Genomic DNA, 57671 nt, shown 5'->3' on the forward strand with positions numbered 1-57671 from the left:
CACGCTGCCCGAGGACGACCTGCCCCGGATCATGCAGCGGCTCAGCGCCGGCGCCGTCCTGCCGGTCACCGCCTATGACCGCAGCATGACCACGAAGATCGCCGAGGGCCGGCTCGCGACGGTCGACAACCAGATCGACACCACGACCGGCACGGTGAAGCTCAAGGCCGAGTTCGACAACAAGGACCAGACCCTGTTCCCGAACCAGTTCGTCAACGCCCGCCTGCTGGTCGACACGCTCGCCGGCGTGGCGGTGGTCCCGCGGGCCGCGGTGCTCCACGGCGCCCCCGGCGACTACGTCTATGTCGTCGGGCCGGACGACACCGTCTCGATCCGCAAGGTCGAGACCGGCCCTGCCGAGGGCGAGCGGATCGCCATCCGCGCCGGGCTCGAGCCCGGCGAGCGGGTGGTCGTCGACGGCACCGACCGCCTTCGGGACGGCGCGAGGGTGCATATCGCGGGCGCCGGCCAGCGCACGACCGGCGCCCCCGGCGGTCAGCCGCCGAAACCCGCCCAGCCATGAGCCCGTCGCGTCCCTTCATCCTGCGCCCGGTGGCGACCACGCTGCTGATGGTCGCCGTCCTCATGACCGGCATCCTGGCCTACCGCTTCCTGCCGCTCTCCGCCCTGCCGGAGGTGGACTATCCCACCATCCAGGTCCAGACCTTCTACCCCGGCGCGAGCCCGGACGTGATGACCTCCTCCGTCACGGCGCCGCTGGAGGTGCAGTTCGGGCAGATGCCGAACCTCAACCAGATGAGTTCGATCAGTTCGGCGGGCTCGTCCGTGATCACCTTGCAGTTCGGCCTCACCATCTCGCTCGACGTCGCCGAGCAGGAAGTGCAGGCCGCGATCAACGCCGCCGGCAATCTGTTGCCAGCCGACCTTCCCGCGCCGCCGATCTACGCCAAGGTCAATCCGGCGGACGCGCCGATCCTTACCCTGGGCCTGACCTCGAAGACGATGAAGCTGACGGAGGTCGAGGATTTCGTCGATACGCGGCTCGCGCAGAAAATCTCGCAGCTTCCCGGTGTCGGCCTTGTCAGCCTCTCCGGCGGCCAGCGGCCGGCGGTGCGTATCCAGGCCGATATCCGCAAGCTTGCCGCCTACGGGCTGAACATCGACGACCTGCGCACCACGCTCGGCAACGCCAACACCAATACGCCGAAGGGCAATTTCGACGGCCCGATGCGCTCCTACACCATCAACGCCAACGACCAGATCAGGAATGCCAGCGACTATCGATCGCTGATCGTCGCGTACAAGAACGGCAATCCGGTTCGCCTCAGCGACATCGGCGACGTCGTCGACGGCTCGCAGAACGACAAGCTCGGCGCCTGGATGAACGAGACGCCGGCCATCATCCTCAATATCCAGCGCCAGCCCGGCGCCAACGTCATCGCCGTGGTCGAAGGCATCAAGGCGCTACTGCCGCAATTGCAGGCCTCGCTGCCGGCGGCGATCGACGTCAACATCCTGACCGACCGCACCGTCACCATCCGCGCTTCCGTCGAGGACGTGGAGTTCGAACTGACGCTCGCCGTCATCCTCGTGGTGCTGGTGATTTTCGTGTTCCTGCGCAACACCCGCGCAACGCTGATCCCGTCTCTGTCGGTGCCGTTGTCGCTGGTCGGCACGTTGGGCGCCATGTATCTGTTCGGCTTCAGCCTCAACAACCTGTCACTGATGGCGCTCACCATTGCCACGGGCTTCGTGGTCGACGACGCCATCGTCGTGATCGAAAATATCTCCCGCTATCTCGAGGAGGGCGACAGCCCCTTGCAAGCGGCGCTCAAGGGCTCCGAGCAGATCGGCTTCACCATTATCTCGCTGACGGTCTCGCTGATAGCGGTGCTGATCCCGCTATTGTTCATGGGCGACGTGGTCGGCCGGCTGTTCCGCGAATTCGCGATCACGCTCTCGGTCACCATTCTGATTTCGGCGGTGGTCTCGCTGACGCTGGTGCCGATGGCTTGCGCCAAACTGCTCAAGCCGGAATCCCACGAGCAGGAAAACGCGTTCCAGCGCCATAGCCGCGAGGCCTTCGACTGGATCATCGAGATGTACGGCCACGCCCTGACCTGGGTGCTGGATCATCAGCCGTTGACCCTGTTGGTCGCCCTCGCCACCTTCGTCCTGACCGGATGGCTCTATGTCGTGATTCCGAAGGGCTTCTTCCCGCTGCAGGATACCGGCGTGATCCAGGCGATTTCCGAAGCGCCGCAATCGGTCTCGTATGCGGCGATGGCCGAGCGCCAGCAGCAGCTCGCTTCCATCATCCTGAAGGATCCCGACGTCGTCAGCCTGTCGTCCTTCATCGGCGTCGACGGCACCAACACCACGCTCAACAGCGGGCGCATTCTGATCAATCTCAAGCCGTACGACAAACGCAAGTCCGATATCTCGACCATTATGCGGCGGATCCAGAACAACATCGCGCCGCTGGCCGGCATCACACTATATATGCAGCCGGTTCAGGACCTGACGATCGAAGGAACGGTCTCCAAGACGCAGTACCAGTTCATCCTGCAGGACGCCGACCCCGCGCAGCTCTCGGAATGGACGCCGAAACTGGTCGATAAGCTGAGGACGCTTCCGCAGCTTGGCGACGTCGCCAGTGACATTTCCGACCAGGGCCTGTCGGTCTTCATCGAAATCGACCGCGACCAGGCGGCGCGCTTCGGCATCACGCCTGCGACCGTCGACAATGCGCTCTACGACTCCTTCGGCCAGCGCATCGTCTCCACGATCTTCACCAACTCGAACCAATACCGCGTCATCCTCGAGGCCGATCCGAGTCTGCAAACGTCACTGCAATCGCTGTCGGACATCTACCTTCCCTCTTCGGTGGGCCCGACGCCGGTGCCGCTGGCGACGCTCGCCAAATTCCGCCAGGAAACCGCGCCGCTCCAGATCTCGCACCTTGGACAGTTTCCGGCCTCGACCGTGTCGTTCAATCTGGCCAAAGGCGCTTCGCTTGGCGAAGCGGTGAATGCGATCAAGCAGGCGCAAATCGATATCGGCCAGCCGGCGAGCGTGATCACGAGCTTCCAGGGCGCGGCGCTCGCGTTTCAATCCTCGCTCTCCAATCAGCTTTTCCTGATTCTGGCGGCGATCGTCACCGTCTACATCGTGCTCGGCGTTCTCTACGAAAGTTTCATTCATCCCGTCACCATTCTCTCGACCCTGCCGTCGGCCGGCATCGGCGCGCTGCTGGCATTGATGATCGCCGGCGACGACCTCACCATCGTCGCCATCATCGGCATTATTCTCTTGATCGGCATCGTGAAGAAGAACGCGATCATGATGATCGACTTCGCGCTCGAGGCCGAACGCCACGAAGGCAAGTCGCCGCGCGAGGCGATCTACCAGGCCTGCCTGCTGCGCTTCCGGCCGATTCTGATGACGACCATGGCCGCTGTGCTCGGTGCGCTACCGCTGATGCTCGGCACCGGCGCCGGCTCCGAACTGCGCCATCCGCTCGGCATTTCCATCGTCGGCGGCCTTCTGCTCAGCCAATTGCTGACGCTGTTCACCACACCCGTGATCTATCTCTGGTTCGACCGCCTGGCGATCCGCTTCTCCGGCCGCTCGGACGAAGCTGCCCAGCCGGCGGAATGAGGGCTCGTCATGGGCCCTTCAACACCATTCATTCGGCGGCCGATCGGAACGACGCTGCTCACCTTCGGCCTTGCCGCGGCGGGCGTGGTGGCTTTCTTCAAGTTGCCGGTCTCGCCGCTGCCCCAGGTCGATTTCCCAACCATTTCCGTTCGCGCCACCTTGCCGGGCGGCAGCCCACAGGACGTGGCAACGACGGTCGCAAGTCCGCTTGAGCGCCACCTCGGTCAGATCGCCGATGTCACCGAGATGACCTCGTCGAGCACGGTGGGCTCGGTTCGCATCACCCTGCAATTCGGCCTCAACCGCAACATCGATGGCGCCGCGCGCGACGTCCAGGCCGCGATCAACGCGGCCCGCGCCGACCTGCCGACCAGCCTGCGAACCAATCCGACCTACAAGAAATCCAATCCGGCTGACGCACCGATCCTGATCCTGGCCCTGACGTCCGATACGTTGACCCGCGGCGATCTCTATGACGCAGCGTCGACCGTGCTGTCGCAGAAACTGTCGCAGGTCGACGGTGTTGGCGAAGTCGTCGTCGGCGGCAGCTCGCTTCCCGCGGTGCGGGCCGAACTCATCCCGCAAGCCCTCTTCAAATACGGCGTCGGCCTCGAAGACGTGCGGGCGGCGCTCTCCAGCGCCAATGCGCACAGTCCAAAAGGCGGCATCGACGTCGGTGAACAGCGCTTTCAGATCTATGCGAACGACCAGGCCAACAAGGCTGAAGACTACAAGTCCCTGATCGTCGCCTATCGCAACGGCGCACCGGTCCGCCTGTCCGATGTCGGCCAAGTAACGGACTCCGTCGAGAACCTCCGCAATGCCGGACTCGCCAACGGCAAGCCAGCCGTGCTGATCATTCTCTATCGGCAGCCGGGCGCCAATATCATCTCGACCGTCGATCTCGTGAAAGCGCTCATGCCGCAATTACGAGCCTCGGTTTCGCCCGCCATCGACATTGGGATAGCCATCGATCGCTCGACCACAATTCGCACCTCGCTGCACGATGTCGAGCGCACCCTCGTTCTTGCGGTTTTGCTTGTCATCCTCGTGGTGTTCGCCTTCCTGCGAAATCTGCGCGCGACGCTGATTCCGGTCGTGGCCGTCTCGGTGTCGCTGATCGCGACCTTCGCCGCCATGTATCTGTGCGGCTATAGCCTCGACAATCTCTCGCTGATGGCGCTGACCGTCGCGACCGGCTTCGTCGTCGACGACGCCATCGTCGTCCTTGAAAACATTACTCGCCACATCGAGGACGGCATGAGCCCGATGGAGGCCGCGCTGAAGGGCGCCAGCGAGGTCGGATTTACCGTGCTGTCGATGAGCATCTCGCTGATCGCCGTCTTCATTCCGATCCTTATGATGGGCGGCATCATCGGCCGCCTGTTCCGCGAATTCGCGATGGTGATCTCGATCTCGATCATGATCTCGCTCGCGATTTCGCTCGCCACGACGCCGATGATGTGTGCAGTGGTGCTCCGCCGCGAAACCGGCGAGCACGGGCGGCTCTATCGCGTCAGCGAGCGCTTTTTCGAGGCCATGCTTGGCGTCTATCGCCGGACATTGGCTACGGCCCTTCGCCATCCCCTGATGATGATCGTGACGCTGCTCGTGGTGTGCGGTCTCAACGTCTATCTCTACGTCATCATCCCGAAAGGCTTCTTTCCGCAGCAGGACACCGGCCGGCTGGTCGGCTCGATCCAGGCGGATCAGAGCATCTCCTTTCAGTTGATGCAGAAGAAACTGACGCAGTTCATCAACATCATCAAAAGCGATCAGGCAGTTGAAACCGCGGTCGGTTTCACCGGCGGCGGCCAGACCAATTCGGGTTTTGTTTTCGTCTCGCTGAAGCCGCTCAGCGAGCGCCACATTTCGGCCGACGGCGTGATCGGACGGCTGCGGCGGGAAATGGCGGTCATTCCCGGCGCCACCCTTTTCCTGCAGGCCGTGCAGGATATTCGTGTCGGCGGTCGCGCCAGCCAAGCGCAATATCAGTTTACCCTGCAGGGCCCCACCTTCGAGGAGCTCAACGAGTGGACGCCTAAAATCGCCGCCGCTCTGCAAACCGACCACAACCTGACCGACGTCAACAGCGATCAGCAGAACAAGGGACTTGAAGCCGATCTCGTGATCGATCGCGACGCCGTCGCGCGACTTGGGATCACGGTCAGCCAGGTCGACAACACCCTCTACGATGCTTTCGGCCAGCGGCAGGTTTCGACCATCTACGTGGCGCGCAACCAGTATCATGTGATCATGGAGGTCGCGCCGCAATTCTGGCAAAATCCGCAAACGCTGAAAGACGTCTGGATCTCGACGTCAGGCGCTTCGGTCGGCGGATCGCAATCGACCAATGCCGTTGCCGGAACCGTCCATGTGAACACCACCGCGGCCAACGCGGCTACTGCTGCCAACGCACAGTCGGCGCGAAACCTTGCCAACAATTCCATCGGCACCACCGGCAAGGGCGTGGCCTCCACCGGTTCAGCGGTTTCGACCGGCGCCGAGACCATGATTCCCCTGTCGGAGGTTGCGCATTTTGTTCAGGGTGCAACGCCGCTCGCCGTGAACCACCAGGGCCTCCTGGTCGCCAACACCATTTCCTTCAATCTGCCGCCGGGGGGATCGCTGTCATCGGCCGTCACCGCGGTCGAAGCGGCGATGAACCGCATCGGCGTGCCCGCCACGATCCGCGGCACCTTCCAGGGCACGGCAAAGGCGTTTCAGGATTCGCTGAACAATCAGCCGTTCCTCGTCCTCGCCGCGCTGGTCACGATCTACATCGTGCTCGGCGTGCTTTATGAAAGTTACGTCCACCCGCTGACGATCTTGTCGACGCTGCCGTCGGCGGGCGTCGGCGCCCTGCTCGCACTGATGGCGGTCAAGACCGAATTCAGCATCATGGCTCTGATCGGCGTCATCCTGCTGATCGGAATTGTGAAGAAGAATGCGATCATGATGATCGATTTTGCCCTGGAGGCTGAGCGCAGCCGCGGCCTGAGCTCGGTTGACGCCATCTACGAAGCGTGCCTGCTCCGATTCCGGCCGATCATGATGACGACGATGGCCGCCCTGCTCGGCGCGCTGCCGCTCGCCATCGGTCTCGGCGAAGGCGGCGAGCTCCGGCAGCCGCTCGGCATCGCAATTGTCGGGGGACTGGTCCTCAGCCAGGTCCTGACGCTCTATTCAACCCCGGTAATCTACCTTTATATGGATCGGTTCCGGCTATGGAGCCAGCGTCTCAGGGGTGGCGATGCGCCGCTCGCGCCCGAGACCAGGCTGCAACCCGGCGAGTAGATGTTGGCATTCTCGATGATCGGTAAAGCATCACGGCGGACTTCACGCGGCTTCAACAAGGTGGTCTCCACTTTGCTGCTGGGTCCTGCCCTGTCCGGCTGCATCCTTGGAACCGAGCGGCCCGATCTCAACCTCGATGTGCCGGCGGCCTATCGCGAAGGCGGCCGCGTGACGCCCGACGCTCACCTTCCGGCGGTTGACTGGTGGCGCGGCTTCAAGTCCAGCGAACTGAGTTCGCTGATGGAAGCAGCGCAGATCTACAATCTCGATATCGCGGTGGCCATCGCCCAGATCGTTCAGGCCGACGCGCAGGTCGGCATCAACGGCGCGCCGCTCTTGCCGTCGGTGACCGGGAACGGAAGCGCGGAGCAGAGCCGAACCGCCAAGGGTTCATTTGCCACGGGGGGCGGAATCGGAGGACAAACCTTCTCGCAATACAGCCTCGGACTCACGGCGAGCTACATGCTCGACTTCTGGGGCAAGAACCGCGCCACGCTCCACGCGTTCGAAGAGACCGCGACCGCGCAGCGCTACAACCGCGAAGTCGTCACGCTGTCGACGATCGTCGCCGTCGCCAATGCCTACTTCCAGGTTCTTGCTGCACAGGATGAACTGCGCGTCGCCCGGCGTAACCTTGCAGCGGCCGAGCGCATCCTGACCTTGATCAGGCAGCAATTCGCCGGCGGCACTGCATCGCAGCTCGACGTGTCGCAGCAGGAGACACAGGTTGCGACCGAACGCGCCGCGATCCCGCCGCTCGAGGTCACGCTCCGGCAGAACATCGCCGCCCTCGCCGTACTGGTCGGCCGGGCGCCGGCGAGTTTCAACATCAAGGGCGGGACGATGACGCAGATCGCGATTCCGCGCGTCACGCCGGGCCTGCCGTCGGAACTGCTCAACCAGCGGCCGGATATCCGTCAGGCCGAGGCGCAACTGGCGTCGGCGAACTTCAGCGTCGAATCGGCACGCGCCGCCTTCTTCCCGCAGATCACGCTGACCGCGCAAACCGGCGTGCAAAGCGCAGCCCTCGCCTCGCTGTTTGGACCCGGCGCCTGGTTCTACACCCTGTCGGCGGGGCTGACGCAGCCGCTGTTCGACGGCTTCCTGCTGGAGAGCCAGTTGAAAAATGCCAAGGGCGTGCAGCTGCAGGATTTGCAGGCCTATCGCAAGGCGGTGCTCTCGGCCTTCGCCGACGTCGAAAAGGCCTTGGTGGCGCTCGAGAAGCTGACCTTGCAGGAGCGCCTCGAGGTTGAAGCGGTTGCCTCTGCGCGCAAGGCTTTCGAAGTGTCCGAGACGCAATTGCGCGCCGGCACGGTGAACCTCATTACGGTGCTGCAGACCCAGCAGACGCTGCTTCAGAACGAAAATACCTTGATGCAGGTGCGTTTGAACAAGCTGCTCGCCGTCTCCAGCCTGTTTCAGGCGCTCGGCGGCGGCTGGACGCCGACCGGGCAATTGTCCTCGCTGCAACCTCAGGATGGCGCAGCGCCGACGCCGCAGTGAATCGCTCACGCTGCCGCACCGCAGCGGGCCGGCAGCGCTCGAAATCCAAGGAATTACTGCCATTTAGCGGCCGTTGTATTCGCGCCCCGGTTCGCTATATTTCATGGTTCAGTTACGGTCATGCTGTAATTTTCGGCGTTGGTGACGGGCCCGTCTGTTCAGGCGGGCCGTCGCCATTTGGGGCCTGGCTTTGGGACAAGATCCCGAAGGATGGCCCGGAAATCATATCTGAAGGACAGACCGCAATGACTCGTTCCAATCGGGTTGACCACATCCGGATCACCTCGCATCCGGCACCGGGAGGGAAGCTCAACTTCCCGATCCGATGGGGCGCGGCCACGGCACGCGACCGCGGCCCCGTGATCGGCACGGTCTCCCGTCCGCAGGATCGCAATGTCATCGGCTCCCATGGCGGCTCCTATTCGGTCTATCGCGCGCTCGCGGTCTCCTCGGGCGCGCTCGATCCGATCCGGCGTCCCGATCTGACCAATACCCATCCGGCAGCCACGGTCGGCCCTTTTCCGCAATGGAGCGACCCGCAGCGCATCGTTTCGCTCGATCCGTGGGGGCATCTGGTCGCGGAGAATTTTGCCGCCGAAATCGCCGAAGGCACCGACATCCGGCCGAGCATCGCGATCACGCGTGCCCGGCTCGATCTTCCCGAATTGAAGGCGGCGATCGACGCCGGACGGCTGAAGCACGACGACGAGGTCGTTCACAAGAACGGCAGCGTCTCAGTGGTGAAAATCGCGATCGATCCGGTGTGGTACCTGCCGGGTCTCGCGCAGCGGTTTGAGACCACCGAAAACAATCTCAGACGGCAACTCTTCGAGCAGACCGCCGGCATGTTTCCGGAGCTCGTCACGCGGCCGGACTTGCAGGTCTTCCTGCCGCCGATCGGCGGCACGACGGCCTACCTGTTCGGCGACGTCACCAAGCTGCCGGACCATCGCACCAAGATCACCTGCCGCGTGCACGACGAGTGCAACGGCTCCGACGTGTTCGGCTCCGACATCTGCACCTGCCGCCCTTATCTGCTGCATGGCATCGAGGAGTGCGCGCGGGCCGGCCAGGAGGGCGGGCTCGGTATCATCGTCTACAACCGCAAGGAAGGGCGCGCGCTGGGCGAGGTCACGAAATTCCTCGTCTACAACGCGCGCAAGCGTCAGGAAGGCGGCGACGCGGCCGCTCAATATTTCGAGCGCACCGAATGCGTCGCAGGCGTGCAGGATGCGCGTTTCCAGCAACTGATGCCGGACGTGATCCACTGGCTCGGCCTCAAGCGCATCGATCGCTTCGTGTCCATGAGCGACATGAAATACGATGCGCTGACCGGCCAGGGCATTGAGATCGTCGAACGGGTTCCCATACCGGACGAACTGGTGCCGCCCGACGCGCATGTCGAGATCGCTGCGAAGAAGGCCGCCGGCTATTACAGCGCGGAAGCAGTCGCGCCGGACGAGCTCACCAATTCGGTCGGCCGCCCGCTTGAAAAATACTGACGCAAGGACGGCCGTGTCGCCGGAAAATTCCGAGGCATCAGCTTCCGAGACATCCGCTGCGCTGTCGCTCTTGAGTGCGGCGGCCGTTCGCGAGCGCTCTCATCGGATGCTGGCGCTCGCGCTCGACGATAGCTTGCCAAATTTCCGCATCCATCCCGAGAGGATGGATGGTGTTGTTGATCTCGTTCTGCAAACGACGCGCGAAGCCTATCCGAGCCTCGACGTGCCGTTTCACTCGCGCTGGCGGCATTTTGTCCTTGACGGTGACGATCGATGGAGCACGACTGCAAGTCAGGTGCGATGGCCCGATCGTGCGGCCCGCGCGCGCGCGGAATTCGATCTGGCAATCGTCAGCGTCTTTCTCGATGCCGGCGCGGGTCCGAGCTGGCGCTATCGTGATCCGAAAAGCGGAGCAGCGATCGGCCGTTCGGAGGGCCTGGCGCTTGCAAGCCTTGCGATGTTCGAAAACTTCATGTTCTCGACAAACGCGCACGATCCGCTTCGCGTCGACGCCGGCGCCCTTGCCAACCTTTCCGTGGCCGACGCCGCGCGCGGCTTACAGGTTTCCGAAACCAATCCGCTTGTCGGACTTGAGGGCCGCGTCGAGCTTTTGCGCAGCCTCGGCAAGCTCGTCGCCTCGAAGCCTGAAATTTTCGGCCAGCACGACACGCCACGGCCCGGCGGACTATTTGATCACCTTGCAGCGCGCGCCGAGAACGGTCGCCTTCCCGCTCCTGTCATCCTCTCCGAACTGTTGCAGCAGCTCGGACCGATCTGGCCGTCGCGGCTGACGCTTGGCGGGATTCCTCTCGGCGATTGCTGGAAACATCCCTCGCTGACCACTGACGATGCAACGAATAATCTGGTCCCGCTGCACAAGCTCTCGCAATGGCTTGCCTACTCGCTGATCGAGCCGCTGCAAACGTCCGGCATCGAGGTCACCGATATCGACGGTCTGACCGGGCTCGCCGAATACCGCAACGGCGGGCTGTTCATCGATTCCGGTGTGCTTGCATTTCGTGATCCGCAAGACGCTGAGCGCGAGCATGCGGTCGCTTCGGCCCTGGTCGTGGAATGGCGCACGTTGACGGTGGCACTGCTCGACCGCCTGGCCGAGGGATTGCGCAAAAAGCTTGGGGTTGATGCTGTGTCATTGCCGCTCGCAAAAATTCTCCAAGGCGGATCCTGGGCTGCGGGCCGCAAGCTCGCGCGCGAGCGCCGCGCCGACGCCTCGCCGCCGGTCAAGGTGATCAGCGACGGCACGGTATTTTAGGGAAGGACAATACTATGGACGGCGTTACCATCGTCAGCCATCCGCTGGTGCAGCACAAGCTGACCTTGCTGCGCAAAAAGGATGCCTCGACCAAATCGTTCCGCGAACTGTTGAAAGAAATCGGGATGCTGCTCTGCTATGAGGTGACCCGCGACCTGCCGCTCGCCAATGTCGATATCGAAACGCCGCTCGCGCATATGAAGTCGCCGCAGATCGCCGGCAAGAAGCTGGTGTTCGCGCCGGTACTGCGCGCCGGAATGACATTCGCGGAAGGCATGCTCGATTTGGTGCCAAGCGCGCGCGTCGCCCATATCGGGCTCTATCGTGAGCCGGAGACATTTGTCGCCGTCGAATACTACTTCAAGTCGCCGGTCGACTTGCCCGAGCGGCAGGTCATCGTGATCTCGCCTGTGCTCGCAACCGCCAACACGGCGGTGGCTGCGGTCGACCGTTTGAAAGAGCGCGGCGCGAGCGACATTCGCCTGGTGTGCCTGATCGCAGCGCCCGAAGGCATCGAGCGGATGCGCGGCATTCATCCTGACGTGCCGATCTGGCTCGCCGCCATCGACGAAGGGCTGGATGAACATGGCTTCATCCTGCCCGGTCTTGGCGACGCCGGCGATCGCGCTTACGGCACCAAGTAGCGGTCTTTGTTCTGACGCGTTTCTTCACGCGAACCGGCTTCCACCCGTCTCCGCCAGGCTTCGCCGGGCCACTAGCTCACTCGGCCGCCGAAGCTATAGCGAAGGCGGCTTCGCTTGAAAACGCTATGCTTCAGGTCCCGACGCGCAATGCCGCGCGTTGCTTGCGAAGCAGCGCGATCACCGACAACGCGGTGATACGTCCGGTCTTCGGGTTTTCAGAAGGGATGCCTTCGATTGCCATCGAGAACCGGGCGGAGTCTGCATCGACCTCGATCCGGTGCGTGTTGCGTGTCAGTGCCGGATCGGCCCAGATCTCGAGCACGGTCCGGTCGGGGCCGATGCCCGCGAGCGACAGCGCCACCGCGACATTCAGATTGGCCGGAAACCCTTTCGCCGCGTCCCGCGCCGTGCCTTCGAAGACTTTCATCGGTTCCTTGATCGATTCAATGTCGATGTTGTTTTCGACCAGAAACGGCGCGCCAACGAGACCGCGAACCGGCTTGCGTGTCACCATCCGCACCGAATGAATTTCGCCGACCGCGGCTGCCGTCACCGCATCGAGTCCGATCAGCGCGCCGGTCGGCACCACAATCTGTCCGCGGTTCTTCTTCGCGATATCGATCAGGTCTTCATTTTCCAAGAGCGCACCTGCGCTCAGCACGATCGCGGTTTTTCCGGTTTCCACGAACGGCGTCACAATCGATCGCAGCAGCTTTGCCGGCGCACATTCGATGACGACATCGGCCGCATCGGAAAGCGCCTCGACCGGCAAAATCGCCGGGAACTTCTTCAGCGTGCCCAGCCAGTTGTGATGCTTTTCGGGATCCTGCACCGATACGGCAGCAAGCGAGAAGCCGTCTATTCCCGCATCAAGCGCCTCGGCAGCTCCTTTCCCGATCGGTCCCAATCCTGCAATCGCCACGCGAAGGTCTCGCTCGGAGTTTTTCGTCAAATTCGCCATCGGCTTGTTTTCTCTTCTTCTTTCAATGCGCCAGTCACGGCGGCTAACCCGCTGTCGCTTTTATAGGCTGCCTCACTTCGTGGTGGAAGGCGCCGAGGTCCGATTCTGCCTTCGGTTTGACCATGCGATCGCCTGAAAAATGATCTTTGTTGCCTAGCGGAAATGCGGTCTGCTTGCGGCCGGCTTTTCGCGCATACCGCGTCAATAAGGCGCGAGCTTTCCAGGGAGCGGGACATGAACGGACTTGGCGGACTGAACAAATCGCCCAATGGCGTCGTGATCGGGCTGGTGCAGCTCCAACTGCCTGTTGTCGTGACCAAGGCCGACCTCGCCAAACAAACCGAGCGCATCGTTTACATGGTCGGCAAAGCGCGCCGCAATCTCTCGACCATGGACCTCGTGGTGTTCCCCGAATACTCACTGCACGGCCTGTCAATGGACACCAATCCCGCGATCATGTGCCACCTCGACGGTCCGGAGGTCGCGGCCTTCAAGAAGGCCTGCATCGACAACAAGATCTGGGGCTGCTTCTCGATCATGGAGTACAATCCGGACGGCAACCCCTACAATTCCGGCCTGATCATCGACGACCACGGCGAGATCAAACTCTACTACCGCAAATTTCATCCCTGGATTCCGGTCGAGCCGTGGGAGCCCGGCAATGTCGGCATACCCGTCATCGAGGGACCGAACGGCGCCAAGATCGCGCTGATCATCTGCCACGACGGCATGTTCCCGGAGATGGCGCGCGAATGTGCCTACAAGGGCGCCGAGATCATGATCCGCACCGCCGGCTACACCGCACCGATCCGCGAGAGCTGGCGCTTCACCAACCAGGCCAACGCCTTCCAGAACCTGATGGTGACCGCAAACGTCTGCATGTGCGGTTCCGACGGCTCGTTCGATTCGATGGGCGAAGGCATGATCGTCAATTTCGACGGCACTATCCTTGCCCACGGCACCACCGGCCGCGTCGACGAGATCATCACCGCCGAAGTGCGTCCTGATCTGGTGCGCGAAGCCCGCATCAACTGGGGCGTCGAGAACAACATCTACCAGCTCTGGCACCGCGGCTATGTCGCGGTGAAAGGCGGTGCGATGGATTGCCCGTATACCTTCATGCAGGACATGGTCGCCGGCACCTATCGTCTGCCGTGGGAAGACGAGGTCAAGATCACCGATGGCACGTCTTGCGGCTTCCCCGCGCCGACGCGCATGTTCGGCGCCAGGGCGAGCAAGGCCGCGGAATAGCCACCGCTAAGGCAGATGAATTTAGGTTCGGTCGCCTGCCGCCCGTCATTGCGAGCGAAGCGAAGCAATCCAGCTTGCCTGACCAAAGAACTGGATTGCTTCGTCGCTTCGCTCCTCGCAATGACGATTCAACCTAACCTCATCCCGATCTAGTGCGTGTGGCGATGAAGCTCGACCCGCGGCCGCGTGAACGATTTTCGGCCGCGCTTGAAGCCCCACAAGGGTTGCGCCAGCGTCGCGACCGCATCCGTCGGGTTCGTCGCATCGATGCAAACGAGATCGGCCGGCGCGCCGACCTTGATGCCGTAATCATTGAGCCGCATCAGCCGCGCCGAGGATTCCGTGATCATATCCAGGCAACCGGCGAGGTCCGCGGGACGCGAGACGTGACAGACGTTGGCGTAAAGATTCGCCATCCGGATCAGCGAGCCATCGCCATAGGGCGTGAATGGATTGAGCACATTGTTGGTCGAGATCGAGCAGGTGACGCCTGCTTTTCGTAACGGTTCGGCGGGCACGACCCCACGCGGCACCGCATGATCGTGGCTGCGGCCCATCAAATGCAGATCGGTTGACGGCAGGATGGTCACGGCGACGCCGGCATTAGCCAGCCGCGTCGCGATGTCATTGAAACGATCGGGCGGCAGCAACGACATCTGCGTGACGTGGCCGACCGCGACCCGTCCGCCGCGGCCGAACTCCTCCGTCTTCTGGCAAACATATTCGACCTGCATGTTCTGCGTGGTTTCGGCGAGATCGAGATGCATGTCGATCTCGGCGTCGAACTCGCGCGCGATTTCGAAGATGCGCTCGATCTGCTTGTGCGGATCGGTGTCGAAATACGGTACCGCGCCGATGGTGCGGGCGCCGCGGCGCAAACCCTCGATCAGCAGTTCTTCGGTGCCGGGATAGTTGGTCATGCCTTCCTGCGGAAACACGCAGATTTCGACGTCGATCGCCCAGGCGTGGTCCTTTGCAAGTTGTTCGACCGCCTCGAGGCCGATCAACCCGATGCCGGGATCGAGCTCGACATGGGTGCGCATGCGCATCGTGCCGTGCGAGATGCAGCGCTCCAGTGTCTTCTTGCCGCGCGCATAGACGTCCTCTGCGGTAAAGCCGCGCTTGGCGGCTGCAGTTTCGCGAACGGCTTCGGCGACAGTGCCCTCCTCGATCCGGCAACGATCCATGATGCAGGTTTTGTCGAGATGGATATGCGTCTCGATCAGGCCGGGAACGACAAGGCAACCTTCGGCATTCAGTTCGGGACCATCGGCCGCAAGCGCGGGCGCAATCGCCGCGATCGTCGTGCCCTCGACGGCAATATCGACATTGACGAGCTCGTCATCACGCAAGATACGCGCATTCCGGACTACCAAATCCATCCATCACCTCAAGAAGCAGAACCCAGATAGGCGTCATCGAGCATGGCGCCGCGCAATTCTGACGGGCTTCCCTGCGCGACGATCCGGCCGCCGCCGAGCACATAACCGCGGTCCGCGATCGCGAGCGCATAGTCCGCCATCTGGTCCACGATCAGTAGCGTCATGCCTTCATCGCGCAGGCGCGTGAACTGCTCGAACAGTTCGGTGACGACCGCAGGCGCAAGTCCGAGCGACGGCTCGTCGAGCAGCAAGACTTCAGGTTTCGCCAGCAGTCCACGCGCCACCGCGAGCATCTGCTGCTCGCCGCCCGAAAGCAGGCCTGCGGCCGTATGCAGGCGCGCGCGCAGGCGCGGGAAACGCTCCAGCATGCCTTCGATTTCGCCCAGCGCGAAATCGTTGCGGCGCGTCGCGCCAAGGCGGAGATTTTCCGCAACAGTCAGTTGCGGAAACACCTGGCGGCCCTCCGGCACGAGAATGAGTCCGGTGCGGGCGACCTGCGGCGCAGACAGCGACGCGAGATCCTTGCCATCCAATTTGATCGTTCCGCTCACCGGACGGATCAGGCCGCTCAACGCTTTCATCAAGGTCGATTTTCCGGCGCCGTTCGGGCCGAACAGTGCGATCACCTCGCCACTGCCGACCTTGAGGCTGACATTGTCGAGCACGGCGAGCGCGCCGTAGCCCGCGCTCAAGCTGTCCACCTCAAGCAGCGGTGCTCCGGCCGTGCGCGTAGCCGCCGATCCCGCAGACATGGCCGTGCCGAGATAGGCCGCCTTGACGGCGGGATCGTTGCGCACGATCGCGGGCGTGCCGGCTGCGATGCGGCGTCCGGCATCGAGCACCACGATCTCGTCGGAGATCGACATCACGAGCGACATGTCGTGCTCGACCAGCACAACGGCGAGACCGGCGCGCGCGAGCCGCTGCAGCAGAGCACCGAGTTTGGCGGTATCGGCCTCGCTGAGGCCGGCCGCGGGTTCGTCGAGCAGCAGCACTGCAGGCGCGGTTGCAAGCGCGCGAGCGATCTCCACCAGCCGGCGGTCGACATGCGGAAGCGTGGCGGCCAGCCTTGTATCGGATCCGGTATAACCGACCAGCGCCAACAGCGCTCGCGCCAGGTCCGCCGAAGCTTCGCCCTGCCAGGCGCCGCGCAACAGGCCGAGACGGACATTGTCGAGCACCGTCAGGTTCGCGAAAGGCTGCGCGGTCTGGAACGTTCGTGTAAGACCGGCGCGTGTGACATCGGGGGCGGCAAAGCCGGTGATGTCCTCCTTACCCACCCGCACCGTTCCGGCGTCGGGACGCTGGAAGCCGCTCATCAGATTGAGCAGCGTGGTCTTGCCGGCGCCATTCGGGCCGATCACGCTGGTGATGCGGCCGGGCGAAGCGATCATGTCGACGCCCGCGACCGCGACCACGCCACCGAACGCCACCCGCACGCCTTCCGCCGCGAGACTGCCGCGCGCGCCGGTGATATGGGCCAAAGCGAGATCGGCATCCGGCGCCGCCTGGCTAAGCGATTTTCGCGGCCGGAAAATGTGCGCGAGCGCACCCGCGATCCCGCCCGGCGCGGCCAGCAACACGATCAGGAGGCCAGAGCCGAACACCAGCAAACGGTATTCGGCAAGGCCCGCCAGCACCTCGGGGAGAAAAACGACAACCGCCGATCCGATCAGCGGCCCAAGGGTGCGGCCGGCGCCGCCCACGACGACCACGAGCAGAAACAGGATCGACTGCGAAAACGGAAACGAGCTTGGCGCGATGAAGCCGGTCAGCGCCGCCTGCAATCCTCCCGCCAACCCTGCCGCCGCGGCCGCCAGCACGAAGGCCGCGGTGCGCACCGGTACCGGTCTTATTCCGACGCCGCGCGCGGCCGCCGGCGCCGAGGCAAAGGCCTGCATCGCAAGACCAATCGGGCTTCGTACGAGATAATAAAACAAGATCAGCCCGGCGACGCAGAAGCCGCAGGCCAACAGCGCGGTGCCGCCGGTGCCAAACGGCGCCGGAATTCCGGCAAGACCGCTGGAGCCGCCGGTCAGGTCGCGCCACTCAATCGAAATGGATTCGACGATGAAGCCGAAGGCAATCGTCACCATGGCTAGATAAGGCCCGGTGAGGCGAAGCGCCGGGATCGAGAGAACGGCCGATATGGCCGCCACGACAGCGACGGCAAGCGGCAGCGCTTCCCAGAAATTCAATCCCGCTTTGGTGGTGAGGATGCCAACCCCATAGGCCCCTAGCGCCACAAAGCCGCCCTGGCCCAACGATACTTCGCCGGCGAGGCCGAGCAGCACGTTCAAGCCGATGCCTGCCAGCGCCGTGGTCGCGAGCATCCCCAAGAGATAGGCGTAGTAACCGGGCGTGGAGAGGCAGATTGCGGCAGCGGCGATGCAGCCGAGCATCGCGGCAAAGGTGGCAACCGCCGTTCTCATACCCGCACCCTGGTCCGTCCGCCGAACAGGCCGGACGGCGCCAGCACCAGCGCGGCGATCACCGCCGAGAAGGTGACGATCTGCGTGCTGCTGGAGCCAAGCCAGGTCGTGGCGCAGGCTTCGACCAGCCCATAACCGAGGCCGGCGATCACGACACCCCAGGGATTGGTCAGGCCGCCGAGAATAGCGACGGCGAATGCCTTGATGCCGAACAACGTCCCCATGTCGTAGGCGACGTTATAAAGCGGTGCGATCAGGATGCCGCCGATCCCGGCGAGCAGCGCCGCGGCGGCGTAAGTGAGCGCGATCAGCATGGTGACGTCGATGCTCATCAGCCGCGCCGCGTCCGGGTTTTCGACCGCCGCGCGCAGCTTCAGACCCAAACTTGTCCGGTGCATGCCGAGATGAACGGCGAGCGCGAGGGCGAGCCCGACGATCGGAACCAGCACTTGCAGCGGGAAGATGCCGACGGTGCCGATCACCCAGGGATCGTCGGCCAGGGATGACGGCAGCGCGCGCGGTTCCTTGCCGAACAAGACCATCACGACGTTGTCGAGCACGATGCCGAGCGCAACGGTCGCCATCAGCCAGGCATTGCTGCCACGCGCGACGAACGGGCGAACCGCGACGCGCTCGACGATCAAGCCCCAGATCGCACACGCGACGAGCGCAAGCGGGATCGCGATCGGCATCGGCCAATGCAGCCCCATTGCGAGCGCGTAACAAAACACCGCGCCCAGCATCACCGACGAGCCTTGCGCGAAATTCACCGTGCCCGAGACGGCAAAGGTCAGCGTAAAACCCAGCGCAATGAGGCCGTAGATACTCCCGAGGCTTAATCCCGAGACAAGTGCAGTCGCGAGCATCGCCCAACTAGCCCGTCACGGGCTCGATCTGATCCCCGTTGTAACGGACCATGACGTAGTCGTTTTCGTTGAGTGCGTCGTGGTTCTCGTCCGTGAACGGCTTGGCGTAGGTCTTGATCAGGCCCTGATAATTCTCGATACCCAAAAAGCCCTCGCGCAATTTGGGCCCTTCGGTCGAACCGGCCTTTGTGATGGCGAGCGCCGTCAGTTGCATGGCGTCATAGGCGTTGGCGACGCCGACCGGCGGGGTGACATCGCCCGGTCCCTTGACGTCTGGATACTTCTTCATCATCGCCGCGAGTACGCGCTTGCCGACGTCATTCTGCTGTCCGAAGAAGCTGTAGGTCTGCACGAAATGCACCTTGCCGGCCCAGGAGCCTGCAAGCTCGGGGAAACGCCCGCCGGAGATGCCCCAATGCGAAACGACGGGCACCACCCAGGCGGACTTCTGCAGCGACTTGATCACCTGCGCACCCGGCGCGGCGTTGCCGACGAGGATGATGGTGTCGGCGCCAGCCTCCCGCAGCCGCTGCAATTGCGGCGTCATGTCGGGATCCTTGTCGTCGAATTTTTCCGCGCCCGCGAGCGTGATGCCGGCGGCCGCCGCAGCTGCCGTGAGCCCAGCAAGATTGGACTCGCCCCAGCCGTTGTTGACGAGCATCAGGCCAGGCTTCTTGGCGCCGAATTTCGCCATCGCGTATTTGATCAACGCGCGGTCGACGAGAACGTCCACGGCCGAGACGCGGAAGACATAATTCGGATTGGCGCCGTTGCGCGTGATGTTGGTCGCGGCGGCCCATACGCCCATGAACGGGACCTTGGCCGAATTCACCAGCGGCACGATGGCCAGCGACACCGGACTGTCGATGCCGCCGTAGAGGATCACTGCCCCTTCCTTGTCGATCAGTTCGCGCGCTGCCGTCTGGCCTTTGGCAGGATTCGACTCGTCGTCGCGACGCACGAGCTCCAGCATCCGGCCCCCGAGCAGACCGCCCTTGGCGTTGATTTCGTCAATCGCGATCTGAAGGCCGCGGGTAATTCCTTCACCGGATTTCGCGGAAGGCCCGGAAAGCGCTGCCACCAGGCCGATCTTGATCGGCTCCGCCGCCAGCACTGAGCGGCCGATGAGGCTTCCCGCTGCAATGCCCGCAGGAAGGATGAGGGCTTGGCGGCGCGTGAATTTCGTTGGCATTTGAGCACTCCCCTGTTGTTCTTGCGGTGTCCGTCTTGCGGGACTCTCAGCGTCGCCGGAGTCCACGGTGGCGTCCCGGCCTGTTGAAGCAAACGGTATGCCACAACCATGAAAACCTCAACGGTTCCGTTGGCTGTCGGGCGTCCTGCCGCACCAGATTGGCGGCGGATCGAAGCGGCCACTGGCACGAATGTTGCTGCGCCAAAAAGCGAAGCCTGCTTCGTATCTGTCGTTGCCGGTGCGGCATCGTCACAATCCTGAAGCGAGTGTCTTGTCTGCTTCACCTCACGGATAGGTCGCAGGATCGCCAAGAGACCGTGCGAAGGGGGAATTTTTGGCTCATAATGGGGTAAAGCCATGCGAACTGGCAGATGGTGCCAACAACGGCTCCGCATCACCAATCCAGCAGGGAATGTCATGACGTCCATATTTTCCAAAGCCTCGATGCTGGGCGCGACTGCGCTCTGCCTGTGGGCTGCCGCGACGCAACCCTCGCAAGCCGATCCGGCCAGTTGTCCGTCGCCTATCCCGCTCGGATTGACGACGGCGCTGACCGGCAATGTCGCCTTGCTCGGCACGCAGGCGCGCAGCGGCGTTCAATTCGCCGTCGACGAGATCAACGCGGCCGGCGGCATCAACGGCAAATCGCTGGTACTTGCGACCGAAGACACGGGATCGTCGAGCACGGACGCGCTGAATGCGATGAACCGCATCCTCGAAGGCAAGCCGCTCGTCATTTTCGGCTCGATGATCAGCCCGCACGTGTTTGCGCAGACCGAGGTCGTCAACAAATCCGAGACGCCGTTTCTGGTCGGCGCGACCAATGCGAAAGTGACGTCACAAGGCAGCAAATGGCTGTTTCGCACACATGTGCATGATGGCCAGCTCGCCGACCTGATCCCGGAATACCTCGTGAAGACGCTCAAAAAGACCAAGCCTGGCGTCATTGCGGTCGCCGACGATTATGGCCTCGGCGCGTCCCGCGGCATTCAGGCCTCGCTCGCCAAATTGAACGCGACGCCCGTTGCCGTGACGTCTTACGCGCCCTCCGACAAGGACATGAGCGCGCAGTTGCTCGAGATCAAGGACAAGGGCGCCGACAGCGTGATCGTGTTCGGGCGTCCCGCCGACGTGACGCTGGTCGTCAAGCAGATGAACGACCTTGGGATCAAGCTCACCATCATCGGAAATTCCAGCCTTGTCGCGCAGACCGCGCTCAACAATCTCACGGCGGCGGAAGCCGACGGCGCCTACGCGATCGGCGGCATGATTCCGCAGACGTCGAACGATCCAAAAATCCTGGATTGGGCGAAGCGCGTGCAGGACAAATTCAAGGTTCCGGCCGACAACTTCACTGTCTCCTATTACGACACCGTCTATCTCCTGAAATCGATCATCGAGAAAGTCGGGTGCGACAAGGCGGCCATCCGCGACGCGTTCGCCGCGACCAAGGACTGGAAGGGCATGCTGATTTCCTACCAGGCAGATAGCCTCGGCGATCTCGCGCATACGCTCGGCGTCTATCGCAACAAGGGCAAGACGCCGGAACTGGCTGGCCCGATCAAGGAAAGCGGATTCTGATTTCCTCATGGGCCAGCTCGTCGTCAATGGCCTTGCGCTCGGCAGCATCTATGCTCTCGTCGCGCTCGGTCTGCTCCTGATCTTCAACACGGTTCAGATCGTCAATTTCGCGCAGGGCCAGCTTTTGATGCTCGGCGCGTTCATCGGCATCACCTGTGCGGTCACCAATGAACTGCCGATGGCAGCCTCGTGGGCCATCACGATGGTCGCAATGGCGCTGATCGGCGTCGTCTTCATGACGCTGGTGTATTTTCCGCTGCGCGGCCGCCCTGCGTTTCTCGTGATTCTGACGACGATCGCGATGGGCATCGTTCTGGAAAATCTGGCGCTGATCATCTGGGGACCCTTGCCGGTCTCGCTTCCCTCCCCGATCGACGGTCCGCCTCTCCGCTTTGCCGGCGTCGTCATCTCCATGCACCAGCTTTTCATCTTTGCGACGCTTGCGGTCGTCCTGGCTCTGCAATTTCTTTTTCTCACCAGGACGCGGTTTGGAATCCTGATGCAGGCGACCGCGCAGGACCTGCACACGGCGCGGCTGGTCGGCATCCCCGTGAACCGAACGATTGCGGTGGCCTTCGCGCTCGGCACTGTGCTGTCCGGCATCGCCGGGCTTCTGGTCGCGCCGATCTTCCTCGCCGAGCCGACCATGGGCGGAAGCCTTGGTCTGAAAGGTTTTGTCGTCAGTGTCATCGGCGGCTTCGGCAACCTGCCGGGAGCCGTGATTGGCGGATTGTTTCTTGGGTTGGTGGAGACTTTCGGCGCCCGCTACATCTCGTCGAACTTCCGCGACGCCTATGCCTTCATCGTCATGATCGCCGTTCTCATCGCCTGGCCTCGCGGCCTGTTTGGTGAGAAGAGCAGCGAAAAGGTCTGACGATGGCCTACCAGCGAGGCTCCTGGCCCGTGTTTGCGGCAAGCGTCGCGGCCCTGGCAATTCCCCTCATCACGCAGGATGCCTACATCCTTCAGCTCCTCAACATCGCCATTCTCAACGGCATCGTTGTATTGGGCCTCAACTTCGTGACCGGTTGGGCCGGCCAGATCAATTTTGGACAAGCGGCCTTTTACGGACTGGGCGCGTACACCACCGCGATCGCGACCAAATCTGGCCTGCCGTGGATCACGACACCCGTTCTGTCGGCGATCGTTGTGATCGTCGCAAGTCTCGCGCTCGGCCTGCCGACCATGCGACTGCGCACCTACTATCTCGCAATGACCACGATCGGCTTTGGCGAAATCATCCGGCTGGTCATCGTGCATTGGGAGCCGGTCACCGGCGGCACCTCGGGTCTTCGCGCTATTCCCGGCATCAGCTTGTTCGGCTTCGGCCCGGAAGGGCAGGTCCAACATTACTACATTCTCATCGTCGCGCTGGCCTTCGCCGTTCTGATCGCCGCGCGCGTGCGCCATTCGGCGCTGGGCCGGGCGATGATCGCGACCCGCGACAGCGAAATCGCCGCCGAGCAAAGCGGCGTCGATACCACGCGCACCAAGCTGATCGCATTCATGGTCGGTGCGGTCTATGCGGGACTTGCCGGGTGTCTCTACGCGTCTTCGATCCGCTTCATCAGCCCCGACAGCTTCTCCGGCACGCAAGCCATTCTGTTGATGACCATGCTGATCGTCGGCGGCATGGGCTCGATTGCCGGCTGCGTCTTCGGCGCCGTGGCGCTGACGATCCTGCCCGAAGCGCTGCGGTTCATGGGCCAATGGTATCTCGTGCTTTACGGCCTTGGCGTTATCGCAGTGATCGCTCTCGCGCCGGGAGGCCTGGCATCCATCGCAACGCAGCTCCGGACGCGTCGGGCAGGTGTTCGTTGAGTGCGGAACCGATCATCATGGCGCGTGGGGTGACGCGGCGCTTCGGCGGCCTCACAGCGCTCGACAACATCGATCTCGATGTCCCCGCGGGTATCGTACACGCCATCATCGGCCCGAACGGCTCCGGCAAGACGACATTGCTCAACGCGCTAAGCGGGGCTTCGCATGCGGACGCCGGCTCCATCAGGATCGGTACGCACGAAATCTTCCGCCTCAAGCCCCACCGCATCGCGCGGCTGGGCCTCGCGAGAACGTTCCAGAATATCCGGATTTTTGAAAACCTCAGCGTTGTCGAGAACGTGAAGGTGGCGGCTGCGGGCAACAGGCCGGCCTCCTTTATCGATATCCTTCTGTCGAATCCCCGGCATCGGAAAAGCGAAGCCGATATCGACATGGCCGCGCTGGAAGCGCTTGCGACGGTGGGCCTCGCCGATCGCGCCGACGATCGCCCCAGCCAGCTGCCCTACGCGCAGCGGCGCCTTCTCGAAATTGCACGCGCGCTCGCGTCGAAGCCGAACGTTCTTCTGCTCGACGAGCCCGCGGCCGGGATGAACATGACCGAAAGCATGACGCTGCTGGACACGATCGCCAGGCTCAAGAGCCGCGGCATCACGATATTGCTGGTCGAGCACAATGTGCGGCTGGTGATGGGGATCAGCGACCGCGTCACGGTGCTCGACTTCGGCAAGAAGATCGCCGAAGGCGCGCCGTCCGACATTCAGCGCGATCCGCAGGTGATCGAGGCCTATCTCGGCAGGCGGCATCGTCATGCTTAGGGTCGACAACCTGCATGTGTCGTACGGCCATATCGAGGTGCTGAAAGGCATCTCATTCAGTGTCGAGACAAGCGAGATCGTCGCGCTGATCGGCGGCAACGGCGCCGGCAAGACCACAACGCTCTCGACCATCTCCGGGCTGGTTCGCCCAACCTCCGGCACGATTACCTGGAAGGGCGAGCCAATCCAGGACACCGCCGTTGAACACATCGTTGGCTCGGGCCTCGCCCATTGCCCGGAAGGACGGCGGATTTTTCCAGGCCTCACCGTTGAGGAGAACCTGATCACGGGCACTGCGCCGCGAGCACCGAACAAACGCGAGCTCGAGGAAGATCTTGCGCTGGTGTTCGACCTGTTTCCACGCCTGAAGGAGCGGCTCAAGCAAGGCGGCTGGTCGCTGTCTGGCGGGGAGCAGCAGATGCTTGCGATCGGGCGCGCGCTGATGGGGCGCCCCAGCCTCCTGATGCTCGACGAGCCCTCGCTGGGCCTCGCACCGATCGTGATCGAGCAGGTGTTCGATCGCATCGTAGAACTCAACAAGCGCACCGGCCTCGGGGTGCTCCTGGTCGAGCAGAACTCGGCGATGGCGCTCGAGATCGCGAGCCGCGCCTTCGTGCTCGAGACGGGGACGATCACACTCTCCGGACCGTCGGCTGCGCTGGCCGACGATCCGCGCATTCGCGAGGCCTATCTGGGCGGTTAGGCCTTCGGAACGCGCTTGCCGTTGAGAACAACTTCGAACGGAAACAGCCGTTGACGGGCTGTCCGCTTGTTGTTGTAGTTGTCGAGAAATTCGAATGCGCCCTCGCGCAATTCCATGATGGCGACGTCGGCCGGCGCGCCGACATTGAGCGTGCCGCGATCGTCGAAGGCCGGGAAACACCGCGCCGCATTCACGGTCGCAGCCGCGATGATCTGGTTCAGCGGCATGCCGAACATGATGAACTTCGACATCACGTTCGGCAGGTCGACGACGCCGCTGGTCTTCGATTTCGTATTCCAGTCGGTCGAAAATGTGTCCGGCCACAGCCCCTGTTTCGTCGCCTTCTCGACGGTGTCCCAATCGAAGTGATCGGAGACGCCGTTGCCGAAATCGAAAATCACGCCGCGGCGATGCGCGGCCATGACTTCCGGGTGCAAGATCTTGTCGTCGTCGAGAATGCCGTTCTTTCCGGGCGCGTAAACGTGCGTGATGATATCGCCGCGCTTGAGCAGCGCGAGAAGCGACCGCAGCGGCGAATAGTTTTGGCCGATGTGGATCATCACGGGGAGATTGAACGCCGTCGCGACCTCCTGCGCGCGGCGCAGCGCTTCGAGGTCGTTGGCGCCGGCGACGTTGTCCGAGAGGCGCGCCTTGACGCCTATGACAACGTCCCGATTGCGCTCGATAGCGGCTTTGGCCATCGCCACGTTCGCCGCGTTGAGATCATGCAGCTCGCCGCCGGGCGCGATCACGCCGGTGCGCGCGATATTGACAAGGCAGCGGCCGATCTGCGGCGCACCGCGCGCGATCGCCGCCACGTCGTCGATATTGTCTGCGCCTCCGGAGCCGGCGTCGACCCAGCCGGTGACGCCGTCCTGAAGGCACATCGGCGGGCCGTCCTTGCTGCGGCCGGCATGGGTGTGGATGTCGATGAGTCCCGCGGTCACGAGCTTGCCGCGCGCATCGATGGTTTCAGTGGCATCCGCCGCAATACTGGGTTCGATCGCTGCGATCCTGCCGCCTGAGATCGCGATGTCGCGCGTCGCATCGAGGCCCATCGAGGGGTCGATGACACGACCACCCTTGATCACGAGATCATAAGTCGCCGCAAAAGCCTTGGGCATTCCGACCAGAAGCGCCGCCGTAGCGGTGCCGCCCACAAAATGACGCCGGTTCATCATCATGATCGCGCTCCCTTGCCGCTTGAACGTAGCTTATGACTGCTACTGTGTGCACTCACACACCGTAGTGGGTTCGAGACACGCGTTCAATGATCCGCCATTCATGGCGATCGATCTTTGAGAGGTAGCCATGCTGGCCAGGAACTTGCATGCCTGTTCGGCACCGACCCCTTTGCCTCGTTCGTTATTCCACGACACAAGCTCACGTGAGGTGCGACGAACCATCGGCAACCGAAGGGTAGCATTGGAATATCACAACTCGAGCGTGAGTCTGTTTTGCCGGGAGCAGCCGTGATCGGCCCAACACCGGAGACACCCGATGAACAGACTTGCGTTTCATGGAATGACGATTGTCCTCTTATTGATGTCCGGAGCACCCGTGCCAGCCCAGGCAATCGTCCACGAACAACCCACATGTCGACTGCCGCTCGACGCGGCCGGCAAGCCTCCGGCGCCGACGGCGAGCGCACTGCCGCAGGGATGCGAAACCGCGACCCTGCCCTGGTCGGCGCCGGTCGGTCACCGCCAACCGCAAGCGGCCGACGTGACCTCACAAGCGAGGTCTTCGGTCGATCAGGCCGTGAAGGAAGAGAACGCCAGGGTCGACGATGTGATCAAAGGCGTGTGCCGTGGATGTTGAAATGCTGATCAGGGATCGGCCGCACTTACTTCCGCGGCCGGCCCCGCTTGGCAAATACCGGTCCGGGCGCATCCGCCGAGCATCTGAGCAGGCTGGCGCGCTTGAGCGCCTCGTTGCGTTCAGGACCGGGCGGCAGCAGACGCGCGCGCTCCAGCGCATCCGCGGCAAGGATGTCCTGGTCAATCCGGTCTGGCGCCGTTTCTTTCATCGTCGCTTGGCTACGCATCTGCGCAAAAGGCCAGCAAAAAGCCGGCCTCACATAGACTCACAAATGTGCAGAGTTATTCCCCACTTGGCTGATGCTTTTATGACATACCGCCTGCAGGGTTAGATGGTTCGCTTGCAACGTGCTTCAAACATCTTTCACGCGGAGTTTACTAGAGGAGTGGTGCGAATGTTAGAATCGGACCACTGGGACGTCATGACACCGGCCATGTCATGAAGCCTTTGCATTGCCGCAGGAAGCGAGCCGCTTTCCGCTCGCCAGGCGCTGGCTAATTCGCCAGCGTCCCCCATTTCGCAGCCATCTGCTCGGCGCCCCGCTGCGATAGGGCAAAGACCGTGTAGGTCGGATTTGATGCCCCCTCGGTTGGGAAAATGCCCGGGCCCGCAATCCAGAGATTCGGGATTTCATGGCTCTGGCCAAAGCTGTTGACGACCGAATTGGACGCATCCTTGCCCATGATGGTCCCACCCAAGAGGTGGGCCGTCGGGACTCCCCCACGCGATACCCACGCTTCCTTGGCGCCGGCGGCCTTGGCGACCTTCAGGCCGTTGTCCATGTTGGCGTTCCAGAGTGCAACGGCATCCGCCGGGTAGGTATGCGTAAGCTTTCCGAGCGGCATGCCGAACCCATCCTTGTCACTGACCAGTTCGACCCGGTTTTCCATTGTCGGCACCTCTTCGCCGAACGCCTTGATGCCCGTGAGGTTGTGCGCCGCGCGCTTCATGTAGTCGTCGAGCTCGACGCCAAAGAGATCGCCCCGCGCACCAGCAAGATCGGACGTCTTCAAGGCAAAGCCCGCCGTCCAGAATGTGCTGCCGAACGCATCCTTCTGGCTGGTCTTGGGATAGTGCTGATACGACATGTATTGCACGGCAACCGTGCCCATGTGGTTCTGCACGTCCTCGTCGAACAGCGCCCAGGTCGATGCGACCGTATGCGACATCATGAAGTGACCGACGAGCCCTGAGGCGTTTGAAAGGCCCTTCGGGTGCTTGTCGGTCGCCGAGTTCAGGAGCAGCCGAGGATTTTGCGCCGACCATGAGGCGAGGATGACGACGCTCGCTTCCTGAACCTGTTTTTGATGCTTGTCATCGTAATATTCGACGCCGGTCACCCGCGTGCCGGCCTGGTTGGTCAGAACCCGCGTCGCCGTTGAGAACGCGCGCAGCTCTGCACCTAACTTGCGCGCCTCGCCCAGATACGTCGCTTGCGGATTGGCAAGCGCCCCGATAGGGCAACCGACATGACACCAACCGTCATAGATGCAGGCCGGACGTCCCTTGAACTCGACCGAGTTCACGCCGACCGGAGCCGGCACCAGCGGAATGCCCGACGTCTCCATCGCTTTGATCCAGATCTCGCCGTTGCGGAAGGTTTTCATCGGCGGCATCGGATAAGCTTCGCCGGCCGGCCGCCACTTTTCCTCGGCCTTGGCATCGCCGGAGACGCCGATGTCACGCGCGACCTTGTCGTAGAACGGCGCGACGTCTTCGTAGGCGATTGGCCAGTCATTGCCACGGCCATGCTCGCTCTTCATCCGGAAATCGGTCGGCAGCAGCCGCGGAAAATTCGCAAAATAATGCAGCGATGCGCCGCCGGTGCCCCAGCCGGCCTGACCGACGTAGCCCATCGGATTCTTGCCTTCGAGCAGAAATGGCGGACCGGCTGGCTTGATGCGGCGGCCCCATATTTCCGAGCTGATGAGATCGGACAATTCCCAGTCCGGTCCCTGCTCCAGCAGCACGACCTTCTTGCCGGCCTTGGCCATCACGGAAGCGTAGACGGATCCTGATGCACCGGCGCCGACGATGACGACATCGACTTTCTCGTTTGCCATCTCACCACCTCTTTTCCGGTGCAATGTGCGCCATGTAGGGAATGCCGAGCGCCTCGTAGCCCTCCATGGTGCCGTAGACGACATCCACGGCATCGGCCCGCAGCACGGCGTAAGCCAGCGCGGCCGGCCTTCCGTTCCAGTCTTCGATCTTGTTCTGGCGCATGCGCTCGACGAATTCGCGGCTGTCCTTTGCGCTGAGTTGCGCAAACTCCTTGCCGAACGATTTCTTGCTCGCCTCGTCGACGGTTACGATCGTGCTTCGGTAGAAGTCGGCGAATGGCGGGCGGAAGTTGAAGATGCGGGCCTGCAGCAGCGATTCCTGCGGCGGCACCGATAGCTGCTGATCGATGTAATGGGCGATGCCCGCTTCGCGTGCTTTCGGGACCAGCGTTTCGCCGAGCGCCTCCAGCGTTTCGCCCTGGTGACCGTCGAGCAGGCGGAACGGAACGTTCTTCGCCCTCGCCTCGTTCGGTGTCATCAGGATTTCGACGCCGCCAACCGAGAAGGCCAGCGCACCGAGCGTTGCGCCCTTCACAAAACCACGCCGACCAATGTTGCCCATGGTCTTCTCCTCCCGGAGCTATGTTTGTATTATTTTTAACAGGCAGTGGAGCGGCGGTATTACTTGCCAGCTCCGATACCAAGTCAAGAGCGCGTAACGCCGTGGCGAGGCGAATCTGCCATGCGTCCAATGTTCGAGAATTTCACGGAAGGAAAATACGATGGCCCATGATGCACCGCAGGCAACCGGCCCAAGCAAACTCGTCATACGCAACATCGGGCTCATGCTGTCGGGTGCGCTGGAAAGGCCCATTCTCGACGCCGACACGATCGTGGCCGAAAACGGCAAGATCACCGGCATCGGCCGGTCCAAGGATCTCGACACCGCAGGCGCCACCACAATCATCGACGCCAACGGCACGACCATCGCGCCGGGCCTGATCGACAGCCACGTTCATCCCGTTGCCGGCGACTGGACGCCGCGGCAAAATCAAATCGGCTGGATCGACAGCTTTCTCAACGGCGGCGTCACCACCATGATCTCGGCGGGCGAAGTGCACATGCCCGGCCGGCCGCGCGACGTCGTCGGGCTGAAGGCGATGGCGATCTTTGCGCAGCGCGCATTCTGGACGCTTCGTCCCGGCGGCGTGAAGGTTCATGCCGGCGCGCCCGTGATCGAATGCGAAATGGTCGAGGACGACTTCAAGGAGTTGGCCGCGGCCGGCGTCAAGCTGCTCGGCGAAGTCGGGCTTGGCGGCGTCAAGGACGGCCCGACCGCGCGCAAGATGGTCGGATGGGCGCGCAAATATGGCATCCAGAGCACGATCCACACTGGCGGTCCCTCGATCCCCGGCTCCGGCCTGATCGACAAGGATGTCGTTCTCGAAGCGGATACCGATGTCATCGGTCACATCAACGGCGGCCACACGGCCCTGCCCGACGACCAGATCCGCTGCATCTGCGAGGGCTGCAAGCGAGGGCTCGAGCTCGTGCACAACGGCAACGAGCGCTCGGCGCTGTTCACGCTGCGCACCGCGCGCGAGATGAACGAGCTCGGCCGCGTCATCCTCGGCACCGATGCGCCGGCCGGCTCCGGCGTGCAGCCGCTCGGCATTTTGCGCATGGTCTCGATGCTGTCATCGCTCGGCGAGGTACCGGCCGAAATCGCCTTCTGCTTTGCGACCGGCAACACGGCGCGGATGCGCGCGCTCGATTGCGGGCTGATCGAGGTCGGCCGAGCGGCAGACTTTGTCATCATGGACAAGGCACAGCACTCGCCCGGCAAGACGCTGCTCGACAGCGTCCGCCTCGGCGATCTGCCCGGCATCGGCATGACCATTATCGATGGCATCGTCCGCACCCAGCGCAGCCGCAACACGCCGCCTGCGACCAAACTGCCGGAGATTGTCAGCGGGCATTGACAAGTTCGTCATCGCGAGCACAGCGAAGCGAACGATCCAGGGGGGAGAACGCGATGAAGCGGCGCGAATTGCTGATCGGTGTCCTGGGCGTGGCGCTGGCAAGTGCGACAGCTGATGCGGTTCGCGCCGCCGATAGCTCGACCTCCGGCGCCTATGCAGAACTGCCCGGCGTGAAACTGTGGTTCACGGACACGGGCGGCGCGGGTGTGCCGATCGTCCTGCTCCATGCCAACACCGGCACCAGTGATGCCTGGGCAAACCAGGTCGAGAGCTTTTCACTGGCCGGATACCGCGTCATCGCATTCGACCGCCGCGGCTGGGGCAAAAGCATCGCCGATCCCTCAACCGGGCCACAGCCGGGAAGCATTGCCGGCGACCTCGATGCGCTTGCCGACCATCTCAAGCTCGACAGGTTTCATCTGGTGGGGGTTGCCGGCGGCGGGTTTGCCGCGCTGGACTTTGCGGCGTGGCATCCGGAAAGAGTGCGAAGCCTTGTGATCGGGGCCAGCACCGGACAAGTGACCGACAAGGAAATCGCCGATTTCATCGCGCGCATCGAGGTCCCGGACTTGCGGAAACAGCCGGCGGTCTATCGCGAGATCGGGCCATCCTATCGCGGCGCCAATCCTGACGGCACGAGGCGCTGGATCGAGATCGAGGAGTATGCGCGCCAGCCGGGCGCACCTGCACAGCCGCTGCGCACGCCCAACACGCTTGCAAAGATCGAAACGATCTCGGCGCCGGCCCTTGTCATGGCCGCGGATGCCGATCTGCTTGCGCCTCCGGCGCTGATGCGTATCTGGGCTTCTCATCTGAGAAACCATGAATGGGTGCTCATGCCCGATTCCGGACACGCGATCGCATGGGAGCAGCCGAACACGTTCAACAAGAAGGTTCTCGAATTCGTCAAGCGGTATTGAGCGCAATCGGGCTCGCCCCAGACGACATGGCGGACGCAGGCGCTTCTCGCTAAGCTGAGACTATGCCCCGAGAAGAGTGGCGGCTTGCGGAGGAGACGATGAAAATTCTAGGTGTCATGGCGGCGGTCGCAGGATTGGCGCTGCCGCTGCAAGCGGCGCAAGCCGCCGAGGTCAAGGTTCTGGCGTCAACGGCGGTGAAGACGACGCTCGAAGCGCTCGCGCCGCAATTCGAGAAAGCGACCGGCAACAAGGTCGATCTGACCTTCGCGCCGGCTTCGGTCCTGAAAGAGAAGATCGAGCAAGGCACCGCATTCGACGTCGCCATCCTGACGACACCAATCGTCGACGGACTTGCGGGAACAGGCAAGATCGATGCGGCGCGCACGACGATCGCCCATTCCGGCATCGGGGTTGCGATCAAGAAGGGCGCACTGAGGCCTGATATCAGCACCAAGGACGCTTTCACGCAGGCGCTGCTCAAGGCGAATTCCGTCGGCTTCACGGCGGGAGGCGCGACCGGCGGCTATCTCAAGACCTTGTTCGAGAAACTCGGTATTGCCGAACAGCTCAAACCCAAACTCAAGCTGTTGCAGGGCGGCGTCGGCGAGGCTGTCACGAATGGCGAAATCGAAATCGGCATGACCCAGATCAGCGAGATCCTGCCGCACGCCGGCGCAGAACTTGCCGGGCCGCTGCCGTCCGATCTTCAGTCATGGACCTCGTTCTCGGCCGGCACCTCGGTCGCCAGCAAGGAAGCCGATGCTGCGACGGCTTTCATCAAAGCGCTCACCGGGCCTGACGCGCAGGCAGTGATCAAGGCGAAGGGCATGGAGCCGGGCTGATCGCGCGTGGCAACCTCCGACAGCCGGCCCCTCACCGCGACAGGCCCCAATTGCCGAAGGTCACACCCGGCTTCATCGCCGTCTTGTCGCCTTCCTCCTTGAACGCGAAAGTGACGCCGGCCCGGATTTCGTTGATGGCACGGCCATTCTCGATCGCATAGCGGTACGCGGCGTCTAACGAGAGATCCTTGTCGACCTGCCAGATCGCACCCAGCAGCACCGAGCGGGTTTCGGACTCGTTCCAGACCTTGTCGTAGAAGGTCTCAAACACGGGGCGCACTTTCCAGTCGCGCGGCCCCTCGAGAATGACATCGAGAAAGACCTCGGCCTGGTGGTCGCGGGTGAGATTGGTTTCGACGTTGAAGTGCGCCGTGCCCCAGTCCCAGCGCTGCGACACGATGCCGGCCCAGCTGAATCCCACGCCGGGGTCGGCGTTGATTCCAGGCAGCAGCGGTCCGAATTCGGTCGCGATGCTGACGCCTGACTGCCCCTGCAAGACGCCGGGCTGGATGACATATTTGAGGAATGCGCCCGTGGCCGCCACGCTGGGCATGTTGTTTCCCAGGATTCCGCCGCCGGTGATCGGCGATTGCACTTCGGTCTGCAGCACCGCCTCCCAGCGATCGGCAAAGCCGTAGTTGTAAACGACAAACGGCGCGATCGCGCTCGATTGCGAGCCGATCCGCTCATAACCGAATGGCTGCAGCTCGACTTCGGTCTCATTGACATCGGCCACCGCCGCATCGGTGCCGTCGAAGGGACGATAGGCCGAAGCGGGCTGCGCATAAAGACCGAGCATCAACGCGGCGACGCTCACCGCGGCCAGATAACGTCTGCCTTGGCGCGCCCTTCTCATTTCGACATCCGCCAGGGTGAGCGATCCGGCCAGGACTCGAGCGCCGTCTTTGCCCATTCGATCGATTTATCCGTGTGGCATTCGTTACACGCGTTCGGAATTTTCAGCGTTTCGGTTTCGCCTGGAGTGACGAAGTGGAAGGTATGACTTCGAACTTTCTGGTCCGAGATCGTCTCTTCGATCTTTGGCATGTGACAGGCGATGCATTCGTTGCCCGGGCTGCCCGCCTTGTGATGGGTATGCGCTTCCACGCTTGGCGCATGAGGCCCTGCCTGCGTGTTCGGACCATGGCAATCCAGGCAAAGCGCGTTGCCGCTCTTGCGCACCATGGCGACGTTGTCGGTGCCATGCGGATCGTGACACGAGAAGCAGGTGACGCCGCGGGCATACATCAGGCTCTGGATGAAATCGTTGCCCTGCATGCGGTTCTTGTGCGCCGTGCCGTCGGCAAAATGCATGAAGTTGGTTTCGCCGAGCTTGTGTTCCTCGAGATTCCAGTAGTCTTTCAGATTCTTGGTGACGTCGTAACCCACCGGCCAATCGTAATATTTGCCCTCGATCGGGTTGCCTTTCGGCTGTCCCTGGGAGTGACACTGGATGCAGGTGTCGCTGGCGTGGACATAATCGAACCGCCCCGGATTTTCGATGGTCTCGCGAACCGGTTTCTTGACGTGGGCTTCGCCCGGGCCGTGACACCGCTCGCAGCCGACATTCCATTCGGTCACGGTCTTGGCCTTGATGTCGTAGTTCACGGAATGGCAGCCGTCGCAGAGCGGTCCGGTCGGGCGCTGGAAATTATCCGGCGGGTAAAGCACAGCCCACCAGTCAGCTCCGTTGGGCACGAAATACTTGCGCCACATCTTGTGCGCGACGTCCCATTGCACCGGAAGCGGGAAGTAATCGTCGCCGACCTTCTTGAAGTAGCGCTGTTTCCAGCGGCTGCCGTAAACGAGGGACACGTCGTCGATGGTGAAGTTGTAGACCGGGTTGGGCTGTGAGATGTCGGGCGTGATGGCGTCGGGATGTTCGCGGGGATCGCGCACGACGTTGGCCATGCGGGTCTTGATCCAGCGCGCATAGACCTCTTCGTGACATCCCTTGCAGGCTTTCGATCCCACATAGTGGCCGTGATCCGGCGGGCTTGCCTCGGCTGCGTTTGCTGCCGGGATCAACGAAGCCACTTGCGGCAGGTGGCGAATGTAACTCACAAGCTGCCAGATCTGGCGGTCAGGCAGATTCCAGGCGGGCATGCCGGTGTTACGAATGCCGTTTCGGATATGGTAGAAGAGCTCGCCGTCGGACGTCGCCTGAATGGCGAAGGAGCGAAGCGCCGGCGGCCGCGGATACTGGCCCGAGCCGATCGTCGTTTTGCCGCCGCCGTCATAGGCGTGGCAAGTCTCGCACTTGTCCCGGTAAAGCTCCCTGCCTGCCGCGATATTCGCAGCATCGTCCTTCAGCGGATTAAGTGCGTCCTTGGCCTCATCCGGGACGCTCTGGTGCAGCAGCCAGGTGGCGATCGCGACCTCGGCGGTCGGCGGCTCCTGATGTGCGACCGACAGTCCCGGAACAAAAGCCGCGTAGAGCGAACCCGCGAGTGCAACGATTGCGACAACGACGCTCACGGCCCAGATCAGAGCCCTGCTTCGTCGCGGATTGTTGGAGGATTCTGGCTGGCTAGTAGACATGCTGCGCCCTTGGTGAACTGGACGCGATTCTTGGGCATGGCGCCTCGCGGGGAGACCGCTTTCCCCGTACAGCAAATTGAAGATTTTGCGCTTGAAATGTCAACCAGATGAACCCAGCACGTTCCGCATGACGAAGTTCCAGAGTCGAGGGTGAGCCTTTTCGGTCACATGCCTTCCGGCCGCGTAACCGACTTGTGATCGAGCTGAGTTCTAATGAACCATCACCCAGTCTGGTTGCAGGATCGGATAAGCGACAAGCCCGATGACGGCCGTCGCGCCGATTAGCAGGGGATTGTTGACTTTCCAACGGAACAGGATGGCCAGCGAGACGATCCCGATCAGCGCCGTCAGCCAGTCGCCGATTGCGATCTTGCCCAGCAGGAAACAGGCGCCAAGGATGGTCCCGATGGCCGCGGCGTAGGCGCCTTTGACGAAGCCCTGGACATTAGCGTTGCCGCGGTGGCGCGCCAGCAGCGGCGCGGCGATCAGGATGAACAGGAACGACGGTAGAAAGATTCCGACCGTCGATACCAGCGAGCCCCAGAATCCTGCAACGAGATAGCCGACAAAGGTCGCGGTGATCACCACCGGCCCCGGGCTGATCATGCCCACAGCAACCGCGATGAGAAATTGCCGCTCATCGAGCCAGCCGTATTGTTGAACGAGCCCTTGCTCGAGGAACGGCACAATTACAAGCCCGCTGCCGAAGGTCAGGGAGCCAGCCTTGAGGAAGAACAGCAGAAGTTTGCTGAGCGTCGACGTGGTCGCAACCGGCGCGATCGGGGCCGTCGTCGCCGGCACGAGGGCCACGATCGGCAAGGCCACCGGTGTTCGCTTGAACACGTTGCCGTAATAGAGAATGCCGACGATCCCGGCCCCGATGAATAGAACTGCGACTTCGGCCTGCAGGATAACCGTGACAGCAACACAAACCGCCGCGATGGCCCATTGCAGCCAGTCCTCCATCCCGAGCTTGGCCAGCCGATAACAGGAATGCAGAATCAACGCGATGACTGCGGGGCTGACGCCATAAAAGATCGCCGTCACTGGTTGGAGATCGCCGAGATAGACGTAGAGCGCGCCGAGCGCAGCGACGATGATAAAATTCGGCAAGATGAACGACCATCCACCGGCCCACGCGCCCCAGAAGCCGCCGCGCAGGTAGGAGATGTAGATCCCGACCTGGATGGCGAGCGGTCCCGGCAACGACTGGCAGATCGCGATCGCCTCGCGCATCTGCTCCTTCGTCAGCCATTTCTTGCCGTCGACCAGCTCGCGCTCCATCTGACCAACCAACGCGACCGGTCCGCCGAAGCCAAGACAGCCGAGCCGCAGGAAGTAGCGCACCAGTTCGGTTATTCGGCCGCGCTCGACTGTCGCCATCTTCTGCCCCCGCCTGACGTGATCAGCTCTTCGTGCTTGCCGTCTTGTCGATCGCCGCGCGCAGGCCCTTGGCGAGCTTGATCGCGTCATCGTTTGCCCAGAAGTGCATGAAGAATAGCCGCGGTTCCTCGCCAATCATATGGCTGTGCAACGCGGTTACCTCGATGCCATGGGTCCGCAGCGCCATGATCACCGGATTGACCTCTTCGCCGGTCATGACGAAGTCGCCTGTGATCGCGGCCTTGCCGCCGCCGGTCGGCTGGAAGTTGATGCCGGTCGCAACTCCCATCGGACCGGATGGCGTCAGCGATACGCCGCCTTCGGTGACGGCGTCGCGCCGGGCGACGGTGAATTGATAAAGGCCGCCATTCGCCTTGCCCTTGACGCCCATGATCTCGTCGAGTTGGGCCGTGTCAAGATCGACGGCTGGAGCAGGCGCGGACGACGCGGCGACGCTCAGCGGAGTTTTGCTCTCGGCGAGCGCATCGCGGATGGCTGACGCCAGCTTGACCGGATCGCCGTGGCCGCTGACATGCATGTAGAACGGCGCGGGATTGGCGCGTAGCAGGTGATTGTGCACGGCGGTGATCTCAAAGCCATTTGCGATCAGCTTCGCCATGACCGGATTGATTTCTGTCTCCAGCAACACCAGATCGCCCATCGCCATGACGCCGCCATGGGCCGGCTTGAATGCGACCCATCCGCCGAGCGCAAAGCCCGGCTTGATCGCGACGCCGTCTACCGTCACCGAAAGATCGGAACGCGGAAAGCCGTAGCGGTGCACGTCGCCTGAAACCGCTGCTGTTCGGCCGAGCGTCTCATCGACCTTCGCCCAGTCGATCTCCTGGGCCTGCGCCGGCGATATGAAAGTCTCTGCGATCTTCCATTCGACTGGTTTCGCAGCAAAGGCGGCAGAAAATGCCATGAGAACGAAAGCGGTCGTCCAGATTTTGTTACGCATGATTGCGTCCTTTCTCCTGGTCTCTTCGCCCCGCTTTGTGCTTTTGCGGTATGTCCCCCCTACGGCTTCACCTTGTTCGTTGGCCAGTTGTGCGTTTCCTTCGCGGCGTCCCGGCACCAGCGGTAGAACGCGTCGTAGATCAGCATGCCGGCGTTCAACTGTTCCAGGTCGTCGTCATACATGCGCGACAGGCCGAGCGAGGCAGCGAGCAGACCCGGTGCTTCCGGAGAAAGATCGAGCCGCGCTGTATCGGCGGCCCGCACCATGGTGGCGAGCCGCTCCAATGGCGGCGTCGACAGGCCGAGCTCCTGCACCATGACGTCGAAGGTGCAGAGCTCGCCGCGATGGCTCCAGAACACATTCTCGATATCGAACGGCGTGCCCCCAAAATGCTCGGCGACGGCGGTGACCTCAGCGGGGGCGACGAACAGGAACACGGCGCTCGGATCGACGAAACGATGGATCAGCCAGGGACAGGCGATGCGATCGATCTTCGGCCGTGACCGCGTGACCCAGACCGTGCGGCCGCGGCCGTCGCGCTTCGGAAGCTTGTCGGCAGGAACGGTCGGCAGGGCTGCCTCTCTCCAGCCTGAGTAGCCGCCTTCGAGCGTTTCGGCCGCAATCCCGTGATGCCGCAGCGCCGCCGCCGTGCCTTCGGCCAGCTTTTCACCTTTGAAGCAGATCACGATAACGGACTGACCGGCGAGGCCGGGTGCCCAATCCGTGATGTTGCGGTGCGAACGGCGTGTCGCACCCGGAATCAGTCTCGGGTCCACCGCGAAATCTTCGTCGGTGCGCACGTCGATCAGCGTCGGCGCTTTTGCCGTGCCGATCAGGCGGGACAATTTGTCGGATGAGATCGAGGTATATGATGATGACATGCTGCGTCCTTTGGCATGAGAACCGGACGCGATTCTTGGGCATGTCGCCTTGAGGGGAGATCGCTATCCCCTGTTGTTCGGGTAGATCAGATTCCGGGAACTGTCAACGATGAGAAAGTTGACAATGCTTGGAACAAAAGCGCCCCGAGCATCCGCTGATTATATTTGCCACGCGACCTGCCGGCGTTCGGGAGACGCGTCGGTCGGGAGCGGTTTGCCGCCGCGAGAGCGTTGAACCTTGTCTTGTAACCTCTACCCAAGGAGACGCGGTATGGGTGCAACCTCACCACATCAGTCGGCGCGTGCGGCCACGAGCGGCAGCCAGCAGCGCACGATTGTCCTTCCCTGCTCCCGCAACAGATCGAGTTTTCCATCCAGCGCGCGGCTGCGATCGGACATCCCGGTCAGTCCCCGCCCCAGGTGGACGTTCTCGGCAAAGCCGATGCCATCATCCGAGACCTCGATGGTCACCGCGTGATCGGACATCTTTGCTGCGACGTTCAGTGCGCTCGCCTGGGCGTGCTTGATCACATTCGTCACCGCTTCCTGCACGACGCGGTAAATGGTTTGCGACAACAGGTGGTCGAGAGAATCTAGACGCGGATCGAGCCGCGAGGACGCCATCACCGATGGCAACGCGGCGTGAGCGTTCTGCAACAGCGTCTGGATGCTCTTCTCGAGGCCCAGCTCCTCGAGATAAAGCGGACTCAAGCCTTCCAGGATGCGGCGGCTCGCATGCTGCACCGCCTCTGCTGCTTCAAGCAACCGGTTCGCCGGCGCCTCGGGATCGACAGAGGACTCCGAAAGCGCAATGGCGTTGGCGCGGATGGCAAACAGCAGCGGGCCGAGTTCGTCATGCAGTTCATTTGCGAGCACCCGGCGCTCGTCGTCTTCCAGCGAGACGATCTTGCGCAACATGCTCCGGTTGTCCTGGGCCAGCTGCTTGAGCTTTCGCGCCAGCTGATTGGCCTCCTCGCAGCTCTTGCGGATTTCGGGAGGTCCCAGCAGCGGAATCGTGCTGTCGTAATCGCCTTGCCGCATCCGCGCGAGACCGGCGCCGAGTTGCGTCAGCGGCCGCAGCGCCAGACTCGTCGTCAAATAGCCGCTGATCGCCGCCAGCACGAGCAACGCCGATCCCGACAGCACGATCGCCAAAAAGCCGAGCCACTTCTCATTGAGATCGGGCGTAAGATCGGGGACGAACAGGATATCGCCGATGTGGCGTTCTCCGATCATGACCGGATGGGCGGTCGCGATGTTGGGTATTCGCAAAAGCCCGACAAACCAGCCGGGAACGCCATCGGTACTGAGCCGGATTCCCGGCTTGCTCACGGAAGTGTCAGCTTTGCGGTAACGAATTGCATCTCCCGTGCCGATGCCTTCAGCGAAGCCATCGAGAGTTGGCTCGGGATTTGCAGCCACTTCGAGTGCCGCATTGAGACCTTTCGTCACAGTGCGCACTAATGCCGCGGCATCGTCACTTTCAGACTCAAATTGGCCGGGCGAAAATATCTGCAGTGCAAAGATACCGAACAGCCCGGAGGCTGCGATCAATCCGATCGTCGGAAGGAAAAGCCGGAATCGGAGAGGAAGCCGTTTCCACATAGAAACAATCCCAGTTATCTAGAGAGATTCTATTCCGTCGAATTTCGATCCGCGGTTATATCCGCGCAAAAATAGCCAAACTCGATGCCCGACAGTCACAAACTAGCAACGAAGGTATTGATCGTCGACGATCACCCGGTGGTGGTGTCGGGCTGCAGGTCGCTGTTTGCCTCCGACTCCTCCGTGAGCATCGAGGGCGCCGGAAACGCCAAGGCCGGCTATCAGGCCTTCGTGCACGACAAGCCCGACGTTACGGTGATCGATATCAAGCTGCCGGACGTCTCCGGCTTCGAATTGATGCGGCAAATCCGCAAAGAAGATCCGGACGCGAGGATCATCATGTTCAGCATGAACGACGATCCCGCCTTTGTGATGCGCGCAGTCGAAATGGGTGCGCAAGGCTATCTATCGAAATCGGACGATCCGCGGCTTTTCGTCAAGGCGGTTTTCAAGGTGGCAGCTGGAGAAAACTACATTTCGCCGCATCTGGCGGAGGCTGTCACTTTTTCGTCGGCCGCAGTCAAGGCCAACCCGACCAACAAGATGACGGCGCGTGAGTTGGAAATTCTGACGCTGCTGCGGCGAGGCGACAAGATCGCCGAAATCGCCGATGCGCTCGGCATCTCCTACAAGACGGTTGCCAACACGACGTCGCTGCTCAAGCAAAAGCTCGGTGCGAAAGGTCACTCCGACCTCATCCGCATCGCGGTCGAGATGAACCTGAGTTGAAATCGAACACATCGCGCTTTGCAGACGTCGCGATTGTTTTCGAGATTACTGGTGAAATTCGCGTCTGGCGCGGTGAACGAGCGACCAATCTCGTCTGCCGATTATTCCCGGAACTCGGTCGGAAAATCCCGAATCAGCGCAATTGCGCGACCGCGCAATTTCCACTTCTTCCCTCAATTGGTATACAATATTCCTAAATTGTTCATAAGTGTGACGTTTGCGACACAATATTTCCGCATTGCGACAAAATCGTACAATCGTTGCTAACAGTTTGGGCAAGATTACTTTTTTGTGATCCCGATCGCACCCTCATCTCGCAATTGCGAGGATTTGGCCGTGCCCCCGCCACATTGACGGTATCGAGCGACCGAGCGAGGCTCCTTAACTATTTTTTATTGAGGGGCTGAACGATGAGAAAGCGCGTTCTGGGGGCAAGCATACTCGCAGCAGGCTTTGTGTTCCACGCACTGCCTGCATCCGCTGATGACAGACTCGACGAGGTGCTGAAGCGGCTCGACAAGATCGAAAAAAGAGACGCAGCGCTCGCCAACGAAAATGCGGCGTTGAGAAAACAACTCAACAAGCGTGATGAAGCTGCAACCAGAAACGCGGCTCCCGCCAAGCCCGGCGTTTCGCCGGCCGTCGGCACGGTCCTCGCAACGCGCACACCGACTCCGGCGCCCGCCCTCGTCGCGCCCGAGATCGACGCACAAGGTCACGGCTTCCTCGAGCACAAGAAGGGCAACCCCCTCACCTTCTACACGCCGGGCGGCGAGATCACCGGTTACGGCAACATCGACGTGTCGGTCGACGACACCACGAAAGCCTGGGGCGGAAACATCAACACCAATCCTGCTTTCACCGGAGGGAGCGAGACTTTCCCGACCGGGAATTTCGGCTGGATGCCGGCGGTCTCGAGCAACAACTCCTATCTCGGCGTGCGGGGCTTCCAGCGCCTGCCGACTCTTCCATTCAACTTCGTCTACCAGATGGAGCTGGGCTTCTCCGTTTCGAGCCAGCCGGGCCTAAGGCAGAGCAACAGCCAGATCAGCGACAACATGAACGGCGCGCTGTTCAACCGCAACACCTATATCGGTTTTGCCAATCCCGAGTGGGGCGCGGTCAAGATCGGTAAGACGTCCACGCCCTATGCGCGGTCGACCGGCGGCTTCAACCCGTTCGCTGGCGAAATCGGCAGCATGAATGTCATCATGGGCAACACCGGTGGTGACAACCGCGTCGAATTCGATACCCGCATGAATAATTCGATCTGGTATGAGTCTCCGACGGTCGGCGGCTTCCAATTCAACGCCCTGTTCTCGGTTGGACAGAATCGCTCGACGATCAGCGACAACATCGCCGCAGGCCAAACCGATTGTACCGGCGGCAACGATCCGACCAGCGGTGGATTGTTCCCGAATGGCTGTAACGATGGCTCGTTCGGCAACGCCGTCAGTGCGGATTTGAGCTACACCAACGGCCCGTTCTACGCGACCGTTGCTTACGAGCGGCACTTCAACGTCAACCGGCAGAGCGATATCTCCGGCATTTACGCGGCTGGAAACGCCGGTCTCACGACCTCCCAGCTCACCAATACGGCTACCAATGCCACCAATGGTTGCCCAATCGGGGGCTCGGTCACGACCATACTTGGCACTGCCACATGTTTCGCCAATACCACGCAGCTCGCCGCCTTCAACGCCGACGTCGCGGACGAAGACGCCTTCAAGGTCGGCGCGCTCTACACCTTCCCGACCAAGACCACGGTTGGCGGCATCTTCGAAATGATGCATCGCTACGCGAACCCGCTCATAGACTGGCAGAATGAGCGCACGAAAAACGACTTCTGGCTGTTCTTCACCCAGGAATTGACCCCGAACGACAGCTTCAGCGGCGGTTGGGCGCATGCGTTCCACGCCCTCGGCGATCCAGGACAGCACAATACTCCGTTGTCTTCCACGGTCACGATTCCCGGCACGGGCGGCGCCCCCGCCCCTGACAACTCCAACCAGGCGGACATGCTCACGGCGAACTACAAGCACAAGTTCGGATCGAACCTGACCTGGTACACCGCTGTGGCGGCAACCATCAACGGACCGAGCGCTCACTATGACCTCGGTGCCGGCGGACACGGCGTCACCACCGACTGTCACTCCGCCTTTGGCGCGTCGGGCGGGCTGGTTTCGCAGCCGCATTGCTGGGTCGGCCCGACACTCGCCGGTGTCTCCACCGGCCTGCAGTGGAGGTTCTAATGTCTCGGCAAAATCAGAACCTCACCCACACACAGGCGTCAGCAGACCTTCGAGAGATGACCATGAAAAAGCACATCCTGATCGGCGCGTTTGCCGCCTTGCTTCTCGCTCCGAGCGCGACCTTCGCGGCTGACCTGCCGGTAAAGGCAGCACCGCCGCCGGTCGAGATCTACAACTGGACCGGATTCTATATTGGCGCCTCGGCAGGCGGTTCGTTCGGGTTCAGTGACCACGTCGATCGAGCCTCCGGTCTCAGCAACACCTCGGGCTATAACGTCAAGGGCGGTCTCGTTGGTGGCACGCTCGGTTACAACTGGCAGGTCTCAAACTTTGTGGTTGGTTTTGAGGGTGACGCCTCCTGGGCCTCAGAGCGTGGCACCATGCCCGATGTCGGGGCGAACGCGCTGGCCCTCAACCTCGTCGACCTTGGAACTGGCCAATCCCAGTTCGCGAGCTTTACCCACGAGACGTGGCTGGCGACCGCGCGCGGGCGCGCTGGCTATGCCGTCAACAACCTGTTGTTCTACGGAACGGGCGGCTATGCCACGGCAGGCGTCACACAGGGCATCTATGACAACTCGCATAACCTGCTCGTTTCGTCTTCATCCACCCGCAGCGGCTGGACCGCCGGTGGCGGTTTGGAATGGGGATTTGCGCCGAACTGGTCGGCGAAGTTCGAGTGGCTCTACATGAAGTTTAACACGGTTGCCCTCAACACGGCTTTCGCCGAAGGGCCGCGTAACGTGCCGTTCGACGACAACGTGGTCCGCTTCGGCGTCAATTACCGCTTCGGCGGACCGGTGGTCGCGAAATATTGAGCGCCAGCTAACTCAATCGAAAAAGCCCCGGCATCAACCGGGGCTTTTTTATGCCTCCTGATAGGGGCTCTCGCACCTGAAAGAAAAAGCTCCGGCCAAGGCCGGAGCTCCTTTACGTAGCGCGTCTGGCGAAAGTGGTGTCTGTCCGCCCCCGTTCTTATCGCAGCGTGTTGTAGGCGCCGGGGTTGGAGACGGTGTTGTCTGGATAGCGGCCATCGCCATAGAGCCCGCCAAATCCCGACGGATAATGGCTGTAGCCTTGGCTATAGCCCCAGCGCAGCGCATTCTCGATCGGCAGGTTCGGCTCGTAAGCGACCACAGGCGGCGGCGCGGCGCGGAGGTGCCGCTTGTAGTAATGCACGTCGGTGGTTTGCGCGTGGACCGTCGCCGTACCCATCACCAGCGCCAGTACCGCAGTCCCCGTGAGCCCGAATTTAACCATCATGTTCTCCTGCTCAACTGATCCGCAAGCATGCCCGGTGTTGATCTCGCATGCGTTCCGCGGACGAGGTTAACGCGCCACCCAACTGGTAGCGCGTCGCTGGTAACAAACATATACATTTCGATGGCTGTCTAAAACCCTCATGCTGTCTAAAATAGCCTTTAGCCAGGCCTTGGTCGGCATCCTGCGATGCCGCTGGGCCATGTTCGAAGACATGAGCAGGCGGCAGAGGTGGTCTTGATCGGAGGAACAAGGAAGATGCGAACGTTAGCCGCGGCAGTTTTGTGGATCGCTTTGGGCGGCGGCTGGGCGGCGGCGCAGAATGCGGCGACGCCGAACCAAGCCGGCAATCCCCCCTTCGTCGGGCAGGATGTCCACGTTGTCGCCGACAAGTTTGGGCCACCGACCGGCCGCAAGAAGATGGACAACGATGAGATGCTCTATGTGTGGGAACTTGGTCCGGTTGATCCAACCGCCAAGAGGCGGCGGACCACCGAAGGTTACGGAGGTCGCTATGAGGACGGGGAGACCCCCGGGTACATGACGGACGATCCCCGCATCTGCAAACTCACAGTCATTGCTTCGCCCGAGGGAATTGTCACCCAGGTCAGCGCCGAGGACGAAAACGGCACAGGTGCCCCCAAGAGGTCGTATGGCATCCTCGGGAGTGTCTGCGCTGATCGGGGATTGGGGCGATAGCGCGCCCAAGGCCTCGCAATATTGCGGTCACCGCAACTTGCTCAGGAGCTCCACAAACAGCTCGCGCTCGCGCACATCGAGGGGCGCCAGCGTTTCCCGCGAAATCGCGAAGGCGTTCGCCGCCACCTTCTCCGCCAGTTGCTGGCCCGCGCGCGTCAGGCTGACGCGTAGACGCCGGCCGTCCTCGGGATCGGGCGAGGTCTCGGTCAAGCCGCGCGCCGTGAGGCGATCGATCACGCCCTTGATGGTCGCGACATCCATCGCGGTCAGGCGGCCCAACCGGTTCTGCGAGCATGGCCCGGTCTCGGCGAGCTTGGCGAGCGCCGCCCATTGCGTCGGCGTCAGATCGGCGCCGATATCGCGGGCGAAGATCACGGCGTGACGCTGCGACACCTGGCGCAGGATGAAGCCGATCTGTTCGTCGAGCACATAAGGCAGCCGCTGCGGCTTCACGCTCCGTTTTGGCGAAACAACCCTGTTCATTGCCCTCGCCCCCTACAGCGCCAGATGCGCGTCGCGGATATCCGGACGCGCATCGAGTTCGGTCATGGTGCCGGAAAAGCAGATGCGGCCGCGCTCGATGATGTAGGCGCGGTCCGATATCAGCCGCGCAAAATGCAAATTCTGCTCGGACACCAGCAGGCTGACCCCCGCCTTTTTCATCGCGATGATCGCCTCGACCATCTGCTCCACGATCTTCGGCGACAGACCTTCCGAAGGCTCGTCGAGCAGCACCAGCGACGGGTTTCCCATCAAGGTGCGCGCAATGGTGAGCATCTGCTGCTCGCCGCCGCTCATGCGCCCGCCCGGCCGATTGCGCATTTCCGCGAGATTCGGAAACAGCTCGAACAGTCGCTCGCGCGTCCATTGCGGCGCATTGGCGCGCGCCGGCTGACGGCCGACTTCGAGGTTTTCCTCGACCGTCAGATCGGTGAAGATACGCCGCTCCTCCGGCACATAGCCGAGCCCGCCGCGCACGATCGCGTGCGTCGGCAGGCTCGATATGTCGCGGTCTTCGAACTGGATCCGGCCGCTGCGCTGCGCGACCAGGCCGACGATCGAGCGAAAGGTCGTGGATTTTCCCGCGCCGTTGCGCCCCAGCAAGGCGACCGCCTCGCCGTCGGCGACATCAAGCGCAACATCGAACAGGATGTGCGCGGGGCCGTAATGGCTGTTGAGATTTTCGATCGCGAGCTTCACGGCGACACTCCCTCGCGATGACGCGCATCATAGACGAGGCCCTCGCCCAGATAGATAGAGCGCACTTGCCGGTTGCGCCGCACGTCTTCCGGTGTCCCCTCTGCGATCAGGCTGCCGCGATTGAGCACCAGGATACGATCGGCATGTTCGAACACGACGTCCATGTCGTGCTCGGTGAAGAGAACGCCGATCGACTTCTCTTTTGCGATCTGCGCGGTGAGCCGCATCAGCTCGATGCGCTCGCGCGGCGCCATGCCGGCCGTCGGCTCGTCCATCAGAAGCAGCTTTGGCTCGTTGGCGAGGGCGATGGCAAGTTCCAGCCGCTTGAGATCGCCGTAAGCGAGTTCGCCGCAGGCGCGCATTGCAAACCCGCCCATGCCGACGAGATCGAGCAGGCGATCCGCCTGCTCCCGCGCGTAGCACGGCATTGACGTCGTAAGATTGAACAGCTTTCGATGGTGCGAGGACAGCGCGACCTGGACATTCTCGCGCACGGTCATGGTCGGGAATGTCGCAGTGATCTGGAAGGTGCGCCCGACACCCAGTCGCCAGACCTCGCGCGGTTTCATGCCGGTGGTGTCCCGCGCGAGCACATGCACCGACCCTGCGTCGGGCGCGGTCTGGCCGTTGAGCATGTTGAAGCAGGTCGACTTGCCTGCGCCGTTCGGGCCGATCAAAGCGAGAATCTCGCCTGACTGAAGCGCGAACGACACGCCGCGCACCGCGTGCACGCCGCCATAGGATTTGCTCAATCCCTCGACCGACAGCAATGGTTGACCTGTGCTCATTCGGCGGTCTCGATTTTCGAGGCGAGCACCGCGGCTTTGATCGAAGATGGCCGGCGATGCCAGATCGCTTCCACCGTGCCGACGATGCCCTTGGGGAAAGCGACGACGATCAGGACGATGAAGCTACCCAGCACGAGCTTCGACCACTCGGTCTGGCTGACCAGCCAGATCGAGAGCGCCTTGTAGACGATGGCGCCGACGATCGCCCCCGACACCGTCTCGACGCCGCCGAGCAGCACCATGACCAGCGCATCGACCGAAAGCGGGATGCCCAGCACATCAGGAAAGACGCTGCCCTTGAGGTAAGCGAACAGCGCGCCGCCTATTCCGGCGGCGGTGCCAGCGATGACGAAGGCGGTCCACTGGATGCGCTTGCCGTTGATGCCGATGGCTTCACTGCGCAGCGGGGAATCTCTGTTGGCCCGCAACGCAAAGCCGAAGGGGGAGAACGTTATCACGCGCAGAGCAGCCACAACGAGCGCGGCCACGCCAAGCGACAGCCAGTAGAAACGCGATGAACTTCCTGCCCAGCTCTCCGGCCAAATGCTGAGAATGCCATTGTCGCCGCCGGTCAATTCGACCCACTGGAAGGCGATCGACCAGACGATCTGCGCAAAGGCGAGCGTCAGCATTGCGAAATAGACGCCGGACAATTGAACGGCGAAGAAGCCGAACACGGCTGCGCCAAGCAAGCCGAGCAACGGCCCGAGCGCAAGCGCCGCGATCATCGGGAGCCCCGCGAGCTTGGCGACGAACGCCACACCATAGGCGCCAAGGCCGAAATAGGCCGCGTGTCCGAACGAGGCGAGCCCGCCCACCGACATCAGGAAGTGCAGGCTGGCGGCGAAGATGACGAAGATCGCAATCTCGGCGCCGACGGTGAGCGCGTAGTTGCCGGCAACGAACGGCAGCGATGAGGCGAACAAGAGCGCGATCGCGGCGGCGATGCGTTCGTTCGTCGTCAGCGGACGCCAGGGATTGACCGACAGACCCGGCGTGCGGCGAACTGGGGCTTCGGCCTTGCCGAGCAGGCCCCAGGGCCGCACGATCAAGACTACCGCCATTACCAGAAAAACCAGGATGATGGAGATCTTCGGAAAAATCAGAATGCCGAATGCATTCAACTCGGAGACCAGCACCGCCGCGATGAAAGCACCCGTGATGCTGCCGAGGCCGCCGATCACCACGACGACGAACACCTCGACAATGACGCGAAGGTCCATGGCGTGGTTGACGGCATCGCGCGGGATTTGCAAGGCGCCTGCGAGCGCCGCCAGGAATACGCCGAGCGCAAACACCGAGGTGAAAAGCCATTTCTGGTTGACGCCGAGCGCCGCCACCATATCGCGGTCCTGCGTCGCGGCACGCACCAGCACGCCCCAGCGGGTGCGCTGAAACACGAGCCACAAGAGACCAAGTACCACCGGCCCCAGCACGATCATGAACAGGTCGTAGCTTGGAATCCGCTGGCCGAAGAAATCGAGCGCGCCTTTCAGGCCCGGCGCGCGCGGGCCGACCAGATCGTTCGGTCCCCAGGTGAGCACGACGAGGTCCTCGACCATCAAGGTCAGACCGAAGGTCGCGAGCAACTGGAACAGTTCGGGCGCGTGGTAGATCCGCCGCAGCAACAGCATTTCGACGACGACGCCGATCGCGGCGACGATCAATGCGGCAAGGAGGATACTGCTCCAGAATCCGAGCGGCCCGGAAAGGTGTGCGGTCAGCGTGAACGCCACATAGGCACCGAGCATGTAGAAGGCGCCATGGGCGAAATTGACGATCCGCGTCACGCCGAAGATGATCGACAGGCCTGAGGCGACCAGGAACAGCGAGGACGCGCTGGCAAGTCCGGTCAGGAACTGAACGATGTAAAAGGCCATGGGCGGGTTAGCGCTGGTCTCAATTCGAGGGCCTCATCCTTCGAGACGGCGCGTGGACGCGCCTCCTCAGGATGAGGGTCTTACCCCTCATGGTGAGGAGCGCGGCAAGCCGCGCGTCTCGAACCATGAGGCCGCGATGCTCGTCGCGTTTAATCCTTCGGCCGCATCTTTTCGACTTCCGTATCGCTCGGCTGATAGTCCGAGCCCTTGCGGTAGACGGAATCGACCATCACGCCCTTGCCGTCCTTCAGCGCGGTCTTGCCGACGAAGGCGCCCAGCGTCGACTGGTGGTCGATCTTGCGGAAAGTGATCTCGCCGAAAGGCGACGGCAAAGACAGCCCTTCGGCGGCCGCGATCATCTTCTCCGGATCGGTCGAATTGGCCTTGGCGAGGATGGCCGCTGCCGCCTTGATGGTCTCGTAGCCCACGATCGAGCCGAGCCGCGGATAGTCGTTATACTTGGCCTGATAGGCTTTCAGGAACGCATCATGCTCCGGCGTCTTGATCGAGTACCAGGGATAGCCGGTGACGATCCACCCTTCCGGCGTTTCGTCCTTGAGCGGATCGAGATATTCCGGCTCGCCGGTGAGGAAGCTCACCACGGCGCGATCCTTGAAAAGGCCGCGCGTATTGCCTTCGCGCACGAGCTTGACGAGGTCGGCGCCGAATTCAACGTTCAGGATTGCCTCGGGATTGGCGGCGGCGACCGCCTGCACAACCGGGCCCGCATCGATCTTGCCCTGCGGCGGCCACTGCTCCTCGACCCATTGAATGTCAGGCCGCTTTTCCGACATCAACTTCTTGAACACGCCGACGGCCGACTGGCCATATTCGTAGTTCGGCGCAATCGTCGCCCAGCGCTTGGCCGGCAATTTTGCCGCCGCTTCCACCAGCATCGCCGCCTGCATGTAGTTCGAGGGACGCAGGCGGAAGGTGTAGCGATTGCCCTTCGACCAGGTAACGGCGTCGCTCAGGGGTTCGGCGGCAAGGAAAAACACCTTCTTCTGCTTGGCGAAGTCGCTGACGGCAAGCCCGATGTTGGACAGAAACGTGCCGGTGAGCATGACGACGTTCTCGTTCGAGACGAGCTCGTTGGCCGCAGTCAGCGCATCGGCCGGCTTGCCGCCATCGTCCTTGGAGACAACGACGAGCTTCTTGCCGTTGATGCCGCCCGCCGCGTTGATCTCCTCGACCGCGAGTTGCCAGCCCTTGCGATAGGGTTCGGTGAAGGCCGGCAGCAACGAGTAGCTGTTGATCTCGCCGATCTTGATCTCGCCGCCGCTCTGCGCGAACGCACTCGGCGAAAGACCCGCCAAAGTCAACGCCAGCGCCGTTCCCAATAAAACTCTTCGTTGCATGCCTCTACCCTCCAGCGTTGATCCGATACGTTATCGCAATCCGTCTTCGCCCTTGATCTCGCCGACCGTCAAGCCGCCGACCCGCGGCAGCGGCCGGCCGCCATCGGTGACGGCAAGCGCGACCATGATCTCGCCGGCGCGCGGCGCGTCGTTGATCTGCACTTCCATGCCATCGAAATGGCTTCTGACAAAGGCTGCGTCCTTGTGGCCGAGCGGAATATCGAGCGTCGTGCCGGGACCTGACCGTTTTTTCGACGATGGGATCAGCGCCGCGCCCTTGCCCAGCGCCTTGCGCACCGGCGCCCCCATCTTGGGATGCAGGATTGCGGCGGCATGCTCCAGCTCGCCGTTTTCGCCGACGGCCGCCGCCTTGCCATAGCTGTGCACCTTCGTGCCGTCGATGCCCAGCGCCGCGATTGCCTTTTTGGCGAGCAATTCGCCGAGCTCTTCGCCGATCGCAATCAACGGGGAAAGATCTTCCACATAGCGACCGGCAAATGGATTTTCTATCACCGCAATTGCCGCCGCACGCCGGACCGGCGGGTTCACGCCCTTCCCCATTTCCATCAGCGTCTCTTCGACGACAGTAACGATCTTGCGGATGACGACGGTCATGGTTCTGTACCCTGTTGGCGGATGGCGATGATGGCCCAATGCCGCTTACGCATGGATCATACTTTCGTTGGCCAGCACCGCAGGCTGTACATTTGCATCCGCCCTTTGCAAGCCAATGACGCGGATTTCGCCTTTTAAATGCAGCGCCGAGGCCTCGATCAAGCCTTGGCCGAGCAGCCGATGCGCCATGGCTTTGCCAGCCTCGAGCGCGGCCTCGATCGCCTGATATGTCAGCGGACCGACGTCGCGTGTCACCAGCCGCGACCCGAGATCGCTGTCCACCTGCAATTCGTTCGCCGGACATCTGACGACAGCCGGATGGCCCGGCAGGTCCACCGCGTTGCCAATCATCGTCGCCGCCGCATCGGCTTGCGCAGCCGTGCGCGCCAGCACCGTCACCGCATCGGCGATGCCGAGCGAGAAGCTTCGCCCGTGGTAGCCTGATGTCGCAATGCCGCGTGCGACGTCATCGGCGCGGATTGTGGTTGTTCGCATCAGACCGCACGCATCGGGCCGATCAATCAGGCCGACGCAAAATTGCTCGCCGTCGGTCAAATGCAAGGCGATATCGCCGCCGTTGTTGACATAGGCGCGCGCGAGCGGCGCAGCATGCACCATCGCACCCAGGATTTCCTCCGCGACACTGCCGGCGACCGCCGCCATCGGCGTGATAAAATGGTCGCGCGCGAATGGCGCGACCGCCGCGTGCATGCGGCGCGCGACCGGACCTTGCAATTCGCATCGGGCGGGGTCAGCAGGCGATCGCAACAACTTTAGCTCATCGCAGAGTTCGTTGAGCAGGCCTGTGAAACGATCGATCGCGGCGGCGTAAGCCGCGTGCAATTCTTCGCGGCCGCCTTGCGCCTCCACGATCAGGTCGATCGGGCCATCCTGCAGATGCAGCCGCTTGCCGTCTTTCAACCATCCGACCTGCGGCTGCCGCGCCATCACCGCGCTCCCGTCTTCGGCGGGGGCGGCGTCACCTGACGAATCTCGCCTGCGTTCAAGGACGCCAGCGGGCGGACATGATCCATATGGCCACCGAGCGCGGCATAATCCGACAGCCGCATGGTGAATTCGATTGGCGCCACCAGCGCTGGCGTTGGCACATAACCGAACGCACCGGCCGGGAGCCGCGTGACGTCGACCATGAAGGTGATGCCGCCGCCCGGCCAGACATAGACCGGCGCGCCGCCGCAGGTGACGCGCGTCAGCGCGTCCTTCACCGAGCGCGTCAGCCGCACCGGATTGTCGGTAACGCCGGCACGCAGCGAGCCGCCGGCGCCACCCATGAACAGCACGGTGCACAGCGCCGGTTCGCAATTCTCCTGAATGCGCTCGACCGAGGACTGAAGATCCGGCGGCATCGTCTTCTCGACCGGCTTCAATGCGTCGTCGAGTTCATAGTAGGCGGCGTGTTCGCCGGTGGTCGAGACCATCAGCATGGTCGTGCCCGGCTTCGCCACTTTCGGATCGAACGGGCCTAAAATCGACAGCGGGTCTGAAATCTGCGTGCCGCCCCACCCGGTGCCGGGCTCCGCAACCTGGAAATAGCGGCCCGGCGTCGAACGCCGCCCCTTCATCTTGATCCCGGTGTCCTGGATATCCAGCACCTTGCCGGCCTGATGCTCCGAGAGCACGCCGGTGATGTGATCGTCGACCACGACCACCTCGTCGACCTTGCCCTGCCACTGCTTGGCGAACATGCCGATCGTGGCCGAGCCGCAGCCGACCCGCATGCGCTCTTCAGGCACGCCATTGACGATGGGAGGATAGCCGGCCTGCACCACAACGGTCGCACCGCCGTCGATGGTCATCTCGACCGGCTTGCAGTTGCTCAAATCCATCAGCGCGTCGCAGGTGACGCGGCCTTCCTTCTTCGATCCGCCGGTCAGATGATGCACGCCGCCGAGCGACAACATCTGCGAGCCGTATTCGCTGGTCGTGACGTGGCCGACCGCCTCGCCCTGCACCCGCACGGTCGCGGTCTCCGGCCCGAGGAAACGATCGGTGTCGATCTTCACCTTGACGCCGCAGTAAGAGAAGATGCCTTCAGTCACGACCGTGACCATGTCAACGCCGTCGATCTCTGACGACACGATAAACGGCGCTGGCTTATAATCAGGATAGGTGGTGCCGGCGCCGATCGCGGTGACGAACACGTCCGGCTCGTGGACCAGCTTGCCGTCCCAGTCGCCGCTCGCCTGGAACGGCACCAGCCGTCCGCCGTGCGAGACCGTTCGTTCCAAAAGAACATGCGGGTCGACGCGGACGAGTTGGCCATCGTGATTGGCGTAGCGGTCGCACGCGCCGGCCGCGCCCGGCTTGATGTAGCACATCACGGGGCAGGCATCGCAGCGGATCTTGTCGGAGGTCGTCGCATCAGTTGACATGAACGAGCTCTCGCGAGCCGACCTCACCGAGGCGTCGGCATTTTGTTCGTATACGAACGATGTTGCGCGCGCTCCGGGAGACTGTCAAGCGCGTTTCATGCGCAGACTTGCACGTTTGTATGCAAACGTTATTCTCGAAACGCCCTTAAACTGAGCGCGAAGAGCCCGAAAGTCGCACGCATGGATGCTCCGATCCGCCTGAACGTCAATGGCCGGATCCACGAGGTGGCTGCGTCCGCCGACACCGCCCTGCTCTATGTGCTGCGCAACGATCTCGCACTGAACGGACCGAAATACGGCTGCGGCCTCGGCGAATGCGGCACCTGCACCGTGCTGATCGACGGCGTGGCTGCGCGTTCCTGCGTCATCCCTATTGAAGGATGTGTCGATCGTGAAATTGTTACGCTCGAAGGTCTCGGCTCGCGTGAAGCTCCCGATCCCGTGCAGGACGCCTTCATCACCGAGCAGGCCGCGCAATGCGGCTATTGCCTCAACGGCATGATCATGACCACCAAGGCGCTGCTCGCGCGCAATCCGCACCCGACCGAACAGGAGGCGATGGAAGCGCTACGTTACAATCTGTGCCGTTGCGGCGCGCATGTTGAAATTATTCGAGCCGTGATGCGCGCGGCAGGTAGCTTGGTCGAGGCGCACGATTAATGAGCGCGTACGATCCCTCCGATCGCAGCGAAAATCGCGCGGGAATACTGACGGTGGTCCGGCCGGCCGGAGCCAGCGATCTCGAAACCTTCATCAAGATTACCGCGGATGGATCGGTCACGGCCTTCAACGGCCATGTCGATCTCGGCACGGGCATTCGCACCTCACTTGGGCAGATCGTCGCCGAAGAACTCGACGTGTCCTTTGCGCGCGTCGTAGTGGTGCTCGGCGATACCTCGCGCGTGCCCAATCAGGGGGCGACGATTGCGAGCGAAACCATCCAGATCACCGCCGTGCCGCTGCGCAAGGCCGCGGCGCAAGCACGGCAATTCCTGATCGCGCGCGCCGCCGAGCGGCTCGAATTGCCGCTGGAAGAACTCGTGATCGAGGATGGGCTGGTCCGTGGTCACAACCGCTCGGTCAGCTATGGCGAATTGATCGGCGATGATGTGATCCGGCTCGAACTCGCCGAGGATGTGAAGGTCAAGGCTACCAGCGACTATCGCATCGTCGGGCAAAGCGTGCCGCGCGTCGATCTGCCGGCGAAGGCGACCGGCGAACTGGTTTACGTTCACGACATGCGCGTGCCCGGCATGCTGCACGGACGCGTGGTCCGTCCGCCCTATGCCGGCGTCGATGGCGGCGATTTCGTCGGCACGAGTCTTCTTGAAGTCGATGAATCCTCGGTCCGAGATATTCCCGGCCTCGTTGCGGTGGTGCGCATCGCCGACTTCGTCGGCGTGGTCGCCGAGCGTGAGGAAAATGCGATTCGCGCTGCGAGCCGGCTCAAGCTCACCTGGAAGAAGGTGCCGACGCCGGACCTGAAAGACATCGAGAAGGCGCTGCGCGTCAATCCATCGACGCCGCGCTCCCTGATCGACAAAGGCGATGTCGAGGAAGCGTTGAAAGGCGCGGCGAAGCCGATCGACCGGACTTATCTTTGGCCGTACCAGATGCACGCCTCGATCGGGCCGTCCTGCGCGGTCGCGGACTTCACGCAAGACCAGGTTCGCGTCTGGTCCGGCACGCAAAATCCGCACATCCTGCGCGGCGATCTGGCGCTGTTGCTGCAGCGGCCGGAGACCGAGATCGACGTCATCCGGATGGAAGCGGCCGGCTGCTATGGCCGCAACTGCGCCGACGACGTCTCCGCGGATGCCGTATTGTTGTCGCGCGCGGTCGGACGGCCTGTTCGCGTCCAGCTCACGCGCGAGCAGGAACACGTCTGGGAGCCGAAAGGCACCGCGCAACTGGTCGACGTCAAGGGCGGATTGAATGCTGACGGCGGCGTCGCCGGTTATGATTTCGCCACCCGCTATCCGTCCAACGGCGCGCCGATGCTGGCGCTGCTTCTGACCGGCACGATCTCGCCGACCCCGGCCGTCTCCGAGATGGGCGATCGCACCGCGATCCCGCCTTACGACTACGATCATCTGCGCGTGGTGGCGCACGACATGCCGCCGATCATGCGGGCATCGTGGTTTCGCGGCGTATCGGCACTGCCCAATACGTTCGCACATGAGTCCTACATCGACGAACTCGCGACCGAGGCAAAAGTCGACCCGATCGAATACCGCCTGCGCTATCTGAAGGACCAACGCGCGGTCGATCTCGTCAACGCGGTCTCCGAGCGCGCCGGCTGGGAGCCGCGTCCGGTGCGGCAGGAAAAAGAGAGCGACGGCGACGTCGTGCACGGCCGCGGCTTCGCCTATGCGCTCTACGTGCACAGCAAGTTTCCCGGCTATGGCGCGGCGTGGTCGGCCTGGATTGCCGACGTTGCGGTCAACAAAGCCACGGGCGATGTCAGCGTCACGCGCGTGGTAGCGGGGCAGGATTCCGGCCTCATGATCAATCCGGACGGCGTGCGCCACCAGATCGAAGGAAACGTCATCCAGTCGACCAGCCGCGCGCTGATGGAAGAGGTGTCGTTCAGCGGCAGCACTGTGGCGAGCCGCGAATGGGGCGCCTACCCCATCATCAAATTCCCCGAGCTGCCCAAGATCGACGTGCTGATGCTGCCGAGGGTCGATCAGCCGCCGCTGGGGGTCGGCGAATCCGCTTCCGTCCCGAGCGCGGCCGCGATTGCCAATGCGATCTTTGACGCCACCGGCGTGCGCTTCCGCGAGCCACCGTTCACGCCGGAGCGAATTCTCGCTGGGCTTCGCGGGGGCGAACAAGCGCCGCCAAGCGCCCTCGCCGCGCCGTCGCGAGTAGATCTAAGCCGGTGGAAGAATCCGTTCGCCAAACGCCGCGGCGCCTTCGCCACAGCCGCAGCACTTCTTGCCGGCGGCTTTGGCATTGCCGCCGCGATTTTGCCATGGCGGTCGATCGCGCCGATCGCGCGGCCCGATGCGTCGGTGTTCTCAGTCGCGACGATCGAGCGCGGCCGGCAACTTGCGGCGCTCGGCGACTGCGCGACGTGCCACACGGCAATCGATGGCGTTCTCAATGCCGGTGGACGCGCCATCGAGACGCCATTCGGCGTGATCTGGAGCACCAACATCACGCCCGATGTCAAAACCGGCATCGGCGACTGGTCTTACCCAGCGTTCGAGCGCGCGATGCGCGACGGCATCCATCGCGACGGCCGGCATCTATATCCCGCATTTCCGTACACCAATTTCGCCAAAGCGAGCGACGCTGACCTGCAGGCGCTCTACGCCTACCTGATGGCGCAGGCCCCGGTGAGCCAGACCAATCGCGCCCACGACCTCGCCTTCCCCTTCAACTGGCGTCCATTACTCGCTGGCTGGAATGCGCTTTTCCATCGCGCAGAAACATTCGCGCCCGACCCGAAACAATCAGCCAATTGGAATCGGGGCGCCTATCTCGTCGAAGGCCTCGGCCATTGCGCCGCCTGCCATTCGCCGCGCAATGCGTTCGGCGCGGAAAGAGCGAGCGCCTATTTGGCTGGCGGCTTTGCCGAGGGCTGGGAAGCGCCGGCTTTGACCTCGCTGTCGCAGGCGCCCATTCCGTGGTCCGAAGACGAACTGTTTGCCTATTTGCGGATCGGCTTCTCGCGCTTCCACGGGGTTGCCGCCGGTCCAATGGCCCCGGTCGTCCGGGATCTCAAGGCGCTGCCCGACGAAGACATCCGAGCCATGGCGGTCTACCTGGCCTCCTTCAACGAAACGGCAACCGGCAAACCAAACCTTGAGGCCCTCGCCGCCCAGCTTGAAAGCGCGACCGCAACGCGGATCGTCGCGACCTCGCCATTCGGCCAGCGCGTTTACGAAGGCGCCTGCGCCGTTTGTCACGCGGTCAGCGGGCCGCCTTTGTTCGGCAGCCGGCCGTCGCTGGCGCTCAACACGAACGTGCACGCCGCCACCCCCGACAACCTGATCCAGGTGATCCTGCACGGCATAGCGAACCCGGTCTCGAGCGACCTTGGCTATATGCCGGCCTTCGCCGACCACCTGTCCGATGACCATCTCACCGAGCTGGTCGGATATCTTCGCCAGCAATTCGCCCCGGAAAAGCCGGCCTGGACGGGGGTCAAGGACGCGATCATGCGGATTCGGCAAAGCGCCGGGGTTCAAACCCACTAGTTGCGGTTCCCGGGGCGGGCTAGACTTCGCCTATGACAGTGACCGACATTGCGACCCGGACCTACAACCATGGCTGGCGCCTCGACCCGATCGTGCGCAGCCTGCTGGACACCGATTTTTACAAGCTGCTGATGGTGCAGATGATCCGCGAGTTCTATCCGGATCAGAAGGTCACCTTTTCGGTCATCAACCGCTCCAAGCACGTCCGGCTCGCCGAGGTGATCGACGAAAGCGAGCTGCGCGCGCAGCTCGACCACGCCCGCTCGATCCGCTTTTCCAAGAAGGAATTGATCTGGCTTGCCGGTAACACGTTCTACGGCAAGACCCAGATGTTCGCGCCCGACTTCATCAACTACCTCTCGAACTTCCGGCTGCCCGAATACGAACTCAAGAAAGTCGACGGCCAGTATGAGCTGAATTTCTACGGGCCTTGGACCCACACCACGATGTGGGAAATTCCGGCACTCGCCATTCTCAACGAATTGCGTTCGCGCCAGGTGATGAAGGGACAGGGCCGCTTCGCGCTCGACGTGCTCTATGCCCGC

At 62.6% G+C, this 57671-nt stretch carries 48 protein-coding genes (1 of these 48 running past the window's edge); 24 read left to right on the forward strand and 24 right to left on the reverse strand.

The features are described from left to right. The 7 genes from VFB05_RS13755 to upp form a co-directional block, all read left to right on the forward strand. Positions 1-523: efflux RND transporter periplasmic adaptor subunit (locus VFB05_RS13755; protein WP_325013246.1), on the forward strand; the 523-nt coding region annotated here is incomplete at its 5' end. Further along, positions 520-3621: an MdtB/MuxB family multidrug efflux RND transporter permease subunit gene (locus VFB05_RS13760; RefSeq protein ID WP_325013248.1), complete on the forward strand. Its 3102-nt coding sequence runs from the start codon at positions 520-522 to the stop codon at positions 3619-3621. The genes VFB05_RS13755 and VFB05_RS13760, both read left to right, overlap by 4 nt. A 9-nt stretch (positions 3622-3630) precedes the next feature. Beyond that, entirely contained in the window at positions 3631-6918 is a 3288-nt protein-coding gene (locus tag VFB05_RS13765) for an efflux RND transporter permease subunit (RefSeq protein ID WP_325013250.1), read from the forward strand. 15 nt (positions 6919-6933) lie between these two features. Then, positions 6934-8421, forward strand: a complete 1488-nt coding sequence (locus VFB05_RS13770; RefSeq protein WP_325013252.1) for an efflux transporter outer membrane subunit — start codon at positions 6934-6936, stop codon at positions 8419-8421. Positions 8422-8666: 245 nt separating this feature from the next. Then, complete coding sequence (locus VFB05_RS13775; protein WP_325013254.1) at positions 8667-9923, forward strand: GTP cyclohydrolase II; 1257 nt, start codon at positions 8667-8669, stop codon at positions 9921-9923. Between the two features lie 13 nt (positions 9924-9936). Continuing rightward, positions 9937-11196 (forward strand): URC4/urg3 family protein, encoded by a 1260-nt coding sequence (locus VFB05_RS13780; protein WP_414643197.1) that lies wholly within the window; start codon positions 9937-9939, stop codon positions 11194-11196. Between the two features lie 14 nt (positions 11197-11210). Continuing rightward, on the forward strand, positions 11211-11840 hold the full coding sequence (gene upp / locus VFB05_RS13785; RefSeq protein ID WP_325013256.1) for a uracil phosphoribosyltransferase: 630 nt from the start codon (positions 11211-11213) through the stop codon (positions 11838-11840). A gap of 130 nt (positions 11841-11970) precedes the next feature. Here upp and VFB05_RS13790 read toward each other — a convergent pair whose 3' ends face one another. Further along, positions 11971-12801, reverse strand: a complete 831-nt coding sequence (locus tag VFB05_RS13790) for an aspartate dehydrogenase (protein WP_325013258.1) — start codon at positions 12799-12801, stop codon at positions 11971-11973. 234 nt (positions 12802-13035) lie between these two features. Between VFB05_RS13790 and VFB05_RS13795 the strand changes: the two genes are divergently transcribed. Further along, entirely contained in the window at positions 13036-14052 is a 1017-nt protein-coding gene (locus VFB05_RS13795; protein ID WP_325013260.1) for a formamidase, read from the forward strand. 149 nt (positions 14053-14201) lie between these two features. Here VFB05_RS13795 and VFB05_RS13800 read toward each other — a convergent pair whose 3' ends face one another. Genes VFB05_RS13800 through VFB05_RS13815 form a run of 4 tightly spaced genes read right to left on the reverse strand, consistent with a single transcriptional unit; the run spans position 14202 to position 19924 of the window. After that, the gene (locus tag VFB05_RS13800; RefSeq protein ID WP_325013262.1) at positions 14202-15434 is read right to left on the reverse strand and encodes an amidohydrolase family protein; all 1233 of its coding nucleotides are present in this window, start codon (positions 15432-15434) and stop codon (positions 14202-14204) included. An 8-nt stretch (positions 15435-15442) separates the two neighbouring features. Then, entirely contained in the window at positions 15443-17866 is a 2424-nt protein-coding gene (locus VFB05_RS13805; RefSeq protein ID WP_325013264.1) for a branched-chain amino acid ABC transporter ATP-binding protein/permease, read from the reverse strand. Next, positions 17863-18732 (reverse strand): branched-chain amino acid ABC transporter permease, encoded by an 870-nt coding sequence (locus tag VFB05_RS13810; RefSeq protein ID WP_325013266.1) that lies wholly within the window; start codon positions 18730-18732, stop codon positions 17863-17865. Before VFB05_RS13810 ends, VFB05_RS13805 begins: the two co-directional genes overlap by 4 nt. A gap of 7 nt (positions 18733-18739) precedes the next feature. Continuing rightward, positions 18740-19924, reverse strand: coding sequence for an ABC transporter substrate-binding protein (locus tag VFB05_RS13815; protein WP_325013268.1), 1185 nt, complete (start codon positions 19922-19924; stop codon positions 18740-18742). 417 nt (positions 19925-20341) lie between these two features. Here VFB05_RS13815 and VFB05_RS13820 point away from each other — a divergent pair, with 417 nt between their 5' ends. From VFB05_RS13820 to VFB05_RS13840, 5 genes are read left to right on the forward strand one after another with little or no spacing between them, the layout of a single operon-like run. Further along, positions 20342-21505, forward strand: coding sequence for an ABC transporter substrate-binding protein (locus VFB05_RS13820; RefSeq protein WP_325013270.1), 1164 nt, complete (start codon positions 20342-20344; stop codon positions 21503-21505). A gap of 7 nt (positions 21506-21512) precedes the next feature. Next, entirely contained in the window at positions 21513-22379 is an 867-nt protein-coding gene (locus VFB05_RS13825) for a branched-chain amino acid ABC transporter permease (RefSeq protein WP_325013272.1), read from the forward strand. Between the two features lie 2 nt (positions 22380-22381). Beyond that, positions 22382-23326, forward strand: coding sequence for a branched-chain amino acid ABC transporter permease (locus VFB05_RS13830; RefSeq protein WP_325013274.1), 945 nt, complete (start codon positions 22382-22384; stop codon positions 23324-23326). Further along, positions 23323-24102, forward strand: a complete 780-nt coding sequence (locus VFB05_RS13835; protein ID WP_325013276.1) for an ABC transporter ATP-binding protein — start codon at positions 23323-23325, stop codon at positions 24100-24102. The genes VFB05_RS13830 and VFB05_RS13835 overlap by 4 nt, the downstream gene beginning before the upstream one ends. After that, a complete protein-coding gene (locus tag VFB05_RS13840) occupies positions 24095-24805 on the forward strand; it encodes an ABC transporter ATP-binding protein (RefSeq protein WP_325013278.1) in 711 nt (236 codons plus the stop codon). The genes VFB05_RS13835 and VFB05_RS13840 overlap by 8 nt, the downstream gene beginning before the upstream one ends. Here the strand turns inward: VFB05_RS13840 and VFB05_RS13845 are convergent. After that, the gene (locus tag VFB05_RS13845; protein ID WP_325013280.1) at positions 24802-25989 is read right to left on the reverse strand and encodes an amidohydrolase/deacetylase family metallohydrolase; all 1188 of its coding nucleotides are present in this window, start codon (positions 25987-25989) and stop codon (positions 24802-24804) included. The genes VFB05_RS13840 and VFB05_RS13845 overlap by 4 nt on opposite strands. Positions 25990-26365: 376 nt before the next feature. Between VFB05_RS13845 and VFB05_RS13850 the strand changes: the two genes are divergently transcribed. Next, entirely contained in the window at positions 26366-26626 is a 261-nt protein-coding gene (locus VFB05_RS13850; RefSeq protein WP_325013282.1) for a hypothetical protein, read from the forward strand. Between the two features lie 25 nt (positions 26627-26651). Here the strand turns inward: VFB05_RS13850 and VFB05_RS13855 are convergent, their stop codons facing one another. The 3 genes from VFB05_RS13855 to VFB05_RS13865 all read right to left on the reverse strand — a co-directional run bounded on the left by VFB05_RS13855 (position 26652) and on the right by VFB05_RS13865 (position 29251). Beyond that, on the reverse strand, positions 26652-26834 hold the full coding sequence (locus VFB05_RS13855) for a hypothetical protein (RefSeq protein ID WP_325013284.1): 183 nt from the start codon (positions 26832-26834) through the stop codon (positions 26652-26654). Between the two features lie 286 nt (positions 26835-27120). After that, positions 27121-28689: a GMC family oxidoreductase gene (locus VFB05_RS13860; protein WP_325013286.1), complete on the reverse strand. Its 1569-nt coding sequence runs from the start codon at positions 28687-28689 to the stop codon at positions 27121-27123. Between the two features lies 1 nt (position 28690). After that, positions 28691-29251 (reverse strand): gluconate 2-dehydrogenase subunit 3 family protein, encoded by a 561-nt coding sequence (locus tag VFB05_RS13865; RefSeq protein WP_325013287.1) that lies wholly within the window; start codon positions 29249-29251, stop codon positions 28691-28693. 160 nt (positions 29252-29411) lie between these two features. Between VFB05_RS13865 and VFB05_RS13870 the strand changes: the two genes are divergently transcribed. The 3 genes from VFB05_RS13870 (at position 29412) to VFB05_RS13880 (ending at position 32373) form a co-directional block, all read left to right on the forward strand. Beyond that, positions 29412-30611 (forward strand): amidohydrolase family protein, encoded by a 1200-nt coding sequence (locus tag VFB05_RS13870; RefSeq protein ID WP_325013288.1) that lies wholly within the window; start codon positions 29412-29414, stop codon positions 30609-30611. A 53-nt stretch (positions 30612-30664) separates the two neighbouring features. Next, positions 30665-31531 (forward strand): alpha/beta hydrolase, encoded by an 867-nt coding sequence (locus tag VFB05_RS13875; protein ID WP_325013289.1) that lies wholly within the window; start codon positions 30665-30667, stop codon positions 31529-31531. Between the two features lie 98 nt (positions 31532-31629). Continuing rightward, the gene (locus VFB05_RS13880; protein ID WP_325013290.1) at positions 31630-32373 is read left to right on the forward strand and encodes a substrate-binding domain-containing protein; all 744 of its coding nucleotides are present in this window, start codon (positions 31630-31632) and stop codon (positions 32371-32373) included. Between the two features lie 31 nt (positions 32374-32404). Here VFB05_RS13880 and VFB05_RS13885 read toward each other — a convergent pair whose 3' ends face one another. The 6 genes from VFB05_RS13885 to VFB05_RS13910 form a co-directional block, all read right to left on the reverse strand. After that, positions 32405-33229 carry a hypothetical protein gene (locus VFB05_RS13885; protein WP_325013291.1) on the reverse strand — a complete coding sequence of 275 codons (825 nt, stop codon included), beginning with the start codon at positions 33227-33229 and terminating at the stop codon, positions 32405-32407. After that, positions 33226-34851 (reverse strand): c-type cytochrome, encoded by a 1626-nt coding sequence (locus tag VFB05_RS13890; protein ID WP_325013292.1) that lies wholly within the window; start codon positions 34849-34851, stop codon positions 33226-33228. Before VFB05_RS13890 ends, VFB05_RS13885 begins: the two co-directional genes overlap by 4 nt. 273 nt (positions 34852-35124) lie before the next feature. Further along, entirely contained in the window at positions 35125-36297 is a 1173-nt protein-coding gene (gene chrA, locus VFB05_RS13895) for a chromate efflux transporter (RefSeq protein ID WP_325013293.1), read from the reverse strand. A gap of 22 nt (positions 36298-36319) precedes the next feature. Beyond that, entirely contained in the window at positions 36320-37222 is a 903-nt protein-coding gene (locus tag VFB05_RS13900; protein WP_325013344.1) for a DUF1259 domain-containing protein, read from the reverse strand. Positions 37223-37317: 95 nt separating this feature from the next. Next, entirely contained in the window at positions 37318-38139 is an 822-nt protein-coding gene (locus VFB05_RS13905; protein ID WP_325013294.1) for a sulfurtransferase/chromate resistance protein, read from the reverse strand. A 291-nt stretch (positions 38140-38430) separates the two neighbouring features. Next, complete coding sequence (locus tag VFB05_RS13910; RefSeq protein ID WP_325013295.1) at positions 38431-39471, reverse strand: ATP-binding protein; 1041 nt, start codon at positions 39469-39471, stop codon at positions 38431-38433. A gap of 357 nt (positions 39472-39828) precedes the next feature. Between VFB05_RS13910 and VFB05_RS13915 the strand changes: the two genes are divergently transcribed. The 3 genes from VFB05_RS13915 (at position 39829) to VFB05_RS13925 (ending at position 43543) form a co-directional block, all read left to right on the forward strand. Then, positions 39829-40473 (forward strand): response regulator transcription factor, encoded by a 645-nt coding sequence (locus tag VFB05_RS13915; RefSeq protein ID WP_325013296.1) that lies wholly within the window; start codon positions 39829-39831, stop codon positions 40471-40473. A 410-nt stretch (positions 40474-40883) separates the two neighbouring features. Further along, positions 40884-42725, forward strand: coding sequence for a porin (locus tag VFB05_RS13920; protein ID WP_325013297.1), 1842 nt, complete (start codon positions 40884-40886; stop codon positions 42723-42725). 62 nt (positions 42726-42787) lie between these two features. Then, complete coding sequence (locus VFB05_RS13925; protein WP_325013298.1) at positions 42788-43543, forward strand: outer membrane protein; 756 nt, start codon at positions 42788-42790, stop codon at positions 43541-43543. Positions 43544-43700: 157 nt separating this feature from the next. On the opposite strand, the gene VFB05_RS13930 is transcribed toward VFB05_RS13925, so the two are convergent. Then, the gene (locus VFB05_RS13930) at positions 43701-43988 is read right to left on the reverse strand and encodes a hypothetical protein (protein ID WP_325013299.1); all 288 of its coding nucleotides are present in this window, start codon (positions 43986-43988) and stop codon (positions 43701-43703) included. Positions 43989-44243: 255 nt separating this feature from the next. Here VFB05_RS13930 and VFB05_RS13935 point away from each other — a divergent pair, with 255 nt between their 5' ends. Next, positions 44244-44684 carry a hypothetical protein gene (locus VFB05_RS13935; protein WP_325013300.1) on the forward strand — a complete coding sequence of 147 codons (441 nt, stop codon included), beginning with the start codon at positions 44244-44246 and terminating at the stop codon, positions 44682-44684. A 27-nt stretch (positions 44685-44711) separates the two neighbouring features. Here VFB05_RS13935 and VFB05_RS13940 read toward each other — a convergent pair whose 3' ends face one another. The 8 genes from VFB05_RS13940 to VFB05_RS13975 form a co-directional block, all read right to left on the reverse strand. After that, a complete protein-coding gene (locus tag VFB05_RS13940; RefSeq protein WP_325013301.1) occupies positions 44712-45167 on the reverse strand; it encodes a MarR family winged helix-turn-helix transcriptional regulator in 456 nt (151 codons plus the stop codon). 12 nt (positions 45168-45179) lie between these two features. Further along, positions 45180-45884 (reverse strand): ABC transporter ATP-binding protein, encoded by a 705-nt coding sequence (locus tag VFB05_RS13945; protein ID WP_325013302.1) that lies wholly within the window; start codon positions 45882-45884, stop codon positions 45180-45182. Further along, a complete protein-coding gene (locus VFB05_RS13950) occupies positions 45881-46672 on the reverse strand; it encodes an ABC transporter ATP-binding protein (RefSeq protein WP_325013303.1) in 792 nt (263 codons plus the stop codon). Before VFB05_RS13950 ends, VFB05_RS13945 begins: the two co-directional genes overlap by 4 nt. Beyond that, positions 46669-48552: an ABC transporter permease gene (locus tag VFB05_RS13955; RefSeq protein WP_325013304.1), complete on the reverse strand. Its 1884-nt coding sequence runs from the start codon at positions 48550-48552 to the stop codon at positions 46669-46671. The genes VFB05_RS13950 and VFB05_RS13955 overlap by 4 nt, the downstream gene beginning before the upstream one ends. A 149-nt stretch (positions 48553-48701) precedes the next feature. Further along, positions 48702-49910, reverse strand: coding sequence for an ABC transporter substrate-binding protein (locus VFB05_RS13960; RefSeq protein WP_325013305.1), 1209 nt, complete (start codon positions 49908-49910; stop codon positions 48702-48704). A gap of 30 nt (positions 49911-49940) precedes the next feature. After that, positions 49941-50525, reverse strand: a complete 585-nt coding sequence (locus VFB05_RS13965) for an amino acid synthesis family protein (protein ID WP_325013306.1) — start codon at positions 50523-50525, stop codon at positions 49941-49943. A gap of 45 nt (positions 50526-50570) precedes the next feature. Beyond that, positions 50571-51473, reverse strand: a complete 903-nt coding sequence (locus VFB05_RS13970; RefSeq protein ID WP_325013307.1) for a UPF0280 family protein — start codon at positions 51471-51473, stop codon at positions 50571-50573. Further along, the gene (locus VFB05_RS13975; protein WP_325013308.1) at positions 51473-52918 is read right to left on the reverse strand and encodes a 6-hydroxynicotinate reductase; all 1446 of its coding nucleotides are present in this window, start codon (positions 52916-52918) and stop codon (positions 51473-51475) included. Before VFB05_RS13975 ends, VFB05_RS13970 begins: the two co-directional genes overlap by 1 nt. 180 nt (positions 52919-53098) lie before the next feature. On the opposite strand from VFB05_RS13975, the gene VFB05_RS13980 reads away from it, so the two are divergent. The 3 genes in view from VFB05_RS13980 to pncB are tightly spaced (at most 32 nt apart) and all read left to right on the forward strand, a layout consistent with a single transcriptional unit that may run on beyond the window. Then, positions 53099-53578: a (2Fe-2S)-binding protein gene (locus VFB05_RS13980; RefSeq protein WP_325013309.1), complete on the forward strand. Its 480-nt coding sequence runs from the start codon at positions 53099-53101 to the stop codon at positions 53576-53578. Then, positions 53578-57126: a molybdopterin cofactor-binding domain-containing protein gene (locus VFB05_RS13985; protein WP_325013310.1), complete on the forward strand. Its 3549-nt coding sequence runs from the start codon at positions 53578-53580 to the stop codon at positions 57124-57126. The genes VFB05_RS13980 and VFB05_RS13985 overlap by 1 nt, the downstream gene beginning before the upstream one ends. 32 nt (positions 57127-57158) lie before the next feature. Next, positions 57159-57671, forward strand: partial view of a nicotinate phosphoribosyltransferase gene (gene pncB, locus VFB05_RS13990; protein WP_325013311.1) — the 5' end (the start) only. It continues 792 nt past the right edge of the window; 513 of the gene's 1305 nt are visible here — the first part of the coding sequence; the start codon lies at positions 57159-57161; the stop codon falls past the right edge of the window.

It is taken from the genome of Bradyrhizobium sp., assembly GCF_035652035.1.
Lineage (GTDB): Bacteria > Pseudomonadota > Alphaproteobacteria > Rhizobiales > Xanthobacteraceae > Bradyrhizobium.

Excerpts from the sequence above, each read along its gene's own strand:
- VFB05_RS13885 (WP_325013291.1), bottom strand. The coding sequence starts at position 33,229 with ATGAGAAGGGCGCGCCAAGGCAGACGTTATCTGGCCGCGGTGAGCGTC.
- VFB05_RS13980 (WP_325013309.1), top strand. The coding sequence starts at position 53,099 with ATGGATGCTCCGATCCGCCTGAACGTCAATGGCCGGATCCACGAGGTG.
- VFB05_RS13905 (WP_325013294.1), bottom strand. The coding sequence starts at position 38,139 with ATGTCATCATCATATACCTCGATCTCATCCGACAAATTGTCCCGCCTG.
- VFB05_RS13860 (WP_325013286.1), bottom strand. The coding sequence starts at position 28,689 with ATGGCAAACGAGAAAGTCGATGTCGTCATCGTCGGCGCCGGTGCATCA.
- VFB05_RS13935 (WP_325013300.1), top strand. The coding sequence starts at position 44,244 with ATGCGAACGTTAGCCGCGGCAGTTTTGTGGATCGCTTTGGGCGGCGGC.
- VFB05_RS13930 (WP_325013299.1), bottom strand. The coding sequence starts at position 43,988 with ATGATGGTTAAATTCGGGCTCACGGGGACTGCGGTACTGGCGCTGGTG.
- VFB05_RS13950 (WP_325013303.1), bottom strand. The coding sequence starts at position 46,672 with ATGAGCACAGGTCAACCATTGCTGTCGGTCGAGGGATTGAGCAAATCC.
- VFB05_RS13790 (WP_325013258.1), bottom strand. The coding sequence starts at position 12,801 with ATGGCGAATTTGACGAAAAACTCCGAGCGAGACCTTCGCGTGGCGATT.
- VFB05_RS13975 (WP_325013308.1), bottom strand. The coding sequence starts at position 52,918 with ATGTCAACTGATGCGACGACCTCCGACAAGATCCGCTGCGATGCCTGC.
- VFB05_RS13865 (WP_325013287.1), bottom strand. The coding sequence starts at position 29,251 with ATGGGCAACATTGGTCGGCGTGGTTTTGTGAAGGGCGCAACGCTCGGT.
- VFB05_RS13965 (WP_325013306.1), bottom strand. The coding sequence starts at position 50,525 with ATGACCGTCGTCATCCGCAAGATCGTTACTGTCGTCGAAGAGACGCTG.
- VFB05_RS13815 (WP_325013268.1), bottom strand. The coding sequence starts at position 19,924 with ATGCCAACGAAATTCACGCGCCGCCAAGCCCTCATCCTTCCTGCGGGC.
- VFB05_RS13760 (WP_325013248.1), top strand. The coding sequence starts at position 520 with ATGAGCCCGTCGCGTCCCTTCATCCTGCGCCCGGTGGCGACCACGCTG.
- VFB05_RS13830 (WP_325013274.1), top strand. The coding sequence starts at position 22,382 with ATGGCCTACCAGCGAGGCTCCTGGCCCGTGTTTGCGGCAAGCGTCGCG.
- VFB05_RS13810 (WP_325013266.1), bottom strand. The coding sequence starts at position 18,732 with ATGCTCGCGACTGCACTTGTCTCGGGATTAAGCCTCGGGAGTATCTAC.
- VFB05_RS13960 (WP_325013305.1), bottom strand. The coding sequence starts at position 49,910 with ATGCAACGAAGAGTTTTATTGGGAACGGCGCTGGCGTTGACTTTGGCG.
- VFB05_RS13920 (WP_325013297.1), top strand. The coding sequence starts at position 40,884 with ATGAGAAAGCGCGTTCTGGGGGCAAGCATACTCGCAGCAGGCTTTGTG.
- VFB05_RS13925 (WP_325013298.1), top strand. The coding sequence starts at position 42,788 with ATGAAAAAGCACATCCTGATCGGCGCGTTTGCCGCCTTGCTTCTCGCT.
- VFB05_RS13825 (WP_325013272.1), top strand. The coding sequence starts at position 21,513 with ATGGGCCAGCTCGTCGTCAATGGCCTTGCGCTCGGCAGCATCTATGCT.
- VFB05_RS13770 (WP_325013252.1), top strand. The coding sequence starts at position 6,934 with ATGATCGGTAAAGCATCACGGCGGACTTCACGCGGCTTCAACAAGGTG.
- VFB05_RS13820 (WP_325013270.1), top strand. The coding sequence starts at position 20,342 with ATGACGTCCATATTTTCCAAAGCCTCGATGCTGGGCGCGACTGCGCTC.
- VFB05_RS13915 (WP_325013296.1), top strand. The coding sequence starts at position 39,829 with ATGCCCGACAGTCACAAACTAGCAACGAAGGTATTGATCGTCGACGAT.
- VFB05_RS13765 (WP_325013250.1), top strand. The coding sequence starts at position 3,631 with ATGGGCCCTTCAACACCATTCATTCGGCGGCCGATCGGAACGACGCTG.
- VFB05_RS13855 (WP_325013284.1), bottom strand. The coding sequence starts at position 26,834 with ATGAAAGAAACGGCGCCAGACCGGATTGACCAGGACATCCTTGCCGCG.
- VFB05_RS13775 (WP_325013254.1), top strand. The coding sequence starts at position 8,667 with ATGACTCGTTCCAATCGGGTTGACCACATCCGGATCACCTCGCATCCG.
- VFB05_RS13955 (WP_325013304.1), bottom strand. The coding sequence starts at position 48,552 with ATGGCCTTTTACATCGTTCAGTTCCTGACCGGACTTGCCAGCGCGTCC.
- VFB05_RS13805 (WP_325013264.1), bottom strand. The coding sequence starts at position 17,866 with ATGAGAACGGCGGTTGCCACCTTTGCCGCGATGCTCGGCTGCATCGCC.
- VFB05_RS13870 (WP_325013288.1), top strand. The coding sequence starts at position 29,412 with ATGGCCCATGATGCACCGCAGGCAACCGGCCCAAGCAAACTCGTCATA.
- VFB05_RS13900 (WP_325013344.1), bottom strand. The coding sequence starts at position 37,222 with ATGGCATTTTCTGCCGCCTTTGCTGCGAAACCAGTCGAATGGAAGATC.
- VFB05_RS13985 (WP_325013310.1), top strand. The coding sequence starts at position 53,578 with ATGAGCGCGTACGATCCCTCCGATCGCAGCGAAAATCGCGCGGGAATA.
- VFB05_RS13970 (WP_325013307.1), bottom strand. The coding sequence starts at position 51,473 with ATGGCGCGGCAGCCGCAGGTCGGATGGTTGAAAGACGGCAAGCGGCTG.
- chrA (WP_325013293.1), bottom strand. The coding sequence starts at position 36,297 with ATGGCGACAGTCGAGCGCGGCCGAATAACCGAACTGGTGCGCTACTTC.
- VFB05_RS13845 (WP_325013280.1), bottom strand. The coding sequence starts at position 25,989 with ATGATGATGAACCGGCGTCATTTTGTGGGCGGCACCGCTACGGCGGCG.
- VFB05_RS13795 (WP_325013260.1), top strand. The coding sequence starts at position 13,036 with ATGAACGGACTTGGCGGACTGAACAAATCGCCCAATGGCGTCGTGATC.
- upp (WP_325013256.1), top strand. The coding sequence starts at position 11,211 with ATGGACGGCGTTACCATCGTCAGCCATCCGCTGGTGCAGCACAAGCTG.
- VFB05_RS13940 (WP_325013301.1), bottom strand. The coding sequence starts at position 45,167 with ATGAACAGGGTTGTTTCGCCAAAACGGAGCGTGAAGCCGCAGCGGCTG.
- VFB05_RS13880 (WP_325013290.1), top strand. The coding sequence starts at position 31,630 with ATGAAAATTCTAGGTGTCATGGCGGCGGTCGCAGGATTGGCGCTGCCG.
- VFB05_RS13840 (WP_325013278.1), top strand. The coding sequence starts at position 24,095 with ATGCTTAGGGTCGACAACCTGCATGTGTCGTACGGCCATATCGAGGTG.
- VFB05_RS13800 (WP_325013262.1), bottom strand. The coding sequence starts at position 15,434 with ATGGATTTGGTAGTCCGGAATGCGCGTATCTTGCGTGATGACGAGCTC.
- VFB05_RS13875 (WP_325013289.1), top strand. The coding sequence starts at position 30,665 with ATGAAGCGGCGCGAATTGCTGATCGGTGTCCTGGGCGTGGCGCTGGCA.